At 62.0% G+C, this 57,671-nt stretch carries 50 protein-coding genes and 1 tRNA gene (2 of these 51 running past the window's edge); 34 read left to right on the forward strand and 17 right to left on the reverse strand.

Translation table 11 applies throughout. From position 1 onward, the window contains the following. The 3 genes from mfd to R4P70_RS08490 all read left to right on the forward strand — a co-directional run. Positions 1-641, forward strand: partial view of a transcription-repair coupling factor gene (mfd, locus tag R4P70_RS08480; RefSeq protein WP_029255886.1) — the 3' end only. It extends 2,986 nt beyond the left edge of the window; only the last 641 of its 3,627 coding nucleotides appear in the window; its start codon lies off the left edge, out of view; the stop codon is at positions 639-641. A gap of 70 nt (positions 642-711) precedes the next feature. Beyond that, positions 712-1,599, forward strand: a complete 888-nt coding sequence (locus tag R4P70_RS08485; RefSeq protein WP_317830663.1) for a MazG family protein — start codon at positions 712-714, stop codon at positions 1,597-1,599. 277 nt (positions 1,600-1,876) lie between these two features. After that, a complete protein-coding gene (locus R4P70_RS08490; RefSeq protein ID WP_031331024.1) occupies positions 1,877-2,662 on the forward strand; it encodes a glycosyltransferase family 2 protein in 786 nt (261 codons plus the stop codon). A gap of 245 nt (positions 2,663-2,907) precedes the next feature. Here the strand turns inward: R4P70_RS08490 and R4P70_RS08495 are convergent, their stop codons facing one another. Beyond that, positions 2,908-4,635, reverse strand: coding sequence for a serine aminopeptidase domain-containing protein (locus R4P70_RS08495; protein WP_317830664.1), 1,728 nt, complete (start codon positions 4,633-4,635; stop codon positions 2,908-2,910). A gap of 249 nt (positions 4,636-4,884) precedes the next feature. Further along, positions 4,885-5,811, reverse strand: coding sequence for an endonuclease/exonuclease/phosphatase family protein (locus R4P70_RS08500; RefSeq protein WP_317830665.1), 927 nt, complete (start codon positions 5,809-5,811; stop codon positions 4,885-4,887). A 228-nt stretch (positions 5,812-6,039) separates the two neighbouring features. On the opposite strand from R4P70_RS08500, the gene R4P70_RS08505 reads away from it, so the two are divergent. From R4P70_RS08505 to R4P70_RS08530, 6 genes are all read left to right on the forward strand, one after another. Beyond that, on the forward strand, positions 6,040-6,993 hold the full coding sequence (locus tag R4P70_RS08505) for a glycosyltransferase family 2 protein (protein WP_317830666.1): 954 nt from the start codon (positions 6,040-6,042) through the stop codon (positions 6,991-6,993). Next, a complete protein-coding gene (locus R4P70_RS08510) occupies positions 6,993-8,267 on the forward strand; it encodes a hypothetical protein (protein WP_317830667.1) in 1,275 nt (424 codons plus the stop codon). Before R4P70_RS08505 ends, R4P70_RS08510 begins: the two co-directional genes overlap by 1 nt. Next, entirely contained in the window at positions 8,257-10,059 is a 1,803-nt protein-coding gene (locus R4P70_RS08515) for a glycosyltransferase family 2 protein (protein ID WP_317830668.1), read from the forward strand. The genes R4P70_RS08510 and R4P70_RS08515 overlap by 11 nt, the downstream gene beginning before the upstream one ends. After that, entirely contained in the window at positions 10,056-11,831 is a 1,776-nt protein-coding gene (locus tag R4P70_RS08520) for a hypothetical protein (RefSeq protein WP_021332734.1), read from the forward strand. The genes R4P70_RS08515 and R4P70_RS08520 overlap by 4 nt, the downstream gene beginning before the upstream one ends. Further along, positions 11,824-12,981 (forward strand): glycosyltransferase family 4 protein, encoded by a 1,158-nt coding sequence (locus R4P70_RS08525; RefSeq protein ID WP_317830669.1) that lies wholly within the window; start codon positions 11,824-11,826, stop codon positions 12,979-12,981. The genes R4P70_RS08520 and R4P70_RS08525 overlap by 8 nt, the downstream gene beginning before the upstream one ends. A gap of 107 nt (positions 12,982-13,088) precedes the next feature. Beyond that, the gene (locus R4P70_RS08530; protein ID WP_021332736.1) at positions 13,089-13,817 is read left to right on the forward strand and encodes a glycoside hydrolase family 16 protein; all 729 of its coding nucleotides are present in this window, start codon (positions 13,089-13,091) and stop codon (positions 13,815-13,817) included. Between the two features lie 1,263 nt (positions 13,818-15,080). Here the strand turns inward: R4P70_RS08530 and R4P70_RS08535 are convergent. From R4P70_RS08535 to efeU, 4 genes are all read right to left on the reverse strand, one after another. Beyond that, positions 15,081-15,908 carry a glycoside hydrolase family 16 protein gene (locus tag R4P70_RS08535; protein WP_317830670.1) on the reverse strand — a complete coding sequence of 276 codons (828 nt, stop codon included), beginning with the start codon at positions 15,906-15,908 and terminating at the stop codon, positions 15,081-15,083. A 120-nt stretch (positions 15,909-16,028) separates the two neighbouring features. Continuing rightward, positions 16,029-17,315 carry an iron uptake transporter deferrochelatase/peroxidase subunit gene (gene efeB / locus R4P70_RS08540; protein WP_317830671.1) on the reverse strand — a complete coding sequence of 429 codons (1,287 nt, stop codon included), beginning with the start codon at positions 17,313-17,315 and terminating at the stop codon, positions 16,029-16,031. Further along, complete coding sequence (efeO, locus tag R4P70_RS08545; protein ID WP_019744631.1) at positions 17,316-18,446, reverse strand: iron uptake system protein EfeO; 1,131 nt, start codon at positions 18,444-18,446, stop codon at positions 17,316-17,318. Positions 18,447-18,460: 14 nt separating this feature from the next. Next, positions 18,461-19,363 (reverse strand): iron uptake transporter permease EfeU, encoded by a 903-nt coding sequence (efeU, locus tag R4P70_RS08550; protein ID WP_021345071.1) that lies wholly within the window; start codon positions 19,361-19,363, stop codon positions 18,461-18,463. A gap of 140 nt (positions 19,364-19,503) precedes the next feature. On the opposite strand from efeU, the gene R4P70_RS08555 reads away from it, so the two are divergent. From R4P70_RS08555 to R4P70_RS08580, 6 genes are all read left to right on the forward strand, one after another. Then, positions 19,504-20,316: a lytic transglycosylase domain-containing protein gene (locus R4P70_RS08555; RefSeq protein WP_317830672.1), complete on the forward strand. Its 813-nt coding sequence runs from the start codon at positions 19,504-19,506 to the stop codon at positions 20,314-20,316. A gap of 214 nt (positions 20,317-20,530) precedes the next feature. Further along, positions 20,531-21,817, forward strand: a complete 1,287-nt coding sequence (gene eno, locus R4P70_RS08560; protein WP_019744628.1) for a phosphopyruvate hydratase — start codon at positions 20,531-20,533, stop codon at positions 21,815-21,817. A 20-nt stretch (positions 21,818-21,837) separates the two neighbouring features. Beyond that, positions 21,838-22,569, forward strand: coding sequence for an FtsB family cell division protein (locus R4P70_RS08565; protein WP_317830673.1), 732 nt, complete (start codon positions 21,838-21,840; stop codon positions 22,567-22,569). Continuing rightward, on the forward strand, positions 22,566-23,111 hold the full coding sequence (locus tag R4P70_RS08570; protein ID WP_020908542.1) for a DUF501 domain-containing protein: 546 nt from the start codon (positions 22,566-22,568) through the stop codon (positions 23,109-23,111). Before R4P70_RS08565 ends, R4P70_RS08570 begins: the two co-directional genes overlap by 4 nt. Continuing rightward, positions 23,108-24,073, forward strand: a complete 966-nt coding sequence (locus R4P70_RS08575; RefSeq protein ID WP_020970277.1) for a Ppx/GppA phosphatase family protein — start codon at positions 23,108-23,110, stop codon at positions 24,071-24,073. The genes R4P70_RS08570 and R4P70_RS08575 overlap by 4 nt, the downstream gene beginning before the upstream one ends. 34 nt (positions 24,074-24,107) lie before the next feature. Next, positions 24,108-24,184 (forward strand) — tRNA-Leu (locus R4P70_RS08580). A 95-nt stretch (positions 24,185-24,279) separates the two neighbouring features. Here R4P70_RS08580 and R4P70_RS08585 read toward each other — a convergent pair. The 3 genes from R4P70_RS08585 to R4P70_RS08595 form a co-directional block, all read right to left on the reverse strand. Beyond that, positions 24,280-24,966, reverse strand: a complete 687-nt coding sequence (locus tag R4P70_RS08585) for a hypothetical protein (RefSeq protein WP_070385465.1) — start codon at positions 24,964-24,966, stop codon at positions 24,280-24,282. Between the two features lie 548 nt (positions 24,967-25,514). Next, a complete protein-coding gene (locus tag R4P70_RS08590; RefSeq protein WP_029255862.1) occupies positions 25,515-25,709 on the reverse strand; it encodes a hypothetical protein in 195 nt (64 codons plus the stop codon). Between the two features lie 290 nt (positions 25,710-25,999). Beyond that, positions 26,000-26,677: a tellurium resistance protein TerA gene (locus R4P70_RS08595; RefSeq protein WP_007728823.1), complete on the reverse strand. Its 678-nt coding sequence runs from the start codon at positions 26,675-26,677 to the stop codon at positions 26,000-26,002. A gap of 297 nt (positions 26,678-26,974) precedes the next feature. Here R4P70_RS08595 and R4P70_RS08600 point away from each other — a divergent pair, with 297 nt between their 5' ends. From R4P70_RS08600 to R4P70_RS08635, 8 genes are all read left to right on the forward strand, one after another. Beyond that, the gene (locus R4P70_RS08600; RefSeq protein WP_249346597.1) at positions 26,975-29,278 is read left to right on the forward strand and encodes a putative bifunctional diguanylate cyclase/phosphodiesterase; all 2,304 of its coding nucleotides are present in this window, start codon (positions 26,975-26,977) and stop codon (positions 29,276-29,278) included. Beyond that, positions 29,271-31,676 (forward strand): putative bifunctional diguanylate cyclase/phosphodiesterase, encoded by a 2,406-nt coding sequence (locus tag R4P70_RS08605; protein WP_317830674.1) that lies wholly within the window; start codon positions 29,271-29,273, stop codon positions 31,674-31,676. Before R4P70_RS08600 ends, R4P70_RS08605 begins: the two co-directional genes overlap by 8 nt. 46 nt (positions 31,677-31,722) lie before the next feature. Then, the gene (locus R4P70_RS08610) at positions 31,723-32,574 is read left to right on the forward strand and encodes an SDR family NAD(P)-dependent oxidoreductase (protein WP_135000444.1); all 852 of its coding nucleotides are present in this window, start codon (positions 31,723-31,725) and stop codon (positions 32,572-32,574) included. A gap of 3 nt (positions 32,575-32,577) precedes the next feature. After that, entirely contained in the window at positions 32,578-33,483 is a 906-nt protein-coding gene (locus R4P70_RS08615) for a TIGR03619 family F420-dependent LLM class oxidoreductase (RefSeq protein ID WP_042952497.1), read from the forward strand. 68 nt (positions 33,484-33,551) lie between these two features. Next, positions 33,552-34,238 carry a nitroreductase gene (locus R4P70_RS08620; protein WP_020908534.1) on the forward strand — a complete coding sequence of 229 codons (687 nt, stop codon included), beginning with the start codon at positions 33,552-33,554 and terminating at the stop codon, positions 34,236-34,238. A 90-nt stretch (positions 34,239-34,328) separates the two neighbouring features. Then, positions 34,329-35,465 (forward strand): class I SAM-dependent methyltransferase, encoded by a 1,137-nt coding sequence (locus R4P70_RS08625; protein WP_317830675.1) that lies wholly within the window; start codon positions 34,329-34,331, stop codon positions 35,463-35,465. 177 nt (positions 35,466-35,642) lie between these two features. Then, entirely contained in the window at positions 35,643-36,494 is an 852-nt protein-coding gene (locus R4P70_RS08630) for a Bax inhibitor-1/YccA family membrane protein (protein WP_029536818.1), read from the forward strand. 120 nt (positions 36,495-36,614) lie between these two features. Then, complete coding sequence (locus R4P70_RS08635; RefSeq protein ID WP_070385462.1) at positions 36,615-37,370, forward strand: enoyl-CoA hydratase/isomerase family protein; 756 nt, start codon at positions 36,615-36,617, stop codon at positions 37,368-37,370. Positions 37,371-37,436: 66 nt separating this feature from the next. On the opposite strand, the gene R4P70_RS08640 is transcribed toward R4P70_RS08635, so the two are convergent. Both R4P70_RS08640 and R4P70_RS08645 read right to left on the reverse strand, forming a co-directional pair. Continuing rightward, positions 37,437-38,654 carry an acetyl-CoA C-acetyltransferase gene (locus tag R4P70_RS08640; RefSeq protein WP_019744600.1) on the reverse strand — a complete coding sequence of 406 codons (1,218 nt, stop codon included), beginning with the start codon at positions 38,652-38,654 and terminating at the stop codon, positions 37,437-37,439. Positions 38,655-38,775: 121 nt separating this feature from the next. Next, on the reverse strand, positions 38,776-39,747 hold the full coding sequence (locus R4P70_RS08645) for an SGNH/GDSL hydrolase family protein (protein WP_046378939.1): 972 nt from the start codon (positions 39,745-39,747) through the stop codon (positions 38,776-38,778). Between the two features lie 71 nt (positions 39,748-39,818). On the opposite strand from R4P70_RS08645, the gene R4P70_RS08650 reads away from it, so the two are divergent. The 3 genes from R4P70_RS08650 (at position 39,819) to ilvA (ending at position 43,720) form a co-directional block, all read left to right on the forward strand. Then, positions 39,819-41,204, forward strand: a complete 1,386-nt coding sequence (locus R4P70_RS08650) for a cystathionine beta-synthase (RefSeq protein WP_003943292.1) — start codon at positions 39,819-39,821, stop codon at positions 41,202-41,204. 44 nt (positions 41,205-41,248) lie between these two features. Continuing rightward, the gene (locus R4P70_RS08655; RefSeq protein ID WP_007728802.1) at positions 41,249-42,421 is read left to right on the forward strand and encodes a cystathionine gamma-synthase; all 1,173 of its coding nucleotides are present in this window, start codon (positions 41,249-41,251) and stop codon (positions 42,419-42,421) included. A 135-nt stretch (positions 42,422-42,556) separates the two neighbouring features. Next, the gene (ilvA, locus tag R4P70_RS08660; RefSeq protein ID WP_223257899.1) at positions 42,557-43,720 is read left to right on the forward strand and encodes a threonine ammonia-lyase; all 1,164 of its coding nucleotides are present in this window, start codon (positions 42,557-42,559) and stop codon (positions 43,718-43,720) included. A 6-nt stretch (positions 43,721-43,726) separates the two neighbouring features. Here the strand turns inward: ilvA and R4P70_RS08665 are convergent, their stop codons facing one another. Continuing rightward, on the reverse strand, positions 43,727-44,521 hold the full coding sequence (locus R4P70_RS08665) for an FAD:protein FMN transferase (protein ID WP_060939517.1): 795 nt from the start codon (positions 44,519-44,521) through the stop codon (positions 43,727-43,729). Beyond that, positions 44,518-44,763 carry a hypothetical protein gene (locus tag R4P70_RS08670; protein ID WP_153211881.1) on the reverse strand — a complete coding sequence of 82 codons (246 nt, stop codon included), beginning with the start codon at positions 44,761-44,763 and terminating at the stop codon, positions 44,518-44,520. The genes R4P70_RS08665 and R4P70_RS08670 overlap by 4 nt, the downstream gene beginning before the upstream one ends. Positions 44,764-44,968: 205 nt before the next feature. On the opposite strand from R4P70_RS08670, the gene R4P70_RS08675 reads away from it, so the two are divergent. Next, positions 44,969-46,069 carry a C40 family peptidase gene (locus R4P70_RS08675; protein ID WP_317830676.1) on the forward strand — a complete coding sequence of 367 codons (1,101 nt, stop codon included), beginning with the start codon at positions 44,969-44,971 and terminating at the stop codon, positions 46,067-46,069. 86 nt (positions 46,070-46,155) lie between these two features. On the opposite strand, the gene greA is transcribed toward R4P70_RS08675, so the two are convergent. After that, positions 46,156-46,650 carry a transcription elongation factor GreA gene (greA, locus tag R4P70_RS08680; RefSeq protein ID WP_007726385.1) on the reverse strand — a complete coding sequence of 165 codons (495 nt, stop codon included), beginning with the start codon at positions 46,648-46,650 and terminating at the stop codon, positions 46,156-46,158. A gap of 227 nt (positions 46,651-46,877) precedes the next feature. Continuing rightward, entirely contained in the window at positions 46,878-47,303 is a 426-nt protein-coding gene (locus tag R4P70_RS08685) for a DUF4307 domain-containing protein (RefSeq protein WP_020970262.1), read from the reverse strand. Positions 47,304-47,606: 303 nt separating this feature from the next. Here R4P70_RS08685 and mca point away from each other — a divergent pair, with 303 nt between their 5' ends. Genes mca through R4P70_RS08700 form a run of 3 tightly spaced genes read left to right on the forward strand, consistent with a single transcriptional unit; the run spans position 47,607 to position 50,843 of the window. Next, on the forward strand, positions 47,607-48,485 hold the full coding sequence (gene mca / locus R4P70_RS08690; RefSeq protein ID WP_020908526.1) for a mycothiol conjugate amidase Mca: 879 nt from the start codon (positions 47,607-47,609) through the stop codon (positions 48,483-48,485). Continuing rightward, positions 48,482-48,796 carry a hypothetical protein gene (locus R4P70_RS08695; RefSeq protein WP_007726381.1) on the forward strand — a complete coding sequence of 105 codons (315 nt, stop codon included), beginning with the start codon at positions 48,482-48,484 and terminating at the stop codon, positions 48,794-48,796. Before mca ends, R4P70_RS08695 begins: the two co-directional genes overlap by 4 nt. Before the next feature lie 19 nt (positions 48,797-48,815). After that, entirely contained in the window at positions 48,816-50,843 is a 2,028-nt protein-coding gene (locus R4P70_RS08700; RefSeq protein WP_317830677.1) for a thioredoxin domain-containing protein, read from the forward strand. Here the strand turns inward: R4P70_RS08700 and trhA are convergent. Continuing rightward, positions 50,810-51,478 (reverse strand): PAQR family membrane homeostasis protein TrhA, encoded by a 669-nt coding sequence (gene trhA / locus R4P70_RS08705; RefSeq protein ID WP_317830678.1) that lies wholly within the window; start codon positions 51,476-51,478, stop codon positions 50,810-50,812. The two genes, R4P70_RS08700 and trhA, sit on opposite strands and share 34 nt — an antisense overlap. Positions 51,479-51,650: 172 nt before the next feature. Here trhA and R4P70_RS08710 point away from each other — a divergent pair, with 172 nt between their 5' ends. After that, complete coding sequence (locus R4P70_RS08710) at positions 51,651-52,418, forward strand: isoprenyl transferase (RefSeq protein WP_003945211.1); 768 nt, start codon at positions 51,651-51,653, stop codon at positions 52,416-52,418. Between the two features lie 6 nt (positions 52,419-52,424). On the opposite strand, the gene coaA is transcribed toward R4P70_RS08710, so the two are convergent. Further along, positions 52,425-53,357 carry a type I pantothenate kinase gene (gene coaA / locus R4P70_RS08715; RefSeq protein ID WP_003945270.1) on the reverse strand — a complete coding sequence of 311 codons (933 nt, stop codon included), beginning with the start codon at positions 53,355-53,357 and terminating at the stop codon, positions 52,425-52,427. A 172-nt stretch (positions 53,358-53,529) separates the two neighbouring features. On the opposite strand from coaA, the gene R4P70_RS08720 reads away from it, so the two are divergent. From R4P70_RS08720 to R4P70_RS08730, 3 genes are all read left to right on the forward strand, one after another. Beyond that, positions 53,530-54,726: a hypothetical protein gene (locus R4P70_RS08720; protein WP_020970259.1), complete on the forward strand. Its 1,197-nt coding sequence runs from the start codon at positions 53,530-53,532 to the stop codon at positions 54,724-54,726. A gap of 76 nt (positions 54,727-54,802) precedes the next feature. Continuing rightward, the gene (gene glyA / locus R4P70_RS08725) at positions 54,803-56,110 is read left to right on the forward strand and encodes a serine hydroxymethyltransferase (protein WP_003945195.1); all 1,308 of its coding nucleotides are present in this window, start codon (positions 54,803-54,805) and stop codon (positions 56,108-56,110) included. A 152-nt stretch (positions 56,111-56,262) separates the two neighbouring features. After that, a protein-coding gene (locus tag R4P70_RS08730) for an amidase (protein ID WP_019744590.1) crosses the window boundary here: on the forward strand, positions 56,263-57,671 show its 5' portion. The gene runs 25 nt beyond the window's last position; 1,409 of the gene's 1,434 nt are visible here — the first part of the coding sequence; it begins with the start codon at positions 56,263-56,265; the stop codon falls past the right edge of the window.

Genomic DNA, 57,671 nt, shown 5'->3' on the forward strand with positions numbered 1-57,671 from the left:
ACCTCGAAATCCGTGGAGCCGGAAACGTTCTGGGCGCAGAGCAGTCCGGCCACGTCGCGGGTGTCGGGTTCGATCTGTATGTCAGGCTGGTCGGTGAGGCGGTCGAAGCCTTCCGGGCTGCAGCCGACGGCAAACCGATCACCATGGACGAGGGCACGAAGGAAGTCCGGATCGACCTACCGGTGGACGCGCACATCCCGCCCGACTACGTCACCAGTGACAGGCTCAGGTTGGAGGGGTACCGCAAGCTCGCTGCGGCAACTGATTCCGACGGCATCGCTGCCGTAGTCGAAGAACTGGTCGATCGCTACGGCCCACTGCCCGAAGAGGTTCGACGGCTGATCTCGGTGGCCAAGCTTCGACTGCTCTGCCGCGAGTACCAACTGGAGGAAGTCGCCGTCACCGGAACTCAGCTCAAGATCTCGCCGATGTCACTGCCCGATTCCAAGCAGATCAGGCTCAAGAGGATCTATCCGAGCGCGCAGTACCGGGCAACGACCGGGCTCGTGCAACTCCCGCTGCCTCGCACCGGCGGAGTCGGCTCGGATCGCCTGCGGGACGTCGAACTACTTCAGTACATCGCGGACTTCATCCTGGCGATAGACGGGCGCGCCGCCGGTGCCGTCCTGGTCGAGGCGTGAGCACACGGTGAACGAGATATCAGACGAGGACCACCTGCCGACTGTGGTCGTGCTCGACCCGTCTCGCCCCATGTCCGTTCCAATCGATGCTTTGACTGCCCTCGTCGGTCCTGTCGAGATTGCCGAAGATGTGCCAGCGCAAGTTCGGGACCGATTTGCTGAGTCAGTCCCCGGCGCCCGGGTGTTGGTGACGACCGACCCCGAGTGCGAGGCGGCGCGCAGCAGGCTCGAGAATGGTGCGCGTTTGATTGCCGGTGAACGCGTGAAGGGCGACGGACTGGTCGCAGCGAGTGCGTTGATGGACCGGATGTGGAGTTTCGGCGGCTGGGAGGTTGCTCAGACTCACGAGAGCTTGTCGAACTACCTCCTGGAAGAGACCTATGAGGTGCTCGATGCGATTCTGGCCGGCGACCGTGAGGCACTGAACGAGGAACTCGGTGATCTTTTGTTGCAGGTGTTGTTTCACGCACGGATAGCGGAGTGTGAGTCGACTGCACCGCCAGTCGACATAGACACGATTGCCGGCGCATTGGTGGCGAAACTTTGCCACCGGAGCCCACATTTGGCCGGCGAACCTTCGGAGTCGGTCGACATTGCGGCGCAGGAGCGGGCATGGGATCAGCGAAAGGCTGAGGAGAAGTCGCGTGCCTCGGAGCTTGACGGCATTGCGCAGAGCCAACCCGCAAGGTTGCTGGCTGAGCAGTATGTGAAGAGGGCTGTTCGTGGGGGGTTTCCTGAGGACCTGGTACCGGTTGAGTTGCGGGACGCGGTTGCGCGGTCCCGTGACGCCGACGAGGCTCTTCGCTTCGAGGCTCAGCGCTTTGCTGAACACTTCCGTGATGCTGAGTCGATGTTTCGGTCGTCGGCGAGAAATTCGGTGAATGTGCAGGGCGAGGAGTCTTCCGCTCGCTCGACTGCACGGTGGGCTCATGCCTGGCGAATTCGGCGCCTCCGGTGATTTGATTGCCATTTTGTAGCTGAGGGGAAGGTCACCTGAGGTCGAGGCTGCGAAATAAACAAACTCAAGGTATGTTTATCTCCAGACGAGCAAACCTTGCCGCTTTGCCTGCGAGGTTGGGGGTACCAACCGTTGGTTCGGTACAGGTCGAGCGAGAGGCGAGCCAGTCAGTGCCGGACGGCGGGGCGTTCGGCGGTTGGCCAACTATTTGCTTGAAGCCAAAGGTTCACCGTTTTTGACATCTGGCGGGGGACGCAACCGGGGAGACAGAGGACCAATGAGCGTGGACACAACTGACCGCATCCAGATATCCGAGCAGGAGCACGCACCGGCTTCACGGCGTCCCTCTGTGACGGTGGTGGTGCCGGCGATGAATGAGGCGAAGAATCTGCCCTACGTCGCAGAGCGGATGCCTGACGGAATCGATGAGATCGTTTTCGTCGATGGCCATTCGGTCGATGATTCGGTGGATGTTGCCAAGCGGTTGTGGCCGAAGGCGACGATCGTAACGCAGACGAGACGAGGGAAAGGCAACGCACTCGCATGTGGATTTCGGGCGGCAACGAGTGACATTGTCGTCATGATCGACGCTGACGGTTCGACGGATCCTGCCGAGATCCCTTTGTTCGTCGATGCGTTGGTGCAGGGGGCCGACTTTGCCAAGGGGACACGGTTTGCGCAAGGCGGAGGGAGTGATGACATCACCTTTTCCCGCAAACTTGGAAACAAAGCACTGAATGGAATCGTAAACATCAAGTTTCGTGCGTCTTTCAGCGACCTTTGCTACGGCTACAACGCGTTCTGGCGTCGCCACATACCTGTCATGAACCTGCCGGAGACGGGTACCTCGGAGGCGCAATGGGGCGACGGTTTCGAGATCGAAACCTTGATCAATGTTCGGGTAGCCAACGCAGGATTGAAAATATCCGAAGTACCGAGCTACGAGCGCGACCGTATCTATGGCGAGAGCAATCTCAACGCAGTACGTGACGGATTTCGAGTACTGCGAACCATCCGGAGTGAGCGTCGGGTTCCGCTGCGGGAAGCAGTTCGCGCAAAGTAGTCGGAGACTAACGAAGGCCCTCCCGTCTGTCCGGCGGGAGGGCCTTCGCACGTTCAATCCTCGTACGACACGATCTGGATGTGTCAACATTGTTGGATGTCGACATTTCGCCTCACCGGTTCGGATCTGCAGTGCCGCTGCGGACATATAAATGACGCCCACCGGCACTTGCGGCCGGGGAGCGATTGTGGCTTATGCGAATGCACTCGATTTCGGCGCAGAAGTGGTCTCCTGAGCCGGATCGCTCATTGCCTCCGGCGGCGTTGAGAGTAGTCGTGAACTCGGGAATGAGAGATTCCAAATGTCGTCAAGATTGAATTCTTCATTTCCTCGTGAACCGAGGCGCGAATCCTTGGTCCGATTAGCGCGTGATCGCCCTGCTCGAGCCTTCGAATCTCGATGGTGCCGAATGCTTTCCGTAGGCGACGGACTCCGCTGTGACCGCGATTCTCGTTAAACCATTCCTCGTCGGTTGGTGATACAAGCACTGTCGTTGCGACGCCGGCTTCGACCAACGGCGCGAGAAGCACCTCTGGTACCTGTACGAGACCAATCTGACCCAACGCGAGCCAGGCGCGATACGGCAACCGGTCACGAAGCTTGTCCTTGAACCTGACAGCCCAGTTGTGTGCTCGAAGCGCGAAGGTTCCCCGCGAGTATTCTGCATGCGCGAGCGACTGGCTTCGCGTGAACTCTAATTGTCGGGTAGTCCACCGAAGGGGATTGACTAATATTGCTCGATTTGCTCCGAGTTCTGCGGCAGCGATTGCGGCGCTCCACGATCCGGAGCATAGGCCGGCAACAACCAGGTTTTCTGGGCGGACGCCAGCGTTGCTGGCTGCCTCTACCCCATCGGCGCGTTGCTCGGGTGTGTAGATGGTGCTGATTTCTCGATCCTGCGCCGCGGTCGTTTCACCGGTCGAAGTGCGGTCGAATCGGATAGTCGTGATTCCGTAGCCAGCCAACTCTCTTGCCAACTCAACCCAAAGGCGACTGGGACCAATCCGGTGTTCGGACGCGGTGCCATATAGAACTAGTGTCGGGCCGCCGGGGACACTCGAGGCCGGCGCTGTGCGGATAGTCAGCATACGGTTCGTGCCGGCGTAGGAGATGCATTCGGTGATCGGGAGTTCGAACTGAGAGTTCAACAACGTCGTGGAATGACGAAGATGTGCGGTGACACTTGTGCGTAGCGAGCGCGTCGAATCGCTAATCCATTGCGCCAGAGAAGACACTGTATGCCAGGGTATCTGCACCGCGAAGTCGGCTGGCTCGATGTAGGGGGCCTGGCCGTCGATGTTCATATGGTCAGCTGACAGCGATTCTACGAGTTGTCTTACTCCTACAGTGTCGGCGTGCTCTGGTCGCGACGCAACCAGGACGTTTATTGAAGGGTCGACGGGGAGCGCAGCGAGATTCATACCCGAAAGACGTTGCGCAGCAAGTGGGTGCACCGACATCCCGACGAGCGGGATGAGTGGATCGTCGGCATCGGGGCCCGCTGCGAGCAGATTCAACGCCTTCTGTTGCTGAACGAACGTGCGCCCACGGATGACGGGGTCCCAAAGTACCAGCGTCGTTATTTCTCGTATCTTCGACGCCGCAGAAGTTGCGATCAACGCGCCTACTCGCAGCCCGACCAGGGTGATCTCACGGACTCCACAGGACTGGAGAAACTCGGCAGCCTCTACGACGCTCGACTCCCACATCTCGACAGCGTCTTCTCGGGTCTGTTCACCGGACGAGTCGCCTGTGCCTAGATAGTCGAACCGAAGGACCAACATGCCCTGCGCGCAGAGTTTTTGAGCCAGAAGCATCAAGCCGCGATAAGAATCGACATGCTCCTTTCCGATCGGAGGGCACAGCACGACCCCTCCGCGTGCTGTGCCCCCAGCCGGAACGTGCAGTGTGCCGAACAGTGGTGAGGGCTCGTTGCCGAACCAAGTCGTGAACTTTCCGCCATCTGTGGCCACATGCGTTGAGGATGCGTTTTTGTTCATCTCGGCGGTGTTTCCAGGAGTGTTCGGTAACGCTCCGAAATGACATGTCGAACTCGCCGGTTCGACGTGTCCACGCGCTAACCGCATCTGAATCCTTAGACATCCGAGTGGACTGAGGGGATGCTCTCAGTCGAGAACGTACTCATCGACAGTTGATCTGCCCGAAAACAAGATACAGGTTTGTTTCAGAAATTGCCAGACAGTTGCGGAAGTCGAGGTTTTTTAGCGCTGAACGAGTGAACCCACGATCGCGAGGTGGTCGGAGCCGACGATCTCGACAGTCTCGAACGTCGTCGCCCTCAGTTCGGACGGGACGAGGATGTGGTCGAGAGCGGCGAATGGCGGCCACGACCAGTTTGCGGGGAACGTGTTTACGTAGAACCGACCAGCCTGTCTCGCGGCATCCTGCGTTCCACCATGCAGTAAACCTCGAAATTGTCTGTGATCGACGGTTGCGTTGAAGTCGCCTGCGATAACGAGCGGGTTGGGATTCGTGTCCATTAGTGCGCGGATATGTGCGAGTTCCGTGATCCAGTTCGTGGAATCCTGATCTTGTATCGGGGCGGTGATGTGTGTCGCCACAAGGTCGTATTTTCCGCCTTTGAATTCGATTGTTCCTGCGACGCAGGCGAACCCGAACCCTTCCAGCTGGCGGGGTTCGCTGATCGGGAATCGGCTCCACAGTCCCGTTCCTCGTGCGTCGTTGTCGGGCCGGATGACGCTGAACGGGAATATTCCGGGCATTCCGGCGACTTCAAGTCCGTCCGCAAAGGCCGGGGTCAATTCCTGTACTGCGACAGCGTCGACGTTGTGGAGTCTCGCTGCGTCGACGACTGCATCTACGTCGGCCGCACCCTTTGCGACATTGATCGACATGATTCGCATGGCCTCGCCTTCCCGAGGCTGGGTGATGGGCACCGCGACCTGTGTGCTGATAGCAAGCATGATCATTGCCAGTCCGATGGTCGACCCAACCCACTCGCGAGTGGCGAGCAATGTCACCGTTGCGGGCACCATAGCAAGCGGTAGGTACGGCACCGTGATCACCAGTGAGAGCAGGGCAGGGCTGCGTAGGGGCAAGTATCGAAGGAGGAGCAGTCCTGCGCCCACGACGAGGGTGGTCCAGCATGCCCATTTCAGAAACGTCACAACCTCGGTTGTACCGCATCGGGGAAATGATCGCTGAGACGTTACTGGGGTACATTGGTTCACGACAGTTCGCGGGGAAACCGTCGAGTAAATCGCCAAAAAACAGACCGACAGTCTGTCGATCTGCGCTTTTGTGGCGACTGAGATGTTTTGGTCTGTGTGTCCAGGCGGTGGTCCGGATGCAGGCGGGACGGGAATTCGGCCGGCACGATGATTGGAGACGTGACCATGCTCACAAGACATGGCCTCAATTCGAAGAGCGGTGCGGTAAGCGTCGTCATGGCTTGTTATTCGATGGATCGGCTCCGCGGGATCGTTTCTGCTGTTCATTCGATTTCAGCGCAGACCTTGCAGCCTGCCGAGATCATCGTTGCGGTCGACCACAATCGCGCGCTCGTGCACACCTTGCGCCGCGAAATGCCGGACATCTGTGTGATCTCCTACGAGGACGGACCTCGAGGTGCGTCCGGCGCTCGCAACGCAGGAGTTGCTGTCGTGTCGACGCCCTACACCGCCTTCATCGATGACGACGAGATTGCCGACAGTAACTGGTTGTCGGAGCTGATCAAACCGTTCGCGGACGAGCGAGTTGTCGGAACGGGCGGACGGTACAGGGCAGTATGGCGATCGCCCAAGCCCGGCTGGTTTCCGGACGAATTCGGGTGGGTCGTCGGAGAATCGTTTCAAGGAATGCCGATCGAGACCTCCCGTGTCCGCAACGTCTGGAGTGGCAGCATGGCCGTTCGAACAGCGGCTTTCCGCGCGGTCGGAGGGTTTCGAGTCGGGTTCGGCAAGAGCGGCGAGCGATCGCAACCTGAAGATACCGACCTGTGTATCCGAATGGCGGAACTTGGCAACGACTTTCATTGGATGTACGTGCCGACCTCGGTGATCGATCACGATATTCCATTGGAACGCAGTACATTTCGTTTCTTCCTGGCCCGCTGCTATTCCGAAGGGAAGGGAAAGATCGAACTACGGGACGACCGGAACGGCTCCGAGGAACTTGACGATGAGCGTGACTACGTGCGCAGTGTTCTCACAAGCGGGCTTCGGCGATACGTCTTGGGGGGTCGGGTGTCCCTGTCGAGGGCGGCGGCCGTAGTTGCCGGAATCGTCTCGGCAGGTATGGGCGCCCTGTCCGCCGTCGTGTGCAGGCGTCGGCACTTTGTAGGGCCGTGATGACGAACAAGGGGCCGCGCATCTACGCGGACGCAGCTTCAATGGCGTCGTCCCAGGTCATCAATGCCGCACTAGGCATGGGATTTTGGGCAGTTGCGGCTGTAGTTCTACCGCCGGCACAGCTGGGCGTCATGACGGCGCTGCTTGCACTCGTTACTGCGCCGGCGATGGTCATCGGTACCGGAGTCGGCGATGTCTTCAATTCGATGATGCCTGCAGCAGGTGCAAGCCTCGGCGCCGTACACCGGCGAGGTCTGCAGGTGTTCTACATGTTGTCGATTCCTGTGGGCGTCATGGCGGCAGTCGCGGCGGTTTGGTTCATTCCGGAAGTGAAGGGCTCGATTCCGGTTGCCTGCTTGGTGTTTGTGGGCGTTGTCGTCTGGGGCATGTTCATTCTGCAGAACAGCACTTTGACCAGTTTGGACGAGTCCCGGAAGTTGCCCTTGATCAACGGGATCGTCAGCGCTGGTCGCATTGGTGTTCTTCTCGCGTTGGTGTGGTTAGCGAATTGGCAACCGGTGGTGATGTCGACGGTAGTAGTAGGCGGAGTGTCGGTTGTGTTCATGCGGTTGATGATCAACCGTATCGTCGAACGGCGCTCGGCTGCCTCTCCACCTGGCCTGTGGAGTGACGGCAATGCGTCGGCTGAGGTCGTGAGAATGTGCAGGCAAGCTGTCCCGACCCAAGCCATGGGTGTCGGAGTGATCCTTCTGATGCCATTTCTCGTCACCGCCTATTCCGGTCCCGTTCAGGGCGCAGTTTTCTCCCTTTCGATGAGCATTGCACAGACTCTCGAATTCGTCGGCTCTGCCATGGGGACTTCCCTTGTGGTTCACGCGTCGAAGAACCCCAAAGATGGTTCCAAGATGGCGTTGGTTTTGTTTGTGAGGGTTTCTGTTCTGGTCGCTGTGGGCGGGGTATTGGTCTCGCTGGGCGCACCGATTATCTTCGGAATACTCGATCCTGAGTATCTGGATTTGAATGCCGAGTTTGTCGTGATCATCCTTGCGATCGGGTCGTTGATGAGAACGATGTTCGTGGTGTGGTCTGCGTTGCAACGAGCAAGGCGCGAGATCGGACCATTGGTCGTCATCAACGGTCTGTTCGCCGGACTTCTCATGGTGGTCTTGCCTTTCGCGTGCTTTCTCTGGGGAGCTGTGGGTGCGGCGGTTGCTGTCGGTGTGGCCCAGACGGCGGCTAGCATCGCCGCAGTCTTCGGGATAGCTCGGCGTCGAGATGCAATAAGAAGGCGGGTGTTTCAGTATGAGGTTTGAAGAACATGTCAGAAATCAGGACGCCGATGAGCCAGCCGCACAGGGCGTTCGGCGTGATGGACTCACGAATCTCGATCCGGTGATGACGCCGACGGCCGGAACCGAATTGTGGGCAGGGGCCATTTGGATTGGTCAGGTGGACGAGTGGGAGCTACTTGCATCGAGTGTCATCGAATTGACCGGGGGAACAGCCTACTCACGTGCTCGCCTGCTGGTTGCGCGCCTCAACGGATCATTTGCCTTTGTCGAGGTTCAAGTCGCGAACGGAATGATCAGATCGAAGGAAGTCCTGGCCTACTTGCCGGATTCCGAGCCTGTAACCGCTCCACCGATCCCCGAAGTGCCTGTTACATTGGTCATTTGCACGATGAATCGACCGGACATGCTCCGTGAAGTTTTGACCTCACTCGCCGATCTCGACTACCGAAACTATGACGTGCTCGTCGTGGACAACGATCCTTCGTCTGGTTTGACACCGCCGATAGTGGATGCTTTCGCCGGAGTTCGGATCGTTGATGCGCCGGAACGTGGCCTGTCCAAGGCCCGAAACATAGGCCTCGTTGCGGCCACTGAAGAGTTCGTGGCATTTACGGATGACGATGTCGTGATTGACAAGAACTGGCTCCGTGAGTTGGTCACCGGATTCGCAGTCGCGGACGACGTCCACATCGTCACAGGTCTCGTGCCGACAGGTGAGGTATCGACTCCTGCTCAAGCCTTTTTCGATCGTCGCGTGAGTTGGTCGAAGAATCTTGTGCGAACGACGTACCGCTTGTCAGATCCGCCGGAGAACGACGCTCTGTTCCCTTTCCGCGTAGGCGATTTCGGGACGGGTGCCAATTTCGCGGTAAGACGATCCGTGATGCTCGAGCTTGGCGGATTCGACGAGGGACTAGGGGTGGGATCGCCTTCAGGCGGCGGTGAAGATATCGACATGTTCGTCAGGGTCATTCTCGACGGGGGTGCGCTGGTCTACGCACCTGCTGCGCGAGTCTGGCACCGTCATCGCATCGATCCAGCGGGATTGAGTAAACAGATGGCCGACTACGGCCTCGGGCTTGGCGCCTGGTTGACGAAACTCGCTATGGATCCGCGAATAGCGATGATGTTGGCGACGCGTATGGTCAAGGGACTTTCGCACTTCGGGAGCGTCTCCCAGCCTGAAGAAGGTCAGATTCGACTTACACCCGATCTTGACAAATTGCCTTGGATCGAGCGGCGCGCTTTGTTGCGAGGTCCCGCAGCGTTGGTGCGCTCGCGTATCGGGGGATTACGGGGGCGACCACTTCTCCCGAAGGGAACGCGCCCGGTGCGCAGTTCGATAGCCGTCGAATTTCCCGGCGCTAGGTCGATTCGTCGGGCGATCGCGACGGTTGACGCGCGGTGGCCGACCGACGAGCACAGACTGGCAATTCTGGGATTGGTCGGTGGCGTTTGTGGTCTGATCGGTGCCGGCCTGGGCGCGATCGGCGCTCTCACCGGTGTAGCCGTTATCGTTTTTGTTGCGGTCGGCCCGGGTGCGGCAATTATGTCGTACATGCCTGATCAACCTGGCTACGTTCGGGTCGCAGCTGTTCCGGCCCTAGGGATCTCGATCGTCGTGCTGATGACATTCCTGATGACCACAATCGAAGAGTACTACCCGTTTTCGCAGCTCGTGATTCCCAGTCTCGCTACCATTGGAGCATCTCTAGTTCGACTTCTCACCCTCGATAGTCGCCCGGACGTTTCCGGCCGCGAAAACCTCAAGCGACGTATTGGGGCTGTCCTGTCGGGGTTCCGGCGGTTATGACGAGTTTGAAGGAGCGAAACGAGCTGTCGTCGACGAAGTCATATGATGCTCCGACTGACCGGCTGACGATTGCCGTCGTATCCGACAGCAAGAGGCGCGATTGGGTTTCGTGGGGGATTCTCGTTGCAGCACTGGTGAGTTGGTGGATCGCTATACCTTCGCTCTCGACTGCACAGGCGTCGGATTTCGGCCTGCTGTTCGCGGCGTCGCCGTTCTTCGCCGGTGCAATCACTTTGTCGGTGATCGGCTTCGCAGTCGCAATGTCACGAAGTAACAACCGCGCAGCGTTCGGCGCGGTGGTAACTGTTGCGCTCGTGCAGAGGACTGCGACACTCATGGCGTCCGATGTGCCGCTGTATACCTGGACGTACAAGCATCTTGGGGTCACGGATCTGATCCAGCGAAGCCATTTCCTGGCGCGAGGTGTCGATGTGTACAACGGGTGGCCTGGCCTCTTCACGGCGACGGCGTGGTTCTCTCGCGTTACCGGCGTGCCGGACATAGCCGTCGCGAACTGGTTCGCGATCGCTGCGCATCTCCTCATGGTGATTCTGTTCTACTGCATGGCGAGGGCGTGGAGGCTGGATGTCCCGACCGCTATTTCCGCCACGTTTCTCTTCGAGGTGCTCAATTGGGTGGCGCAGGATTACTTCGCCCCGCAGTCGCTGGCACTGATCCTTGTTCTTGCATTCTTAACCCTGGTTGGATCCTCGCGAGACCGACCTAACCTTGTCGTCATCATGATCGTGGTCTTCTGCGCGATAGTAGTCACTCACCAACTCACTCCGTATTGGATGGGGTTGATCGTGGTGGCGCTCATGGCCTTCCGAATGCTTCGGCCGTGGTGGTTGACATTCGTGTTCGCTGCAATAGCCATTGGTTTCCTCATTTACAACTGGGACAGTGCAGGTGACTTCGCGAAATTCTCTTTCGACGTGACGTCGAACGCGAAGTCCAACCTCGCCGGAGCGAATCTCACGCCGACTGCGGGACAGGTATTTGCAAGTAAGACGATGCGTTTCTTGACTGTCGGACTGTTGGTTTCCTCCGCAGTCACGGCAATTGTTATGTGGCGCAAGAAGATGCCGGTACTCGCTTTCGTGATTGTCGCGTTTGCCCCGCTCGCCATTCTGGCCGGGCAAGGCTATGGTGGTGAAGCGATCTTTCGTGTGTATCTTTACTCCCTGGTGGGTTGTTCCCTACTGCTTGCATTTCCGGTCACTGCGATGCTCCGCGCGTCCCGTGCCTCGAGGATAAAGCTAATAGCTGGGAGCATCCTGCTTATCGGTGTCACGCTGTCTTCATCGGAAGCGTATTTTGGTGCGTGGTTCGCCTACTTGACGAAACCCGCAGTAGTCAAGGGCGCTTCCGAGGTGTTGGAGTCGGCTGATCCCTATGGCGTACTGAGGGTTCCGTCCCCGGCGTGGCCTGATCGGCCAACTCAGGCCTATCTGCGGTTGGCCGGCCTCGATCCGAAGTTCGATGTGCAACCGGAGGCCGCGACTCTTTTCTACGGTGCAGACTTCGCGACTGACGAAGAGTACGAGAAGTTCAATGAATACTTCGTCGCTGACCACCGGACAACGTACTTCGCGATTTCCGATCAAATGGTTTTCTACAATTGGTACTTCGGGCTCTCCCCACGGGACGCATTGCCGAATCTGGAGGCACGAATGCGGTTGGACCCGATGTGGAAAGTCTTCCTCGAAGGTAGTGGATTCGTAGTCTTCGAGCGAGTCGCCGTTAAGGATGAAGGTGGTAACGATGGCTGATCGCAGGCTGCGAATTCTTGCGTCGACGCTGACTCGCGATGTCACGGGTATTGAGCACAGTGTTATTCGGTTGCTCCCACGTCTCGGTGAGCAAGGTGTGAACGTTGTCATGGCCGCGCCCTCTGGTGGTGAGCTCGAACAGACGTGGAACGAGATGGGGCTCGAATTCATACCGATGCCAGACGGGGCGCGTGTCGGTCTGCGTGATTCCTCTGGCGTTTCTCAAACTCCGGCGACGTTGTTGTCGCAGATCCCGCGGTCTGCGACGTGGGTTTCAAAGCTTTTGGTACATGCTCGGCGTGCTGATGTCGTCCACTCGAATTCGCTCTTGTCACATCTGGATTGCGTTGCGGCTGGCAGGCTGGCGCGAACACCTGTGGTGCTCGAGATTCACGACATACTCGACCCCGGGCGAGGTCGGAGTCTGCTGAGTGCGGCCGTTCGTGGGGCCTCAGCCTCGATCGCAGTGAGTAATGCTGCACGGCAGCAGCTTTCGGAATCGGCTCAGGGAAAGACGACGGTAGTTCCCCAGGGCGTCGATGCGGCAGTCTTTGCGCCAGGACCAGCCACGGTGCGAGCTGAGCTCACTGATTCCCCCGATTCCGCATTGGTCGCAGTCATTGGACGCGTCGACCCTGTCAAAGGAATCGACACTTTGATCGAGGCAGTATCCCAGATTCGTTCCCGCGGCAGGGACTTACATCTGGTCATCGTTGGCAGGTCGAGCCCGGGGAACGAGCACTACGGCGAGAATCTTCGCCGAATAGCCGCGGAATTGGCCCCTGGCGCTGTCAGGTTTGTCGGGCAACGGAACGATGTTGCGGCTATTCTGCGGTCGGTTGACATCCTGTGTGTTCCCTCCGTGCGAGAACCTTTCGGGCTCATAGCGATCGAAGCGATGTCAGTCGGTACTCCGGTGGTGGCCAGTCGGACGGACGGTTTCCTCGATTACGTCGTCGATGGGGAGAACGGACTGCTGTCCGTCCCGGGTGATCCCGCAGACGTTGCCAGGAGAATTCTGTCCCTCCTGGATGACAGCCAGCTTCGCATCCGGTTGGTGACCGGTGCACGCAGGTCGGTATTGGATGACCACGAGGTCTCAGCGCGAGCTGATCGGGTGATTGACGTCTATCGAAGGGTTGTGAAATGAGTGGGAGTACGCGTGCCGTGGTTCGGGCCGGGATGATTCTTTCGATGGCCTCACTACTATTGGCTACTTCGTGCGCCACCGGTCAACCCCGGAGTCCAATGATGCGAATGGTCTCGAGCGATTTCGGCACAGACGAATTCGATGGTGCTGCAGGGGATTCTCCTGATCCGGCGATGTGGGGATTCGATGTCGGGGGCGGAGGTTGGGGAAATCAGGAGAAGCAGATCTACACAGACAACGCCGAAAACGCGCGTTTGGATGGAAACGGTAACCTCGTGCTCGAAGCTCGTCGGATCCTGGGGGGATTCACGTCAGCGAGGATCGTGACAAGGGACAAGTTTTCGTTCACAGAGGGCACGATTTCTGCCCGAATAAAGTTCCCGATGGCGCAGGGAATCCATCCGGCATTCTGGTTACTCGGCGAGAATTTGGCGACGGTGGGCTATCCAGAGAGCGGCGAGATCGATGTAATGGAGTTGGTGCACAACGCCACTGAGTATCACAACGCAATTCACGGTCCGTGGTCCGATCCTTCTGCACACACAGACGGCAAGTGGAAGATGTCGTCGGATGGTTTTCTCGGCGGTGATGCCTCGACCACCTTCCATGTTTACGAGGTGACGAGAAGGTCTGACTCCATCTCGATCTTCATCGACGGTGAAATGGTGGGCGAGTACTTGCGCAGCGAGGCGCCGGACGGCTCGAAATGGGTTTTCGACAAGCCGTTCTATGTCGTGATGAACATTGCGGTGGGCGGAGAATGGCCCGGGCCGACGGATGCAACCACCCCGGATGTGTCGACCTTGACCGTCGACTGGATTCGATTCACGCCTTGAGAGTGAATAATGGCTAGTTACAAGGTTTCTGCAGTTGATCAGATGCGGGTGCGTGATCGTGCGCTCGTCATCGGCGGACCAGTTGGTGTCATCTCGTCGAGTGATCTGCGTAGTGCGTTGATCGAGATTGCTCGGATCGGTCCGCAGACGAGGTTCGGATTGCGAGCGGATTCCTCGCGCCGTCGTTGGCTGTTCGATCCTGATGCTGTTGGGTCGGCAGTCGAAGAAGTTCCGCACACCGACGCGGCAGACATTTCGAGATTTGCGACCGCCGTGTTCAATTCGGATTTGACGCACTCGTCGATCCGGATCGTTGCGTCCGGGGAGTATGTTGCATGTTTGGGTTCGCACGGCATCTCCGACGGGATCGGTGGTTCGCGACTGTGGACTGCCCTTGTCAGCACCGCTCAATCAGGGCAATTACCCGCATCTCTGCATTCGGTAGAGTCAAGATTTCCATTGTCGCGCACAATTATTCGTGCTTTTGGCGGCAATCCTCGGCGGCTTGGAGCGGCCGTTCGATGGCATTCGCACGTGCGTGGAACAGGGATCGAGCCGGTTCCGGCGACTCGCCGAATGCCGTGGCGGCCCACCCCGGTCAGTCTTTCGCTCCCGATGGATCCGCATGTTGCGCATCGACTAGTTTGCTGGCGCGACGAGCACGCACCGTCGGCGTCTTTGCGCGCGATAACACTGTTTGTATTTCTTGCTGCCTTGCGAGGTCATGGAGTGGAAACCGCGTCCCATGCGCTTGTGTTGATGGACGCGCGCAGATATGCGCATCCGTCGACCGTTGTTAACGGTAATTTTGCTGTGGGGCAATATGTTCCGGTAGGTGAATCCGTGACGTTGTCGGAGGTCAGTCGGGGTATCGCGGGGGCGCTCGTCTCGGGTCACCCGTTGCTGACCCTTTCAGCGATCAGTGCGAAGGCGACTGTCGCTTCGGTTCTCGGGAGGTCCCACGCCACGGTCGCCGAGGCGAGCGTGGGTATCAAGCCTCACGCCTTGGTTTCATACTCAGACATAGGTCGACTTCCCAATTCGGATGAAATCAGATGGACAGGCGATCAGCTATGTGTGGCAGCTACCGACCCATACGGAGCGGAAGGTATCGCGTTCCTCGGTGCAGAGATCGAGGGGCGGCGACACCTCTCAGTCACTTTCCACAGCAACGTATTCGATACCGAGACGATCAAGGGGGTGCTTCGAGCGGTTGCTTGCGATCCCACCGCACTGCTGGATGAATGTCTGTAACTCCGCGTGTCAGTTCTCGTGGAACCAACGTACGTAGTCGATAGTCATTGTGGATGGCCAAGGTGTGGTGGAATCGGTTAAACCTGGCCAGGTTCCACCAACGGCGATATTCAGTAAGGTGTATGCAGGGGCGTCGAACACCCATGCCTCCGCTCCGGATACCTGTGACCGATCGAGGTACAGCATTCGGACGCCGTCGATGTAGGTCTCGATTCGTCCGGGTCGTTTGAGTATCCCGTAGGTGTGGAAAGCAGTGAAGTCGGTGCCGGGTCGGGCGCCGCCAACGCTGCGGTCCCAAACGCCGGTCACTCGGTTTCCGGATTTGCTAGGACCGTGCACGGCGCTCGTGTATGTTTCCGCATCGTTGATGGTTTCGATTGCGTCGATTTCGCCACAGCCGGGCCAACCGGCGGTATATAGATTCGTGCCAAGCGTCCAGAATGCCGGATGCATGCCCTTTCCTGCTGGCAGTTTTATTCGCGCCTCGACTAGTCCGTAAGTGAAATCGACCTTGCCGAAAGTTCCAAGTCGTGCGGAAGTGATTGTGCTGCCTACTTTTTGGGCCTGAATGAGGAGATTTCCTTGCCCATCCAGTCTCGAGTTGGACCGTGAGTCGGTGTACACCTGCTTTTCGTTGTTCCCCCAACCTCCGCCGGTTTCATATCGCCAGATTGCTGGGTTGGGGGCTGAATTTGCAGGGCCATTGAACTCGTCGTACGCATAGACCGTAAAACGATCTGCTGCGCGTGCTGGCGGCATAAGGGGAGGCAAGGTAATCGCAGCCGTCGCCAGAGTCGTTGAAAGAAGGGCAATTCGAAGAAGTGCTGAAATTCTCATGCGCAGATCGTATGGGCGAGATATCACCTTCGGGACCATTGATCCCAAGATTGTTATCAGTTCGATATATAGAATTACTCGAAGTTTGGTAGCAAGTATGGTATCGGACCAATTGATCGACTATTCGGGGTTGAACAATGTTTCGCCCCAGTAGTGTCTGTCGGCGAGACCGCCGGGGCAGGCGAAGACGGCAGAACCGACGTGTTGGATGTATTCGTTCAGCGCATCGTGTCGTGAAAGGTTTTGCTGCATCGGAACAAACTGCTCGACCGGATTCCGGCAGTACGCAACGAAGAACAGTCCCGCGTCCAGGTGGCCGAAGCCGTCGGAGCCGTCGGTGAAGTTGTATCCGCGGCGCAAGATCTGAATCCCACCGAGTTCCTCGGCAGAGGCCAGGCGCACGTGTGAATCCTCCGGGATGACGAAGTCGTGGCCCATTTTGGAATCGAGATCAAGTTCGTCGAACTCGTCTTTGCCGCCGAGTGGCGCTCCGCTGCGTTTGGAGCGGCCGATGACAGCTTCCTGTTCCTTGAGTACTGCGCGATCCCACTGCTCGATCAGCATGCGGATTCGTCTGGCGACGAGGAATGAGCCGCCTGCCATCCAGGCCTGATCGTCAGTGGGATCAACCCAGACGTGCTGGGCGAGTGCGTTTGGATCTTCCGCCTTGATGTTGGCTGTTCCGTCCTTGAACCCGAACAGATTTCGTGGTGTCGCCTGCGTCGTCGAGGTCGAGGACGTTCGCCCGAACCCGAGTTGTGACCACTTGACCGACGCGGTCCCGAAAGCGACTCGCGCGAGGTTGCGGATCGCATGGACGGCAACCTGGGGATCGTTGGCGCACGCTTGGATGGCGATGTCGCCCCCGCTGCGATTCGGATCGAGGTTGTCCGCGCGGAAGTGGGGGAGATCCAGCAGGGCAGCAGGTTTCTTGTCTGCGAGCCCGAAACGGTCGTCGAAAAGTGACGGTCCGAATCCGATGGTCAGGGTGAGTTGCGACGGCGCGAGATCGAGTGCCTCACCGGTATCGCTCGGTGGCGCGTACGGACCGTCGCCGGTCGCTCCGTCCTCGGTTGCTTCCTGACCCGCCGTCATTCGTTCGGCCATCGCCGTCCACGTCTGCAGCAGCGTGATCAGTTCGTCGCGCGACTTCGTCGTCACATCGAAAGCGACGAAGTGCATGCGATCCTGGGCCGGCGTCGTGATGCCTGCCTGATGCTCGCCGCGGAATGCCACCACGTCTGCGTGATCGGTGCCGGAATTCTCGTCGGCGGTCACCCGCCCGATGACGGCACCGGCACCGGCCAGGACGGCGCCGGCCCCCACGGCGCCGAACAGTCGGCGCCGTGAGACCGCATGCGGTGCTGCGTTTTCCGCAGCGGGTGTGCCTTCTGGTGAATCAGTCATCTACTGTCCCGCGACTACTTCCTGGACCTGGCTGACCTCGGCGGACAGAGCATCGATTTTACGCGAGAGTTCTTGACGCTGCGCTTCGGTGACGGTGTCGTAGTACACGAATCCGTCGCCGACGCGGAACTGCGCCAGAGCGGCGTCGAGGTCGGCGAAGCGGTCCGCGATGCGCTGGGCGAGCTCGGGATTACGTTCCTGCAGAATCGGGTTCAGTGCCGCGATCGCCGCTTGTGAGCCGTCGACGTTGGCCTGGAAGTCCCACAGGTCGGTGTGCGAGAAGATGTCTTCCTCTCCGGTGATCTTGGAAGTCGAGATCTCGTCGAGCAGTCCTTGGGCGTCACCGGCGATCTTGGTTGGATCGATCGTGTAGTCCTCGGCGTTCACCTGATCGGCAAGATACTGAATGTCTTCGAGCAGTTGATCGGCGACGGCGTTGGTATCCGGCTGAAGTCCGGTGACCCACAAATCCTTCTCGAGGCGGTGGAATCCCGTCCAGACCTGACCGGGCTCCAGATCCGCTTCGCGCAGGTCCAGCTTGGGATCGAGTTCGCCGAAGCTCTCGGCTTCGGGCTCGATGCGCTCGTAGTAGGTACGTGCGATCGGGAACAGTGCCTTCGCCTGGTCGACGTTGCCGGACTGGACGGCGGCGACGAACTGAGCTGCGGTGTCCTGCAATGCGACGATCTGGCTGCGGATGTACCGCCGGTAGCCGTCGGCAGCTTCGGCGAGTTGTCCGCTCTCGTCGGTGGCCGCCTGCGAATCGCCCGTGACGACGAAGTCCTGGCGGATGCCGGTTCCGACCATGCCCGGCTTGCACGCGAGTTGATAGGTCGCAGCCTCGGGGAGAGAGACGATCAGCTGCCGGGTAAGGCCGGGGCCGATGTTCTCGACTTCGCCCATCGCTCGATCACCCTCGGCGAAGACGTAGAACTCGGTGACCTTCGAGCCGTTGTTCGTCACCTGGAACGTCGAACTGCCAGTGGTCCCGGTGGTGGCACTGACGTCACACGAATCGTCGGTGGCCGTGACGACGATGTCGCCGTCGCTCGCCGTCGTCTTCTCGGTGCACGCGGCGAGGGAGAAGGGAAGTACCGCAGCCGTGGCCAGTACGAGGGTGGATTTACGCATGTCGGCAATGCCTCTCAGGATTTTTCGGGAACGTGTGTGTCGTGCGCCGGCGGGGCCGTCGGCTCGGTTGGCTTCGACGGAAGGGGACGCAGGAAGAGCGCTAGGACGACTACGAGGTAGACGACCCACGCGACGGCTTGCAGGACCGTCGGATCCGGGCGGAAGTTGAAGATTCCGGCGAGGACGGTGCCGTACCAGGTCGACGGGTCGTAGCCGGGCGTCAGGTTGAACGCGAGATTCGAACCGCCCGGAAGCACATTTCCGGTCTGTAGAGCGCGAACACCGTACGAGAGGATTCCGGCGGCGACGACGATGAGGAAGATCGCCGTGTACCGGAAGAATGTCGTCAGGTTGAGACGGAGGGCGCCGAAGTACATGGCGACGGTCAAGACGGCGGCCAGGAGAATTCCGAGGAGCAGTCCGACCAACGGCCAGGAGCTGCCTGCGGTGTTCTCGGCGTATCCGACCATGAGCAACGCTGTCTCGACGCCTTCACGACCGACCGCGAAGAACGACAGCGACAAGATGGCGACGGGGCCGGCGATCAACGCCTTCTCCATCCCCGCTTTCAGATCGCCGGAAATGTTCTTCGCGGCCGTGCGCATCCACAGGACCATGATCGTGACGATGACGACGGCGACCAGGGAGGCAACGCCCGCGATGATCTCTGCGGTCAGGCCGTCGACCGTCGACGTTCCGTAGTGGATCGCGAAAAAGATGATCGCCACCATTGCGACGGCGATCGCGACGCCGAGCCACACCCATTTGAGTGCATCCCTGCGCTGAGCTTTCACGAGGTAGGCAGCGAGAATCATCACCACGATGCCCGCTTCGAGGCCTTCGCGCAGACCGATCAGGCCACTACCGAATAACTGGGTGGCAACTGATGGTGTGCTCGCGGCAGCGAGTACCGACACGGGCACGGGCGACTCCTGACTGAGTGAGTGCGACAGCTTCTGCCGAACGTATGAGGCTAGGCCAGCCTTAACTCAGAAGAAGATACTCCACAATCGGTGGTGAACCACGCCCTGACCTGTACTTTTGCTGTTCTTTACCAATGGATTCGGGAGTACTTCGCTCGCATGTGGATGATGGAAGGGTGTACCGAACTCCCGCAGCCCGCAGAAGTCCCCGGCGTCTCTCGAGAGTCGTAGCCGCAGTAGCTGCCGGAACAGCCTTGCTGGGCGCAGGCATCGTGGCGTGTGGATCGAACGAACCGAAAGTAGCCATTCCGGAGGGCATACCCCCAGGTACCGGCTCTCCGACGCCACCGATCGACATCAATGCCCCCGGCCGCAGTGCTGATCAACTCGCCGACTGGGCCGCGGGATTGTCGGACGACATCGGGATCGGGACCACGGCACTCGAGGCGTACGGGTACGCCGCTGCGGTCATGGCCGAGACGCTTCCCAGCTGCGGAATCGGGTGGACGACATTGGCCGGTATCGGCAGCGTCGAGAGCCGACACGGGACCTACGACGGTTCGTCGGTCGATGCGTTCGGCCAGGTCGCCCCGACCATTCGGGGAATCCCTCTGAACGGTGGCCCGGGAGTTGCCGAGATCCCCGACACCGACGGCGGGGCGATGGACGGCGATCCAGTGCACGACCGTGCGATGGGGCCCATGCAGTTCATCCCTGAGACGTGGCTCAAATGGGGAGTCGACGCCAACGGCGACGGCCGGGTGGACCCGGACAACATCGACGACGCTGCCCTCACCGCCGCTCGTTACCTGTGTGCACGCGGGGGAGACCTCACTGCCGCTGCCGGGTGGCAGCAGGCGCTCATGGCGTACAACCTCTCGGGCGACTATCTCGCGCTGGTTCGTGATCGCGCGTCGGCGTATTCAGTCGGGGTACGGCCGGACTGACGGCGATCGATCCGCAGGTCGGGCCCGTGACCGCGCGTCGATAAAGAAGCCTTCGGCCCGTGCGGTTAGGCTGTGTGCTGGCACTACAGAGGTGCTGGCACTGCAGAGGCCCAGCCGCGATCGTGGTCCTCTTTCGACCGGAGGGGTCGGAGCCCAAGTGTCAAGCACGCAGAGCGTGCCCCAATGCGAAGCCCATTCGAAGGAGAACCACACAGTGGCCAGTATTGAGCAGGTCGGAGCTCGCGAGATCCTTGATTCACGTGGCAACCCCACGGTTGAGGTCGAGGTTCTGCTCGAAGACGGAAGTTTCGCCCGGGCTGCGGTGCCGTCCGGTGCTTCCACCGGTGAGCACGAAGCCGTCGAACTGCGCGACGGTGGCGCACGCTACGGCGGAAAGGGCGTCGAGAAGGCCGTGGAGGCTGTGCTCGGCGAGATCGCTCCGGCCATCATCGGCATCGACGCAACCGAGCAGCGCACGGTCGACCAGGCGCTGCTCGACGCAGACGGCACCCCGGACAAGTCGCGTCTGGGCGCAAACGCTCTGCTCGGTGCCTCGCTTGCCGTGGCTCGCGCCGCTGCCGAGTCCTCAGGCCTCGAGCTGTTCCGCTACGTCGGTGGCCCCAACGCTCACGTTCTCCCTGTCCCGATGATGAACATCCTCAACGGTGGCGCGCACGCAGACACCGGTGTCGACGTCCAGGAGTTCATGGTTGCTCCCATCGGCGCACCGAGCTTCAAGGAATCGCTGCGCTGGGGTGCCGAGGTCTACCACTCCCTGAAGTCGGTCCTCAAGGAGAAGGGCCTCTCCACCGGTCTCGGTGACGAAGGCGGATTCGCTCCCGACGTCGCGGGCACCAAGGAAGCACTCGACCTCATCACGATCGCCGTGAACAAGACCGGCCTCAAGCTGGGCACCGACGTCGCGCTCGCTCTCGACGTCGCCGCCACCGAGTTCTACACCGACGGCACCGGCTACAAGTTCGAGGGCAAGAACCGCACCGCGGCCGAGATGGCGGCGTTCTACGCCGAGCTCATCGACGCCTACCCGCTCGTTTCCATCGAGGATCCGCTCGACGAAGACGACTGGGACGGCTGGGTCGCACTCACCGATCAGATCGGCAACAAGGTCCAGCTCGTCGGCGACGACCTCTTCGTCACCAACCCCGAGCGCCTCGAAGAAGGCATCGTCAAGGGTGCGGCAAACGCACTCCTGGTGAAGGTCAACCAGATCGGCACTCTGACCGAGACCCTCGACGCCGTCGATCTCGCTCACCGCAACGGCTACAAGACGATGATGAGCCACCGTTCCGGCGAGACCGAGGACACCACCATCGCCGACCTCGCGGTTGCCGTCGGCAGCGGTCAGATCAAGACCGGTGCTCCGGCCCGCAGCGAGCGCGTTGCCAAGTACAACCAGCTGCTGCGTATCGAGGAGAACCTCGGCGACGCAGCACGTTACGCCGGCGAGGTTGCGTTCCCGCGCTTCGCTTTCGAGGCCTGACGGAAATCTAAGATTCAGTAGTGTCTGCACAGCGCGGTAAGCCACGATCCCCCGGCGGAAGTCCGGGGGGTCGTGGTTCCCGTCGTGGGGACACACCGTCGCGTGCGCGTCGTGACAGTGCTCGACGCCCACGCGCGTCGGAACCGGCATCTTCGGTCGATCCGGCAGCAGTTGATTCCGCTGCGACAGACCCCGCGCAATCGGGGGTCTCCGCCGAGAAAGCGTCGGCGCGTGGGTCGAAGTCGGCCCGGGGGAAGAGCGGAACCAACAAGTTCTGGTCTCGGCTTCCGAAGTCGGACAACACCATTTTCGGCTTGTCCACCAGTCGGGCCGTTGTGCTCGCGATGGTTGTGCTCATGCTGGCGCTGACACTGGCAGTGCCGCTGCGCACGTACATCAGCCAGCGTTCGGATGCCGCGCAGGTGGCGGCCGAACGTCAGGTGCTCGAGGAAGAACTGCGAAAGCTGCAGGGCCAGAACGCGCGCTTCGACGACCCTGCGTACATCGAAGCTCTTGCACGAGAACGCCTTCGGTACGTCAAACCGGGCGAGACCCCGTTTCAGGTTCAGCTTCCCGGCGACTACAAGGAACCCGAGAAGAAGCAGGAAAAGGAAACACCGCTGACAGGTCCGTGGTATCGCGATCTGTGGCAAACGATTTCGGAACCGCCAGTGGTTCCCGAGACGACGACACCGGCCCCGATGCCGTTGGCGCCGATAGAGCCAGAAGAACAAGGAGTACCCACCGGGTGAGCAACACGTCCGAAAATTCCCCACAGGTTTCACAAGCGGATCTCGACGCCGTTGCCGCTCAATTGGGCCGTGAGCCACGCGGAGTGATCGAGATCGCGTACCGCAGCCCGGACGGTCAGCCCGGCGTCGTCAAGACTGCCCCCAAACTTCCGGACGGAACACCGTTCCCGACGTTGTACTACCTCACCGACCCGCGACTGACGGCCGAAGCGAGCCGTCAGGAATCCGCCGGCGTCATGCGTGAAATGACCGAACGCCTGACCCAGGATCCGGAACTTGCCGCGGCCTACCGGCGGGCATACGAGTCGTACCTTGCCGAGCGGGACGCGATCGAATCTCTCGGAACCGACTTTGCCGGTGGCGGGATGCCGGATCGCGTCAAGTGCTTGCACGTGCTGATGGCGCATTCGCTTGCCAAGGGTCCCGGCGTCAATCCGCTCGGTGACGAGTCCGTTGCCTTGGCCGGCCACGGAAAGCTCCGCGGAACTGCAATTCCCGCGGACTGGCCTGGCATCGACGACGCCGACACTGCCGACCGGTGACTCGCCGTGTTGCCGCAGTCGATTGCGGTACCAACTCCATTCGACTGCTGATCGCCGACGTCGGCGCCGACGGCCGTCTGGTGGATGTCCGGCGCGAGATGCGCGTCGTGCGACTGGGTCAAGGTGTTGATGCGACAGGGACATTCGCGCCCGAGGCCATCGAACGCACCCGGGTCGCGCTGGTCGAGTACGCGTCGATGATCGCCGATGCCGGAGCAACCGCCGTTCGGATGGTCGCGACGTCGGCTACTCGCGACGCTGCGAATCGGGAAGACTTCTTCACGATGACGCGGGACGTGCTCGGTGCGGTGATTCCCGGATCCGGAGCGGAGGTGATCACCGGCGACGAAGAGGCGCGACTCTCGTTCGGTGGTGCTGTGGGAGAACTTGATCCGTCCGAGGGCCCCTTTGTGGTAGTCGATCTCGGCGGCGGGTCCACCGAAGTTGTCCTCGGCGACGCGTCGGGCGTCCAGGCTGCGTACTCCACCGACATCGGCTGTGTGCGCGTCACTGAGCGGTGCCTACCGTCGGATCCGCCTACGGCAGAGCAGGTTTCCGAGGCGACGGCTTTTGCGACCGCGAAATTGGCCGAGGCATTCGAGGCCGTGCCCGTCGAGAAGGCTCACACCTGGGTGGGTGTCGCTGGAACCATGACGACGCTGGCCGCGATTGCTCAGGAACTTCCGGAGTACGACGCCGAGAAGGTGCACCTGTCGAGGATTCCGTTCAAGCAACTTTTCGAGGTGTGCGAGCGACTTACCGCCATGCCTCGGGTTGATCGCGCCGCCTTCGGCCCGATGCATCCGGGGCGGGTGGACGTCATCGGCGGCGGAGCGATCATCACCACGGTGCTGGCTCAGACATTCGAAGCCAAAGCCGGGATCACCGAACTGGTTGTCAGCGAACACGACATCCTCGACGGCATCGCGATGTCGATAGCTCAGACCCACCCGATAGTCTGATTCCCGACGCACCCGACCAGTCGGGTGCGTCAAGGCCCCCATAGCCCAATTGGCAGAGGCAACGGACTTAAAATCCGTCAAGTGTCGGTTCGAGTCCGACTGGGGGCACCAAGTAAATCCGCCTGTCCGTGGAATCGAAAAACCCCGCTCGTCCTCATACGGACGGGCGGGGTTTTCCGTGGAGCAACGACTGACCCACCAAGTGGCTACTGGGCCCAGACGGTCGTTCCGGCAGGCGCATTCAGTGTGTTGACGAGGTCGATGCCGGCTACGACAGCCGCGCCGCCGCCACCGAGGATCGTTCCGGCGACACCGCCGATTCCGGCTCCTGTTGCGAGACCACCCAGGCACAGTGCCGCAGCGACGGGGAGTCCGACGATGGTCAAGCCCAGCGGAGCACCGACAGCGCAACCGATTCCGGCACCGACGATGGTGCCGAGCAGGCTGCCGACCTGAGTGCCGAGACCGAGCTGACTCTGGAAGTGCGCAATCGCCCGATCATTTTCCTCGGGCGAAGCTACCGGCGTCCATTCCTTTGCCGCAGGCGCACTCTCGGGTCGAGGTGTTGCCTTCGACGAATCGGTGATCGGTGTCAGCGTGAGGGTCTTACCGTCTTCACTGATCGTGCGATCGAAGGGGAACTGTAGATCCCCGAGGTTGTATGCGAGAGGCAGGGAAACAAGGTCGGCTCCCTTGCTGTCCTGCAAGACGACGGAGTGGCCGTCGCCGGATACCTTGAACAGCCCGGCGTCGATAGTGGTGACGATCGACTTGTCGACGATCTTCGCTTCGTAATTCACGTCGGTCGACGGATCAGCTGATGCGATCCCTGTTGATGCTCCGACTGCAGCGACCGCTAGAGCAGTCACAGCCGCCTTCTTGAAGAAACCCATAGTTCAACCCCGTGTTCGCCTGCGTGTGCTCGCAGAAACTCGACAACTTCGGACATTGGTAAACCCCCGACAAAGCCTTCGTATTAAAGCAGACCGAAGTGACAGAAGGGATAGTTGCGCTCGGGCTGACCGGAAGCGGCCGGTGCAATCGAATTTGCAGTGTGCAGTACCAAGGCATCGAACGTGTGTGCGAAAATGTGGAGATGCGGCTAACCGAGCGATCCCCGGACCGCTGCCCGAACGGACACCCGCTGACGGCCAATACGTGCCTCGTCGGCTGGGAGGTGTGCGGGTGTGCCTCGACCGAGAATGGCGGGCATCGGACCCATTACTGCAGGCGCTGCGGTGAAACTGTCCGGACGCCAGAGTGCGTTGGCGTGGATCCGCAGAAAAGTCGATGGAGTTGAAGGGGTGCCCTGCCTGCTTGGGTGGGGCAACCAGGCAGGGCAGTGGTTGGCCGTCCCTCTCAATACCGACCTACGGCGAACCATTGGCGTTGAAGGTACCCACAGTTCGTGACGCGCGCCACTTACGTACCAGTACCTTCGTTAGCCGAGGTCAGTGGTGGCGACGACGGAAGTCACCGACGTCCCCGCGGGGACGTGGTTCATGGAGAAATCGCGGTCCCGGTCAGGGTTGACGACGCTTGCCAGCAGGAGCATGGCGGCGACAAAGAGAACTCCCGCGGTGAGGTAGGCGATTCTCACGGGCAGGCGCGGGCGTCGGTCTGAATTCGTGGACATTCACGTTCTCCATCGGTACATGTTGGACGAACGCTTAGTTTAATGATCAACTAATAAAAGGGGTCCGAACAGTGACGCAAGATACGAAAAGACCCTCGATCTCGGGGGAAATCGAGGGCCTTTCCGGTCGAACGTCGGTGTCGCCAAGCACATAGCGTCACCGACCCACTATCGGTGTCGAGCGTGACCCCTCATGTCCGACCCCACTTCTCGACACTATCCAGTAATTTGCGACATTGTGGACGATTCAGACATTGTCATTCGGATGGGGGACACCCCGCCCGCGACACCTACTTTCGTCCAGCCGCCCATTTCATTCCCCAGTTGTAGGCCCGATCGAGATCTGACTGACTGCCGTTGATGTACTGAACTTCGCGGGTCACCGTCACGCCCTGACCTGAACTCTGGATGAGAGCGATTGCGCACAACCGCTCCTGGTTGCTGGCCGAATCGAGCCGCACTTCCACCTCGGGGCCGTTGGTGGGATACAGGGTGACGACGCCGTCCACGGCCGCCCAGTTGGGGGCGCCGTCGTAAATCATCGCGAAGATCAGGATTCGCCGGAAAGCGCTTGGGTCACCGAGATTGACGTGCATGTTCTCGCCGCCGGTGTTCGCACCACTTCGGTCGTCGCCGTCGAGGGAGATGTAGGGCGGAGAAGTCAGTGAACCGAAACTGTTGCCCAAGGCCTGAACTACTCCCTTGGACCCGTCGGCAAGTTCGTACAGGCATCCGAGGTCCAGGTCGACCGCGCCAGAACCTGCGCCGGCGAGTTTGGCGAGGAAACCGGTCTTCTTCGGTGGTGCTCCCTGCGACCAGTTGAGGTTCACACGCATATTGCCTTGTCGTTCACCCGCCTTCGCGAGGTTGACCGTCGGTGCCGATTTGGTGAGCGTGATCTTGCTCAGGCTGACCGGTGCTTGCGACGGAGTGGACTCGCCGGAACGTCGGGTGTAGTCGATTGCCATCGTGATTGTCCTTGTCTGAACTCGAATGAGTCCGATCGTGTTACCCGTCGAGGAATCTCCACCGACGTGATCGGCGATCTCCGGCCATTGTCCCTCATGTCTGATTTCAACCCATCCGCATCAAACTTGCCGCACCAACTACCGGCAGACCAGTAGTTTGCTGATTACTGTGTCTGTGGGCAGACCTGACTCCGAAATAGGTCGGACGTACTGGTTGGCAGCGCAGTGCTTAATTACGAGAGAATTGCTGAGTCGGACGTCCGATTCGAATTGAGTCGTGGGAGCGGGAGGTAAGTGATGTCGGTCCTGTCTCTTCTGCAACCCCACCAGAGAGAAAGATTGACGCCCGCGCAGCGCGATGACGTCACTCGTGAGCAGATAGCCGTCACCTTCGGCGTGCTGCCGTGGGCCGCTGCTGTCCACCTAGTCGTCACACTCGGGCTGACGTTGTATGTGATTCCGCCGGACAGCGGACCGTTGCCGCGCCTGTGGCCATTCCTGTCCGGAGTGATCGGGCTGGTGGGGATGTGCGTCGGTCTCGCCATTCATTTCAACCTGATCGCACCCACGTACCGGATGTCCTACGCGTTTCTCATCGTCGAATTTGCTGTAGTCGGGATCCTGTATTCCTCGCTCGCCCTGGTCCTGTATCCGATCCTGGACGATTCCGGCGATCTGATCCTCACGGCGGCGTCCGCGTCTATCACCGGCGCCGGAGCCGTGGCTACCGCGATGTTGCGGATCGTCGGACTCACCTGGGTCCTGTCGAATCTCGTGATTTTGGGCGTGGCGTTCTGGCTCCAACCGGGGCCCGAGTTCGAACGAATTCTCATCGGATTGATCGTGTACGGAGCAGCTCTGATCGGCGGCACGATAGTGGTCTCGGGCAACCTGGAATCTCGCTACCGAGCCGAGCTGCGCGCAGCATCGGAACGATCGGTTGTGCAGATGCTGCTCGAAGACTTCGAAGGCAACGCCGGGGACTTCGTGTGGGAGACGGACCAGAAAGGCAAATTCAACCGAATCCCGACGCGGCTCGCATCCGAAGCGGGGCTGGACTCCGCCGAGTTGCAGGGAACGGCGTGGCAAGACCTGTTCATGGAGCTGGGCACTCTACGGATCCCCGGCGGAATCGATGCGCTCATGGAGTTGCAGAAAGCCCGCCACACGAAGACCGCATTCGTCGACGTGCTCGTTCCGGTCCGAGTGCACGGTGAAATCCGGTGGTGGCAGATCTCCGGACGCCCGCGCCCCGGCCGCACACCTGACGAGTTCGTCTGGCGAGGAGTCGGTTCCGACGTCACGGAAGTGAAACTGCAGAGTGACGAGATCGTGCGGATGGGTCGCGTGGACGCACTGACCGGCATGCCGAACCGGCACAGCTTCTGGACCGAGCTCGAGCGACTGCTGCGTGATCCGTACACAAGCGAAAGTGGTCTCGCGTTGGCGATGCTCGACCTCGACAACTTCAAATCGGTCAACGACACACTGGGTCACACCGTTGGCGACGCGGTTCTGCGAGAGGTCGCGGATCGCCTGTCCGAAGCCGGCGGAATGTCACAGTTGTTCGCACGTCTGGGTGGAGACGAGTTCGCGATTCTTTTCACCGACATGGGTGACAGTTCGCAAGTTCGTACTCTGCTCGGCCGCTACATCGAAACTCTGCATGAGCCGATCACAGTGGCCGGCACGCGGTTGGAGATCGGATGCAGCATCGGGTACTACCTCCCCGCCGAACTGCCGTCCTCCGCCGACGAAATGATGGGCGCTGCGGACCTCGCATTGTTCGCGGCAAAGGAATCTGGGCGCGGGGCCGTGCGTGAATATCGAGACTCGATGAAGTCCGTGGCCGATCGGCGGGCCCGCCTGCTCGAAGATCTGGGAAACACCGTCGCGGAGAAGGACCTCGAACTCGAGCTGCTGCCCAGGATCGACGTGCTCTCCCGCGAGATCGTGGCCGTGGAGGTCCGCGTGGTCTGGCACAACGCCCGCCTCGGAGCTGTGACGTCCGCCGAATTCATGAGCGTGGCAGACGACACCGGTTTGGCTTATTCACTAGGAACGACAGTCTTCGAGTTGGCGTGCGAGGCGGCGTCGCGTCTTCCTGATCACCTGCGGGTAGCCGTCGCGGTATCGACGCGTCAGCTCGAATCGGAGGCGTTCATCGAGGCGGTCGGCGACTCGCTTCGTCGATCAGATGCCAGGGCAGGGCAGTTCGAGCTCCAACTCGACGAGTCCTCTGTCATTACCGACCAGTCCAGAGCCGCGTTGCATGCCATCGCGGAGATGGGAGTATCGCTGACGGTCGACGAGTTCGGAGCCGGATTCTCCTCCCTTGCATCACTGTCCGGCCTTCCGTTCACGCGAGTGCGCATCGAACGCTCCATTTCCGGTGCGGCGCCCGGCGGGCGGCCGATCCTCGAAGCGCTCGTGGATCTGGTCGACGCACTGGGAATGGAGGTCGTTGTCTCGGGGGTGGACAGCGAGGAGCAACTGAAGGCCGTTGCGGCTGCGGGGGTGCGGACGGTGCAGGGGCGTGCTGCCGGCGAAGTCATGTCTGTCCAGGCAGTGGCGCTGGCGACAGCAGGCCGACGTGGATGACCCGGCGGTGGTACGCAGACGTCGAGTCGTAACCACCGTGCGCAGGCTCGGTCGACGAGGTTCTGACGACCACCTTTCGGATTACGATCGTCACCGACTTCTCAACCGACGCCTGGAGTTCACGTCGCGAGTACTGCCGTGGGCCTTCCTGATCGCTGCTATCGCGCTTTCGACGATCGTGGTGCTTCTGCCGGCAGATACCGGGATGTTCCGCTGGGTATGGCCGAGCGTCGTGGCCGTGTCGAGCATCGCGTTCAGCCTCTATTGGCTGGGGCGCTCGCGGCTGGGGGTTTCGGAGTCGCAGACCACCGAATTGGTTGTACTCACAACCCAGGTCGTCGTGTGGGGGGTCTTGCTCGCGTGCCTGGCGCTGGTGCTGTTCCCGATCCTGGATCCTGGTAACGAATTGGTGCTGACCTCGACATTGATGGGAGGCATCGCAGTCGGCGTTTTCCCGACATTGATGTTTCGCGGATTCACGCTGATATGGATCGGACTGGTTGGGCTTGGGTTGGCGGGGGGATTCTGGACCGAGCCGGAACCCTCGCGCTATGTACTGATCGGGGTGCTGGTCATCTTCGTAGGCTCGCTCTACAGCGGAACTTTGCTGTTGGCCAACCTCTTCGAGAGACGGCTACGCGCCGAACTCGTAGCCGAGGACGAACGAGATCTCGTCGAATTGTTGCTCAACGATCTCGAAGACGGAGCGCAGGATTGGCTCTGGGAAACCGATTCGCGCGGTATCGCCAGTACCGTGTCGTATCGATTTGCCGAGCAGGTCGGTTTACCGGCAGCGCAGATTCGGGGCCGCACCATGCACGAGATCCTGATCGGGATCGGCGCATCTCGAACAGAGGCGGGCAGGAAGTCCCTTGATCTTCTCACCGCGAATTTTCAAGCCGGGACGGCGTTTCGGGACCTCACCATGCAAGTTGTCGTACGGGGCGATACTCGCTGGTGGTCGATGTCAGGTCACCCCGCCAGCGGCGACGGGGCGGACTACGGGTGGCGCGGTGTCGGATCCGATATCACGCACTCTTATCACCAGCGTCAAAATATATTGCGACTGGCGGAAGTCGATTCTCTGACCGGGCTCAAGAATCGGTACAGCTTCAACTCTCAGCTCTCGTCGAGGCTTCGGGACGGACGCAGAGTGTGGTTGGCGATTCTGGACCTGGACAACTTCAAGTCGATCAACGACCGGTTGGGACACCACGTCGGAGACGACGTGCTTCGCGATGTTGCGAGCAGGCTGCACAGCGTTCTGCGATCGAACGAGATCTGTGGGCGACTGGGGGGTGACGAGTTTGCCATCGCCTTCGACGACTCCGCCTTCGACGACTCCGCCTTCGACGACATCGCGAGTGCAGATGAGGTTGAGGAACGATTCCAAACGATTCTCGACTCATTCGAACGACCATTTTCACTGGTCGGCAACCAGATTCGCATTCGTGCCAGTCTGGGGTACGGCTCGATGCCCGACGACGCCGACAGCCTCGAAGACCTGGTGATTGTTGCGGACCTCGCGCTCTACCACGCAAAGGAGAGCGGTCGGAACCAGATTCGCGCCTTCGATGCGACTTTGCGGGATCGTGCGACAGGTCGGGCCAGAGCACTGTTGGATCTTCGTCGTGCGTTGATCGACGAAGAGTTCGAGTTGGTCTATCAACCGCAGGTTTCAGCCGCGACGGGAGTTGTTGTCGGGTTCGAGGCTCTGCTGCGGTGGAACCATCCGACTTCAGGTCTCGTCTCGCCGGGAGACTTCATTTCGGTCGCCGAGGAAACCGGCTTGATCGTGCCGATCGGTGCAGGTGTTTTGCGGGCTGCCTGCACGGCAGCGACAACGTGGCCGGAGGACATTCGGGTTGCCGTCAATGTTTCTCAGGTGCAACTGCGTTCGAGTCGATACGTCGAATCGGTACGCCAGACACTGAACGAGGTGAACCTCCACCCCAGCCGACTCGAGATCGAGGTGACCGAATCGCTGGTCATCGACGATGCCGACCGAGATGTGTTGGTACAGCTCTCGGCGCTCGGAATCGCGATTGCGATGGACGACTTCGGTACAGGGTTCTCCTCGGTTGCCAGCTTGGCCCGACTGCCGCTCGATCGGTTGAAGATCGATCGGGCGTTCGTCGCACCGCTGGACGCGGATCCCTCGAATTCGAGGTTCGCTGTCCTGCGAGCCGTCATCGCGATTGCCAAATCTCTCGGGCTGGACACCGTTGCCGAGGGCGTGGAGACGGAGAGGCAGCGCGCGATAGTGACGGAGTGCGGATGTGACGTGATCCAGGGGTACCTGGAGGGAATGCCGATACGGGCAGCCGAGATTCCGGACTATTTGAATGAGCGACCAGGCGGTCCGAGCAGGCTGGGTGTCGCGGCTACCACTGAGTGAGAACTTTGCGCCCGTTTTGCCGATCGATGTGTGACGGTACGCCGAAGTGATTCACATCGAACTGCAGAAGGGTGTCTTCGTGGTGGTCGGATCGGCGTACTTCCCAGGGCCGATGTTGGTGGGTAAGAAGGCAGTGGTCACAGGCGGTTCCCAGGGAATCGGCGCAGCGATCGTTCGAGCATTTGCCTCGCATGGCGCGTCAGTTCTGGTTGTGGACATGGCACCGCTGGGCGAGGTCGAATTCGACTCAGCTGCAGGTGGTTCGATCAACCATCTCGAGTACGACGTGCGTGCGCAGGAGGTCCCCGTCGCGTTGACCGAGTTCGCGCCGGACGTTCTGGTGAACAATGTGGGTCATTTCCTGAACCCGCCGACAGCGTTCACCGGTACGGATCCAGGATTCTGGTCCGAGGCGGGCAACATCAATTTCGATCACGTCGTGCGCCTGACCCATGCCCTGCTTCCCGGCATGATCGATCGCGGAGCCGGTGGATCGATCGTGAACCTGACGACGGTGGAGGCGCATCGAGCGATCCCGGGCCACACCATGTACTCGGCATACAAGGCTGCGCTGACGCAGTTCACCAGAAGTCTTGGTGTGGAAATCGGTCGAACCGGAGTGCGCGTCAACGCCATTGCCCCCGACTTGATCGAGTCGGTACAGGTGCCGTATCGCAGGATCGTCTCTGCCGATGACTGGGACAAGTGGCCGGGGTGGGCACCGCTGGGTGGACCGGGCCAGCCGGTCGACATTGCCGGCCCCGCGCTGTTCCTGGCTTCAGACCTGGCGAGATACATCACCGGAACCGTCATCCACGTCGACGGCGGCTCGCACGCTGCCGGAGGCTGGTTCCCCACCGAAGAAGGCGGCTGGACCAACCGGCCCCGAAAGGCTTGACACATGACAACTTTCAGTCTGAACGTTCCTAATTTCGGCACCACTCTCGCGGAGAACTCCTACGGGAAACTCGTGCAGGTCTGTCAGAGCGCGGAAGCTGCCGGCTTCGACCGGGTCCTCGTCACCGATCATGTGGTGATGGGCTCGGACAACTCGGCATATACGTGGTCGGCGTTCCCCACCGAGCCTGACGCCAACTGGCTCGAACCGCTGACCGTCCTGGCTTTTGTTGCCGGACAGACGAAGACAATTCGCTTGGGGACCGGAATCGTCATCGCGGCGCTTCGCGGGGGAGCGGTACTTGCCAAGACTGCCGCGACACTCGATCTGCTGTCCGGTGGCCGCCTCGACCTTGGCGTCGGAACCGGTTGGCAGCAACGCGAATACGACGCGGTCGGTATGGACTTCGGTAAACGAGGACCGTTGCTCGACGACGCTCTCGCTGTGTGCCGGGCCCTGTGGAGTTCGGCGCCGGCGAGCATCGACACTCCTCGTCTGAAGTTCGACGACGTGTATTGCGCGCCCCGTCCAGCCGCTGGAATCCCGATCTGGGTATCCGGTTCGCTCTCCAAAGCCGTCGTACGACGCGTCGCAACCTGGGGTGACGGGTGGATTCCGATCATGGGCGCCGCGGACGACGACCTACGTGAAGGGATCGATGTCATCCGGAAGGCCATGGCGGATCTCGGACGCGATCCAGCGGAATTGCAGGTCCGTGGGCGACTGACCGTTGTTCGCGGGGCTGACGGTTCGATCGATCTCCCGGCGACGATGATCGGTGCCGAACAGCTGCTCGAATCCGGTGCTACCGATGTGCTGGTCGCGCTGGCAGCTGTTGATCCGGATCCGGACACGGCGATGTCGGAGTTCGGCGAGCTGGTGTCGGCCTTCGCAAAGGTGACCCGATGACTATTGCGTTGAAGCGATAGTTCTATCGTGCGAAGTGTTGTAGTGCAGCCTGATCGAGGAGAGAACACATGACCGAGAGCATCGTCGTGGATACGAGCCTGGAAGGGTTGCTCGATGCCCGGATCAGCTGCCGCGCGTACGAGGACCGTCAGGTGCCACGTGAGGTGATCGAGGAGATCCTTCGGCTGGCGCAGAAGACGCCCTCGTGGTGCAACACGCAACCGTGGCAGGTTGCGATCACCGAAGGAGAGGGCACCGAACGATTCCGCGCCGGCCTCGGTGAGTACGTGATGGCCAACGCCCAGGAGTCGGACTTCGAGTTCCCCCGCGAGTACCAGGGCATCTACAAGTCGCGTCGGTTCGACTGTGCGATGGCGCTTTATTCGAGCGTCGGAATCGAGCACGGTGACCGCGCCGGTTCCGCGGCACAGACGATGAAGAACTTCGAGCTCTTCGGCGCTCCCCACGTCGCGATCATCACCACCGACGAGGCATTGGGCACCTACGGCGCCGTCGACTGTGGGTTGTACGTGAACAGCTTCCTGCTCGCGGCCCAGAGCCTGGGGGTGGCCACCATTCCGCAGGCGGCGCTCGCGGGTAGCTCCAAGTTCATTCACGAGCACTTCGGCATCGACGACACTCGCAAGGTCGTGTGCGCGATCTCGTTCGGATACCCAGATACCGACCACCCGGTGAACGGATTCCGCACCGAACGCGAAACCGTCGACAACGTCGTGCAGTGGATGTCGAACTGATGGGGATGTCGAACTGATGTGGATGTCGAACTGATCACCTGCACTTCCAGGGATTGAGTGTTGAGCTGATTCACCTGAAAGACTGGTGGCATGTCCGACACACCCGAACTGTTCGATCGTCTGCGCCGATTCCCCGATGTCGAGGCACCCAATCTCTTTGCCGTCGACGCGGCTGATCGTCTGATCCTCGACGAGGCCGCCGATGCTCTTGCCGCGACACCGGCGGGCACCGTCGTCGTGATCGGCGATCACTACGGTGCGCTGACCGCCGGTGTTGCGCTCGTTCACGGAATCGCCGGCGTGCGGGTTCACCAGGATCCGCTCACCGGAGAGATGGCCCTCGCGAACAATGCGCGCGAACTCGGTTTCAGTGACGCCTTCACCTCCCACGGACTGGACGAGGAGTTGCTCAGCGGCGCCCGCGTCGTGCTCATGCAATTGCCGCGTAGCCTCGCCGAACTTGCCGAGATCGCTCAGCTGATCGCGCTCCACGCCGACCCGGCGGTTCGTGTCTTCGCCGGTGGGCGTGACAAGCACATCACCCCGGCGATGAACAAGGTTCTCGGCGAATCGTTTTCCGACGTCAGCGCCTCGCGTGGGCGTCAGAAGTCCCGCGTACTCAAGGCATCGGAACCGAAGGCCGATGTTGCCATCACGTTCCCGATGACCGAACGCCTCGACGAGTTCGACCTCGACGTCGTTGCTCACGGCGCCGTGTTTGCCGGTGCGGGCCTAGACATCGGCACCCGGTTGCTCCTGGAGAACCTCGGAAAGATTGCGGTCGATCCGCTGAGCGACGTGATCGATCTGGGTTGTGGCAGCGGCATTCTCGCGGCGGCGATCGCGCGGAAGTTCCCGGATGTCCACGTGATCGCAACGGATCAGTCCTCGGCAGCCGTCGCTTCGGCTCTGGCGACCGCAACTGCAAACGGCGTCGGCGAACGGGTGAGCGGCCTGCGCGACGACGCCGTGAGTTCGTTGCCCAGTGCGAGTGCCGATCTGGTTCTGTTGAACCCGCCGTTCCACGTCGGCGCGGCGGTGCACACCGGCGGAGCACTCAAGATGTTCGAAGCCGCCGGTCGCGTCCTGCGTCCGGGTGGCGAGTTGTGGACTGTTCACAACGCGCATCTGGGGTATCGCGAACCGCTGAAAGCCGCGGTGGGACCGAGCGAAGCGATGGCGAAGAACGCCAAGTTCATCGTGATGAAGTCGGTCAAACCGTCCTAGTATCGAAGAGTGTTGATCTTCCGGAAATGCGCCGGGAACTACAACCGACGCTTCGACGTTGTAAATTACGAGTGCTTTACTTTTAGTTAGGTACACGGACCGTGTCGGAAACTCGGATCCGTACGGCGAACCCGCGACGCACCCGTCGTAGGCCACCACGATGAAGGGATGATCACGGTGCGCACCACCAGCAACCCGGTGTTCCGCAATCTGCCCAAGCAAGAGGGCAACGGATACGCCTCGTTCGGATCTGCGACGGCGGGCGCCTCGCAGGCAACCCAGCAGTTCGGTCAGCCGCAGTACGCTCCGGCCGAGCCGTACCAGACCGGTCCCACCTCGCGGGCCATGACGATCGACGACGTCGTCACCAAGACGGGCATCACGCTCGGCGTGCTGACGATCTCGGCACTGGTGTCGTACTTCCTCGTCAACAACAACGCCGACCTCGCTACCCCGCTGGTCATCGGCGGCGGTCTCGTCGGCCTCGTTCTGGTTCTGGTCGCGACGTTCGGCCGCAAGATGGACAACCCGGCAATCGTGTTGGCGTACGCCGTCGCCGAGGGTCTGTTCCTCGGTGCGCTGTCGTTCATGTTCACCGATATTCAATTCGGTGGCGTCGGCGGATCGGCACTGATCGCGCAGGCAGTCCTCGGCACCTTCGGCGTGTTCTTCGGCATGCTCGTGGTTTACAAGACCGGCGCGATTCGGGTGACACCGCGTCTGACGCGAATGATCATCGGCGCGTTGATCGGCGTTGTCGTTCTGGCGCTCGGCAACCTCGTCGCGAGCTTCTTCGTCGACGGCGGACTGGGACTGCGTGACGGCGGAACGCTCGCCATCATCTTCAGCCTCGTCTGCATCGGCATCGCAGCCTTCAGCTTCCTGCTCGACTTCGACGCCGCTGATCAGCTGATCCGCGCACAGGCCCCGGAGAAGGCAGCCTGGGGCGTCGCATTCGGCCTCACCGTCACCCTGGTCTGGCTGTACGTCGAGATCCTGCGTCTGCTGAGCTACTTCAACAACGACTAGTTCTCGAGTCGTTCCGTAACACGAAGAAGGGCCCCACTCGGGGCCCTTCTTTTGTCGTCTGTGGGCGGTTACGGTGCTTGGATACCTAGCAACTGCTTGGTTTGGGCGAAGGGGGAGCGAATGTCGACAAACACCACCGAACCCGTGCTGGTGGCGGATGCCGGAGCAGTGCGAACGCTGACCTTCAACAATCCGGGCCGCCTGAACGCTTTCGATGCGGCCGGCTTTCGAGCGTTGACCAAGGCGCTTGACGACGCGGCGTCGGACGAAGCCGTGGCCGTGGTGATCGTCGAGGGCGCAGGCAAGGCATTTTCCAGTGGCGTCGACCTACGCGCACTCGCCGAACCAGGCGCAGACAACGCCGACTTCGGCCACGCATTCGCGCCGCTGATCGTCGCGCTGGTGGAGTTCCCGAAGCCATTGATCGCCGCGGTACACGGCGCTGCCGTCGGCATCGGCCTGACCATGCTGCTTTACTGCGACGTCGTCTACGTTGCCGAGGACGCACGCCTGCGGGCACCGTTCACTTCGCTGGGTACCGCTCCTGAAGCTGCCAGTAGTTGGTTGCTGCCCAAGGTGATCGGAACGCAGCGAGCCGCCGAGCTGATCCTGTCGGCCCGGTGGCTCAGCGGCGTCGAAGCTGCCGCCTACGGACTGGCGACAGCCGCCGTGCCGGCCGACCAGGTACAGGCACGCGCCCGCGAGAGTGCCGAGCAGATTGCCGCCAACATCGGACCGGCAGTCCTTGCCGCGAAGCGACTGCTCCGCCACGGTTGGGCCGACGAAGCCCGCGCCGCTGTCCAGCGTGAGGACGACGCTGCACGAGCGTTGATTCGCGAGTTGGGGAGTTTTGCTCGGAAATTCACGACTACCTGAAACACGACCACACGAAAGCGGCCGCCCGGCAGAAGCCGGGCGGCCGCTTTCGACGTGCTCAGGGGATCAACTGAGGCGCTCGATCACCATTGCCATGCCCTGTCCGCCGCCGACACACATGGTCTCGACGCCGAAGGTCTTGTCCTGCTCCTGCAGGTTGTTGATCAGGGTGTTGGTGATGCGGGCACCGGTCATACCGAAGGGGTGACCCAGGGCGATCGCGCCACCGGAGATGTTGAGCTTGTCCTCTTCGATGCCCAGTTCGCGAGCGGATCCGAGGACCTGCACGGCGAATGCCTCGTTGATCTCGAACAGGTCGATGTCGGAGATCGACTTGCCAGCGATCTTCAGGGCGTTCTTGACGGCCTGGATCGGGCCGAGGCCCATGATCTCGGGGGACAGGCCCGAGACGCCGGTGGAGACGATGCGAGCGAGCGGGGTCAGGCCGAGTGCCTTCGCCTTGGTGTCGGACATGATCACCAGTGCGGCTGCGCCGTCGTTGAGCGGGCAGGCGTTGCCGGCGGTGACGGTGCCGTCGGGGCGGAAGACGGGCTTGAGGCCGCTGATGCCCTCGTAGGTGGTGCCGGCGCGGGGGCCGTCGTCCTTGGAGACGACGGTGCCGTCGGCGAGCGTGACGGGCGTGATCTCACGCTCGAAGAATCCGCGAGCGATGGCTTCCTCGGCGCGATTCTGGCTGCGCACTGCCCAGCGGTCCTGGTCTTCGCGGGTGATGCCGGTGGCCGAAGCGACGTTCTCGGCGGTCTGGCCCATGCCCAGGTACACGTCGGGGATCAGGCCTTCTTCGCGAGGATCGGTCCAGGCGACTCCACCCTCGGCGAGCTTGGCGCTACGAGCCTGCGCTGCGTCGAAGAGCGGGTTCTTGGTGTTGGGTAGGCCGTCGGCGTTGCCCGTGATGAAACTGGAGACGGACTCGACGCCGGCAGAGATGAAGACGTCGCCCTCGCCTGCGCGGATGGCGTGCAGTGCCATCCGGGTGGTCTGCAGCGAGGAGGAACAGTAACGGTTGACCGTCACACCGGGGAGGAAGTCGTAGCCGAGCTGAACGGCGACGACGCGGGCGATGTTGAAGCCCGACTGGCCGGCGGGCTGGCCGCAACCGAGCATGAGGTCGTCGATCTCGGTGGGGTCGAGCTCGGGGATCTTTGCCAACGCGGCGGCAACCATCTGGGTTGCGAGGTCATCCGGGCGGATGTCCTTGAGCGAACCCTTCATTGCGCGGCCGATGGGCGACCGTACTGCTGAGACGATTACTGCCTCGGGCATGAAAACTCCTTTTGTGTACTGCTCGTGGGCGGCTTGAAACGCCGTCGAGCAGGGCAAGTTGAATGCAGCTTCGACTTACAATTTACGTTGCCGCTCCCAGATGGTGGTCACGCAGTCTCACTCAGTTGACGTCGGGGCGCTGAACTGCGGGTTTGGTGCGTCTCGCGAAGGCTTTCCACTGAGTTGCCGCTGCCGTCAGTCGGGCTGCGACGGTGCGAGCTTGCGCCGCCTCCGAAACGTGGGGAAGTTCGGGTAGCGGGCCACCCTGCCACTCACCCAGAGCCGACGCGAGAACCGGGACGATCTGCTTCGCCGCGAGCTCGTAGCCGGCCGCCGACGGGTGGAAACGATCAGCCGAGAACATCGTGTCGGGCGAGGCCAGGAATTCCTTGGCCAGCAGGTCGGCTAGTGGAACGGGATGACCCCCGGCGTTTCTGGTCGCGGACGCCTGGGCGAGCGCGAGACGATGACCCCATTCACGCACCACGGAGCGCAGTGGTTGCGGGATAGCCGTGACCACCCCCAGATCCGGGCAGGTGCCGACAACAACGACGGCGCCACTCTCGCGTAGCCGTCGTACCGCGTCGCCGAGGCGTTTTGCCGAAGCATGTATTGCGTTCTTGGCCGTGACGTCGTTGGCGCCGATCAGGATCACGGCAGCATCCGGGGGAGGGCCGGCGACGAACATGGCGTCGACCTGCCCACTCAACCCGCGTGAGGTGGCGCCGCCGATGGCCTTGGTGCTCAAACGGATTCGCTTCCCGGTTTCACTCGCAAGCAGCTTCGCGACCTGCACACCCGGAACTTCCGACGCCGTCAGCGCGCCGACGCCGGCCGCCGACGAATCGCCGAAGATCATCAAGTGGAGATCGAAGGGCACGGCCCGCCACCAGAGTTCCGGGTTGTCGGCGCCGGGTGCGTACACCCCGTCCGCCTCGGGTGGCTTGGCGATATTGCGACCGATCACCCCACGGGCCGCCCCCGCCTGCGACATCAGATAGTTGTAGCCCAACCAGGAGAGCGTGCCTGCACTCGATCCGGCCACCACCGTGGCCACCGACGCTTTCAGTCCGGTTCGACTCACACTTGCCAATCTAGCCGGATTGCACCACCTTCGCCCGACGTCCGCGCGCACCGTTTTCTTTCATCTGGGAACATGGACGAATGCGCATCGCGGAACACGTCGTCGACCTCATCGGCAACACCCCACTCGTCAAGCTCACGTCCGTCACGGGCGAAAACTTCGGCACGGTGGCAGCCAAGGTCGAATACCTCAACCCTGGCGGTAGCTCCAAGGACCGCATCGCCGTCAAGATGATCGACGCAGCCGAGGCTTCGGGTGAACTGAAGCCCGGCGGCACCATCGTCGAGCCGACTTCGGGCAACACCGGAATCGGCTTGGCACTCGTGGCGCAAAAGCGTGGATACAAGTGCGTTTTCGTCTGCCCCGACAAGGTCAGCGAAGACAAGCGCAACGTCCTGCGTGCCTACGGCGCCGAGGTGGTCGTGTGCCCCACGGCCGTCGCACCGGACAACCCGAACAGCTACTACAGCGTCTCCGACCGCCTCACCCGTGAGATCCCCGGCGCCTGGAAGCCCAACCAGTACTCCAACCCGGGCGGACCGGAGAGCCACTACGAGACCACCGGTCCCGAGATCTGGGCCGACACCGACGGCAAGATCACGCACTTCGTCGCGGGCGTCGGCACCGGCGGCACCATCACCGGCACCGGCCGCTACCTCAAGGAAGTTTCGGGCGGCAAGGTCAAGGTCATCGGCGCAGACCCCGAAGGCTCCGTCTACTCCGGCGGCACCGGTCGCCCGTACCTGGTCGAAGGCGTCGGCGAAGACTTCTGGCCGTCGGCATACGACCCGTCCATCCCGGACGAGATCATCGCCGTCTCGGATGCCGATTCCTTCGAGATGACGCGTCGCCTCGCCCGCGAAGAGGGACTGCTGGTCGGCGGTTCCTGCGGTATGGCAGTCGTCGCTGCCCTCGAAGTAGCCAAGCGCGAAGGCCCCGACGCTCTGATCGTCGTCCTCCTCCCGGACGGTGGCCGCGGCTACCTGTCCAAGATCTTCAACGATCAGTGGATGGCGTCGTACGGATTCCTGCGCACCCCACTCGACGGCAAGACCAACGTCCCCACCGTCGGCGACGTCCTGCGCGGCAAGTCGGGCGAGCTGCCGGACCTCGTTCACACTCACCCGTCGGAGACTCTGCGCGACGCGATCGAGATCCTGCGCGAGTACGGCGTGTCCCAGATGCCCGTCGTCGGTGCAGAACCGCCGGTCATGGCAGGCGAGGTCGCCGGAAGTGTGTCCGAGCGAGATCTGCTGAGCGCGGTATTCGAAGGCCGTGCGCACCTTGCGGATTCCGTCGAGAAGCACATGAGCAAGCCGTTCCCGCTCATCGGTTCCGGCGAGCCGGTCTCGGCTGCCACGAAGGCGCTCGGTGACACCGACGCACTCATGGTCGTCGACGACGGCAAGCCGGTCGGTGTCATCACGCGCCACGATCTCCTGGGTTTCCTGAGTTCGGATTCCTGAGTACGGATTCCTGCGCCGGTGCCGGCGCCATTAGGCTGGGGACCATGAGTGAGCAACGCAGCAAGGCCGACAACATCAGCTGGCAGGGTTTCTCCACGAAAGCGGTGCATGCGGGTTACGAACCCGATCCGCTGACCGGCGCGGTCAACGTGCCGATCTACGCAAGTTCCACCTTCGCCCAAGACGGCGTCGGTGGAATGCGCAGTGGCTTCGAGTACGCGCGAACGGGCAACCCCACCCGTCGCCCGCTCGAGGCGAACCTTGCCGCGCTCGAATCCGGAACCTACGGCCGAGCGTTCAGTTCGGGAATGGCGGCCACCGACTGCCTGCTCCGTTCGGTACTTCGACCGGGCGATCACCTGGTCATCCCCGACGACGCGTATGGCGGAACCTTCCGTCTCATCGACAAGGTGTTCACGCAGTGGGGGATCGAGTACACCCCGGCTCCGGTGTCCGACGTCGATGCGGTGCGCGCGGCGATGAAGTCCAACACCAAGCTGGTCTGGGTCGAGACGCCCACGAACCCGCTGCTCAATATCGGTGACATCGAGCTCCTTGCCGAGGTCGCCCACGAGGGCAACGCAAAGATCGTGGTGGACAACACCTTCGCGTCGCCGTACCTGCAGCAGCCGCTGCAGCTCGGTGCCGACATCGCGCTGCACTCCACGACCAAGTACATCGGCGGACACTCCGACGTGGTCGGTGGCGCTCTCGTCTGCAACGACGAAGAACTGGATACCGCGTTTGCGTTCCTGCAGAACGGATCCGGCGGCGTTCCCGGCCCGTTCGACGCGTTCCTGACGTTGCGCGGAATCAAGACACTGGCGCTGCGCATGGAGCGTCACAGTGACAACGCGGAGAAGGTCGTCGAATTGCTCGACGGCCACCCCGCGGTTGCCAGCGTCATCTACCCGGGCCTGGCTTCGCATCCGTCACACAAGGTCGCGGCCAAGCAGATGCGACGCTTCGGCGGCATGATCTCCGTCCGCCTCAAGGGCGGCAAGGCGGCAGCTCTCGACCTGTGCTCGCGCACCGAGATCTTCACGCTGGCAGAATCTCTCGGCGGCGTCGAATCCCTCATCGAGTTCCCCGGCGCGATGACCCACGCCTCGACGGCCGGTTCCGCTCTCGAGGTTCCCGACGATCTGGTTCGCCTGTCGGTCGGCATCGAAGACGCTTCCGATCTGGTCGGCGACATCGAGCAAGCGCTGTCCTGATCTTCGCTCTACAGTAATTCGACTTCGAATCTGCAGTGCGCCTTCACACCTCACGAGGGTGTGGAGGCGCACTTTCTGGAGGCATGCGTGAATCTCGAACAGATAAAGGCTGCACAGCAACTGCTCGCCCCGGTCATGCGACGCACCCCGGTCGTGGCCTCGCGAGTGTTGTCCGAAACCACCGGCTTCGCCGTGAGCTTGAAATGTGAAAACCTGCAGCGCACCGGCTCTTTCAAACCGCGCGGTGCGTACAACCGCATTGCCAATCTTTCCGCAGAGGAACGGGCAGCGGGCGTGGTGGCGGCCAGTGCCGGTAACCATGCGCAGGGAGTTGCCTGGTCTGCAACAGAACTGGGAATCAAGTCGACCGTCTTCATGCCGACGGGTGCGCCGCTGCCGAAGTTGGTGGCCACCAAGGCATATGGAGCTCAGGTCCACCTGCACGGTTCGACTGTCGACGAAGCGCTCGTGGCCGCTCGCGAATTCGCGGACCGGACGGGAGCAGTTCTGGTCCACCCCTTCGACCACGAGGACGTCGTGGCGGGGCAGGGGACTGTGGGGCTCGAAATCCTCGAGCAACTGCCTGAGGTCGGCACTATCCTCGTCCCCACCGGCGGCGGCGGGTTGATCGCCGGAGTGGCCGCAGCAGTCAAAGCTGTACGCCCGCAGGTCCGCATCGTCGGAGTGCAGGCCGAGACCGCGGCTGCCTGGCCGGCGTCGTTGGCAGCCGGGAAGCCGACCGCCTTGGCGTCGATGTCCACGATGGCAGACGGTATCGCCGTTGGCTGCCCTGGCGAGGTTCCGTTCGCCGAAGTTGCCGCCCATGTCGATGCCGTGGTGACGGTCAGCGAGGAAGCGCTGTCCAAAGCGCTCCTGCTGTGCCTCGAACGCGCCAAGCTCATCGTCGAACCGGCCGGCGTTGCGGCCGTTGCGGCCTTGATGACCTGCTCTCCGGAGGAGCTGGGACTGACAGGGCCGGTGTGCGCCGTGCTTTCCGGCGGCAACATCGATCCGCTACTGCTCACGCATGTCATCTCGCACGGTCTGCGAGCGGCCGGACGGTTCCTCGGCGTTCACATCACCATCGACGATCGGCCGGGCGCACTGGTCTCGTTGCTCGAAGTGGTTCGAGCGAACGGCGCCAGCGTGGTCGACGTCATCCATTCCCGTACCGGTGGCGAACTCGCGCTCGACGAAGTGGAAGTCTTCCTCACCGTCGAGACGCGGGGTCCGGACAACAAGGCGGAACTTCTCACCGCCTTCGACCGTGCCGGCTACGCCGTACGACTGCAGAACTGACGCGACTTACTCGTCAGGCCAGCCGCCCAGAACCGTTACGCGGTACTCCTGGTCGACCAGCCTGGCGGGTACGTCGAGTTGATGTAGCCAGTCGATGGCCGAACCGCCCATGCCGACCGCAACCCGACTGAATGCGGCGGCCTGGGCGCAGGAAGATGCAATCACCGACACCGTGCGCCACATCGGCGTCGCCGTCGATTCGCGGTGTAGTGGTTTGACGGTGCTGGCCGTGGCGATCCCGCAGTCGGAAGGAAGCGCTACCTGGCACGTCGGGTCGCCGGGCAGGTCTTGAACCTGAATCTGCCAGCCGTCTTCCGGCGCCGGGCCGGCAACCGCGATGTCCCCGCCGAGGCCGACCAGTACTCCGCACCCGAGAAGCGTGGCGGTCGATGCCGCGCAGTGGTCCGCTGAACTGGCGCGGGCCGTCGCGGACAGATCGAGAACGACGTCGTCCGGGCTGTACACGCGGTTGTTCTCGACGCGGATCTTCCACCAGGAGTGAGGGTCTGCCGACCCGGCCGTCGGCGTGAGTTTGCCGTCGGTCAGTCGTGCGACGGCCAACGCGTCTTCGAGGAAGTGCGCGAACATCGGAGTCACGGCGACGCCGTCGACGTTGCTCGCGGCGCTGACATAGGTACGAATCTCGGAGTCGGCACGATCTCGATTGGTGGCAGCGTCGGCAGCGGTGAGGTATCCGCGAACCAGGCTGGCCGCGGAGGGAAGGACATCAGGGTCGGTGACGACAACCCGGGCCTGCACACCCCACGTGAGCCACTCGGAGGCCGAGCGCGGAGTGCTCACGAACCGTTGGAGACGGCGTCCGGGGTTCCGAATCCGGCGACCACGACGGGCCGCTTCGCTACGGGATTCTTGGTGTGAGAAGCCGAGGTGTCCGGCGCGAGTGCCGTGGCAGTGGGAGAAGAAACGAGTGAAAGTCCGCCGCTTGCGAGCGCTCCCGCCACAGCCGTGGCTGCGAGGGCGAGGCGAACGGGTCGATACACCGTAGTGCGTCCCCGGGCGGGTCGTGGCCGATCGTCGCTCATGCACTCAGCTTGCACGCCGAACCTGAGAAAAGCCTTGGTGTCTGTAGTCATTTGCGTAACGCCCACCGAGATAAATGAGACATTGGTTACAGGAGTCGCGAGACTGAGCCGTGTCGAATGCATGTTCGAAAGGGTAGATGTTCGCACCGACAAGTTTCGGGTACGACCACGTACGTAGATTTTCAGAGGTTTATCGGAGGTTCGGATGGCAGTCGGTGTCCTGGCGATCGCTGTGTCGATCGGCACCGCACTGGGCGTGATGAGTGGAACTCTCGGAGCGCCCGCACAAGTCGAGAAGAACGAGTCTTCGAATGCTGCAGTCTCACTTGCAGCCTGGAACGGACCGGCACGAACTCAGGACACACCTGAGGGAATCGTGCCTTCCGTACCGTCCAACTTTCCGGGAGCGACATTGGCGCCCGTTGGAGCGGTGGCGGTGTTCGCGCCGTGGATCAAGAAGGCCGGTGCTCTGTGCTCGGAGATCACGCCCGCGGTGATCGCTTCGCTGTACTCGGTCGAGAACGGATTCAAGTACGGACCCGATACCGACATCTCACCGGAAGGTGGGCGCGGGCCTGGCCGCTTCACCACCGCAGCGTGGACGGCATACGGCAAGGACGGTGACGGCGACGGAAAGATAGACATCCTGGGCGTTGCCGATCCGGTGATGACAACCGGATACCGGTTGTGCGATCTCGTGAAGCAAGCGCAGTCCTGGCAGAAGTCCGGTGAGGTCGAGGGCGATACCGTCGACCTCGCGCTCGCTGCCTACGACGTCGGGCCGGACGCAATTCGCGAAGCGGGCGGCGTCCCCGCCGACAAGGCGGGCGAGGTTCCCGCGGAGCAGGCGGTCGCCGCTCCGTTTGTCGCACAGATCAAATCGTTGCAGGACTCGTTCGCTCTGATGCTCGCCCCCTTCGACTACAACAACCTCGCCGCTGCCGTTGGCGGCGTCGTCGAGGCCGGTCTGAAGTTTCTCGGATTGCCGTACGTGTGGGGCGGCGGAAACATCAACGGGCCCTCGATGGGCGGGTTCGACTGCTCGGGTCTGACGTCGTACGCGATCCACGCGGCCACCGGAGTGACTCTGCCCCGGACCTCGGAGACACAGTGGGGCGTCGGCGTCGAGATCCCGCTGGATCAGGCGCAGCCCGGTGACCTGTTGTTCGGCAACTGGCAGGCAGGCGGTCCCGGCCACGTGGCGATCTATGTCGGGAACGGACAGATGCTTCACGCACCCACATTCGGTGACGTGGTGAAGGTCGGCCCGATCTTCGCCGGCATGAAGGCTCGCCGCGTGGTGTGAGTGGGCCGGAACTGCAACGCCGACAGAGCAAGAAGCGCCACCCGACCGAGTCGGGTGGCGCTTCTTTTCAGAGCTGGTACAGCCGATCAGCTGTGGTAAGGCTCCGCGCTCAGCAGGGTGACCTTCATGGTGCTGCCGTTGGGCAGGTTGTACTCACGCGTGTCGCCGACCTTGGCTTCGAGCAGCGCGCCGCCCAGCGGTGAGTTCGGGGAGTAGACCTCGAGCTTGGCGTCACGTGCGCCTTCTTCGCGGGTAGCGATGAGGAACGTCTCGGTGTCACTCTCGTCGCCGTCGTAGTAGACCTTGACTACGGATCCGGGCAGTGCAACACCGGACTGAGTGGGGGCCTCGCCGACCTTTGCGCTGTTCAGCAGCTCCTGGAGCTGGCGAATGCGGGCTTCCTGCTGACCCTGCTCTTCGCGGGCAGCGTGGTAGCCGCCGTTCTCTTTCAGGTCACCCTCTTCGCGACGCTCGTTGATCTCGGCGGCGATGACCGGGCGATTGGCGATGAGCTGGTCGAGTTCGTTCTTGAGCCTGTCATGTGATTCCTGGGTAAGCCAGGTCACCTGGGTCTCGGTCATCTCGATCACTCCCTAGTAGTCGGAGCCGGGGGCTCCCTCGACGATCGCTGCAACAGCAGCGAACAACGACTCGGAAGCACCACCAGGGATGCAACCTTGCCGTCAAACCTTGCGTCAATGCAGCAATACACGGTTCCACCCGGAACCGTGTATCGGGCAATTCTATCACGCATGACTACCCGCCCTGTCCGGCGCCAAACGTCCGGCAGGGTGGATGCGTTCCGAGGTCAGCTCTTGGTCAGGTACTCCGGAACGTCGAAGCTACAGCCGTAGACGTCGGCCATGCCTGGCGGCTGGGACGTCTTGACCTCGGTGTTGAACTCGAGGGTCTGATGCTCGGAGGACGGGACGTAGACCTCACGTCGTCCGGTTTCGGATCCGTCCTTCGAGCGAGCGCGCACGATGCACATCGCGTCACGTGACGAGTCGTCGCGCGTGACGGTGAAGCGAATCTTCACCGTGGAGTCGTTGGCGATGTCGAACGAGATGGTCTCGGTCTCGATTTCCTTGACCGCAAATTTTCCGTACGCGTAGTACGCGATTCCGCCGCCTACGACGATGACGAGTGCGGTCAGAGCCCACACCATCCACTTGCGGGGACTGCCCGTGCGAGTTGTGCTCGGGTACCGATCTTGGGGAAGCGGTTTGCTCATCACTCTGCTCTCGAAGACTCGAGTTCACGTGTCGTGCAGCAACTGACTGTGTCCCGCCGAATTACCGAAGGGGTCACGGCTGCGCCAGGAACTCTCGGGTGGAACTATAGAGGACGTGTCCCGTCGCGCCGTCGGTAGGTTTGTCGGCAGTCGGTACGTTTGACGGCAACCACCCGGAGTCATCCGAGCGGTGCACAGCGTGTGACTCGAAGACTGCCGGTGACGGCTACAGGTGAACTGCCGGTGACGGCTACAAGTGAACTGCCGGCAACGGCTACAGGTGAAGTTGAGGTGAACGAACACGTGAGCGGATTCCGGCTCATGGCCGTCCATGCCCATCCCGACGACGAGTCGAGCAAGGGTGCGGCCACCACCGCCCGTTATGCAGCCGAAGGCCACGAAGTGATGGTCCTGACGCTCACCGGGGGTGAGCGTGGCGACATTCTCAACCCGGCCATGGACGTTCCCGGTGTCCGCGATCGAATCAGCGAAGTTCGCCAGGAGGAGATGGCCGAGGCCGCTCGCATCCTGGGCGTGAAGCAGCGCTGGCTCGGTTTCGTCGATTCCGGGCTCCCCGAGGGTGATCCTCTTCCTCCGCTGCCCGAAGGGTGCTTCGCCCTCGTTCCGCTCGAAGAGTCGACGCGCGCTCTGGTCAAGGTGATTCGCGAGTTCCGTCCCCACGTCGTCACGACGTACGACGAGAACGGCGGATACCCGCACCCGGATCACATCCGGTGCCACGAGGTGTCGATGGCTGCCTACGAGGCCGCTGCCGATCCCGAGTACTTCCCCGAGGACGGTCAGCCGTGGGAAATCAAGAAGGTCTACTACTCGCACGGATTCATCCGTAAGCGCCTCGAACTCTTCCAGGAGGAGTACGAGCGTCGCGGTGAGCCGTTCCCGATGGCGGACTGGCTCAAGAAGTGGAAGACCGAGCGCGGCGACATGATGGTCCGGGTGACCACTCAGGTCACGTGCGGCGACTACTTTCCCCAGCGCGACGACGCTCTGCGTGCGCACGCGACGCAGATCGATCCCAACGGTTCGTTCTTCGCTGTGCCGCTCGATATTCAGCAGAAGATCTGGCCCACCGAGGAATTCGAGCTCGCCAAGACGCGGGTCACCACGTCCATTCCGGAAACCGACCTGTTCGCAGGTCTCGAAGAGGACGCTCAAAAGTGAATGCTCTGTCCGCCGAGGTAGTTCTCGGCACCACACAATTTCTTGCTCAGACCCCGAGTAACCCATCCGGTCCGGAGTTCGGAAAGTCGTCTCCGGTCGGCCTGCTGGTGATTCTTGCGCTGCTCATCGGTGTGATCCTCTTGGTTCGGTCGATGAATCGCCAGCTCAAGAAGCTGCCGGAAACGTTCGAACCGGATCATCCCGAACTCGATCAGCAGGCAGACGAAGGCACCGACCGGGGAGCGATCACAGCTCCGAGCCCGGCGGAACCGAACGTCTCTACCGAGAAGAAGCCGAAGCAAGAATCCTGAGACGAACGAGGTAGCGACGATGGACCCACGGCTGCGGAACAACCTGGGTGGGTCCTCGAGCCCCTACCTGCGTCAGCACGCCGACAATCCGGTCCACTGGCAACAGTGGGGCGAAGAGGCGATGGAGTGGGCGCGCGAGCGCAACGTGCCGATCCTTCTCTCGATCGGATACTCGGCGTGCCACTGGTGCCACGTCATGGCGCACGAGTCGTTCGAGAACGACGAGATCGCGGCCGTCATGAACGCGAACTTCGTCTGTGTGAAGGTGGACCGCGAAGAGCGTCCCGACATCGACGCCGTCTACATGAATGCGACGGTCGCGATGACCGGTCAGGGCGGCTGGCCCATGACCTGTTTTCTGACTCCCGACGGTTCACCGTTCTACTGCGGCACGTACTACCCGCCGACGCCTCGCGGCGGAATGCCGTCGTTCACACAGCTTCTCGAAGCGATAGCCGACACCTTCACGAATCGGCGCGACGAGGTCGACAACGCGGCGCAGTCGATCGTCACGGAACTTCAGCGCGCGTCTGGCGGAATTCCGTACGGCGGAGCGCCTATCGACGCCGAACTGCTGAACGCGGCGGGTCGATCGATCCTCGGTGACGAGGACATCCCGCGCGGGGGATTCGGTGGGGCACCGAAGTTTCCACCGTCGGCACTACTGGAGGGGCTGCTCCGACAGTTCGAGCGAACGGGTTCGGGCGAGATCTTCGGCGGTATCGAGCGCACCGCCGAAGCAATGGCACGCGGCGGTATCTACGACCAGTTGGGCGGGGGATTCTCGCGCTACTCGGTCGATGCCGAGTGGGTGGTTCCGCACTTCGAGAAGATGCTCTACGACAATGCGTTGCTCCTGCGGTTCTACGCGCACTTGGCGCGGCGAACCGGATCGGACCTGGCCACCCGCGTCGCCAGTGAGACCGCAGGGTTTTTGCTCTCCGATTTGCTGACCGAGAACGGTTGCTTCGCTTCGGCTCTCGATGCCGACACCGACGGCGTCGAAGGCCTCACGTACGTATGGACGCCGACGCAGCTGGTCGAGGTACTCGGTGCGGAGGACGGGCAGTGGGCGGCGGACTTGTTCCGGGTCACCGATACCGGAACCTTCGAAGAGGGTGCGTCGGTATTGCAATTGCTCCGTGACCCCGACGACTGGTCGCGCTGGCAGACGGTCTCCGACGCTCTACGCGCCGCCCGGGCTCAGCGTCCACAGCCTGGCCGCGACGACAAAGTGGTGACGGCCTGGAACGGGTTGACCGTCACGGCTTTGACGGAAGCGGGACTTGCCCTGGACCGACCCGACTGGATCGCGGCGGCGGCCGAGTGCGCTGGCGCTCTTCTCGACCTTCACCTGGTAGACGGCCATTTGCGTCGCGCTTCCCTCGGCGGGGCTGTCGGCGCCCCGACGGGAGTGCTCGAGGATTACGCAATGTTGGCCACCGGCCTTCTGGCTCTCTACCAGGCAACGGGATTCGCGCGGTGGCTCGATGCGGCGCAGCAGTTGCTCGACGTCACGCTCGACCACTTCGCCGATCCGGCCGAGCCGGGAAGCTGGTTCGACACGGCCGATTTCGCGGAGTCCCTCGTCACACGGCCCCGAGACCCGTTGGACGGCGCGACGCCGTCCGGTGCGTCGAGCGTCGCGGAGGCTCTGTTGACCGCGGCGGCGTTGACCGATGCCGGTCGATCCTCTCGTTACGCCCAGGCCGCGGCGGACGCGTTGGCGAGGGCCACGCTGCCGCTCGAGCGTGCGCCTCGGTCGGCGGGACACTGGCTCACAGTGGCGGAAGCGTCGTTGCGTGGTCCGATACAGGTTGCCGTCGTCGGGGAAGGTTCGCTGTTGGCCGATGCCCGGCGGCTTGCCCCGGGTGGTGCAGTGGTTGTCGGCGGAGCGCCGGATTCTTCACCGCTGCTTGCAGATCGCCCCCTTGTCGACGACGGTGAAGCCGCCTACATCTGTCGGGGATTCGTGTGTGATCGGCCGGTGACGACGGTGGTGGAACTGGCGAATCAGTTGAACACGACGAGCCATACCGCGATGTAGTGGCAGATCGCTGCGATGACAGTGGCAGCGTGGAAGAACTCGTGATGCCCGAACGTCGTCGGCCACGGGTTGGGCCATTTTGTCGCGTACAGAATTGCGCCGACGCTGTAGAAGATTCCGCCGACGAGCAGCAGCACCATCGGCGCCACACCGACCTGGTGTGTCAGTTCACCGACCACGGGAACGATCGCCCAGCCGAGGAGAAGGTAGAGCGGTACCCCCACCCATTTCGGCGCGGTGGGCCAGAGCATCTTGAGGGCAACGCCGGCCAGTGCACCTGCCCACACGATCGCAAGAATGATCTTGCCGGTGTGGGTGGGAAGGCCGAGCATGGCGAACGGTGTGTAGCTGCCGGCGATGAAGAGAAAGATCATCGAATGGTCAGCACGCTTCATCCACGTACGGCCCTTGACGGTCTGCCACTGGATGCGGTGATACGTCGCGCTGATGCCGAAGAGGCCGCAGATCGTGATGCTGTAGATCGCGGTTGCCCAAGCCGCCTTGGCGCCCACCTGAGCGCCGGCTACGGAGACGAGAACAATGCCCGCGACGACGGAGACACCGAGCGCCCACAGATGGATCCAACCGCGCATGCGTGGTTTGGCCGGAAGCTCGTCGAGCCCGAATGCCGTCATGTGCAACCCCTCTCGTTCCATGCTGTTGCGAACTACGTAACCTACGGTACCGTAGGTTACGCACCAGTAGCATAACCTACCTGCGGGTTTTCGACGCGTACAAAAAGCGTGACGGCGCTCGCATGTGGCTGTCACTGCCGGGCGTAGTCTTTGACACCATGGTGATGTCACGGTGAATCTGCGCGGACTGCTGTACAGCATCTACGAGCGACGGCTCCTCAGTCATCTCGACGGTCTCGCGCACCCACGGCACGTAGCCGTGATGTGTGACGGAAACCGGCGATGGGCTCGCGAGAACGGCTTCACCGATGTCAGTCACGGGCACCGCATGGGCGCGCTCAAAATTGCCGAATTGCTCGAGTGGTGCGACGCCGCCGGAATCGAGATGGCAACCATCTACCTGCTCTCGACCGAGAACCTGCGCCGCGAGCCGGAAGAACTCGACACGCTCCTCGAGATCATCACCGACGTCGTCGAAGAGATCTCCGGGCCCGGCAAGAACTGGAGTGTGCAGATCGTCGGTGCTCTCGATCTTCTGCCCCCCGAGCAGTCCAGGCGCTTGCGGGAAGCGGCGGCGGGGACCAGTGGCCGAACCGGGACACATGTCAACGTCGCGATCGGATACGGCGGACGTCAGGAGATCGCCGACGCCGTCCAGTCGCTCCTGCGCGACAAGATCGGTGCGGGTCTGAGCGGAGACGAACTGATCCAGGCCGTCACGGTCGACGGCATCGACGGTCATCTGTACACGTCGGGACAGCCCGATCCGGATCTGGTGATCCGCACCTCCGGCGAGCAGCGGCTCTCCGGATTCCTGTTGTGGCAGAGCGCTTATTCGGAGATCTGGTTCACCGAGGCGTACTGGCCCGAGTTCCGTCGAGTCGACTTTCTTCGAGCCTTGCGTGACTACGCGGCGCGCCACCGCCGGTTCGGCGCCTGAGCCGTCTCAGAGCTTGCGCAGTCGGAGCCGGTTGATCGTGTGATCGGCGTCCTTGCGCAGTACCAGGGTTGCGCGGGGGCGGGTGGGGAGAATGTTCTCCACCAGGTTCGGGTGATTGATCGAGTTCCAGATCTCCTTCGCCGCGATGGTCGCGTCACGGTCGGAGAGGCCGGAGTAGTGGTGAAAGTGAGCGTTCGGATCGGCGAACGACGTGTTGCGTAGCGCGAGGAACCGCTGGATGTACCAGGCTTCGATGTCCTCGATACGGGCGTCGACGTAGATCGAGAAGTCGAACAGATCGGAGACCATCAGACGCGGGCCGGTCTGCAGGACGTTGAGGCCCTCGATGATGAGGATGTCAGGCTGGCGGATCAGGTGGTACTGGCCCGGGATGATGTCGTACGACGTATGCGAATAGACCGGCGCCGCTACCTCTTCCGCCCCGGACTTGACTTCGGTGACGAAGCGCAACAGCTTGCGGCGATCGTAACTTTCGGGAAAACCCTTGCGGTGCATGATGCCCCGACGCTGGAGTTCCCTGGTCGGATAGAGGAATCCGTCCGTGGTGACGAGGTCGACGCGTGGATGGTGGTCCCAGCGGGCCAGGAGAGCTTGCAGCACACGAGCAGTCGTGGATTTTCCGACCGCGACCGAACCGGCGACACCGATGACGAAGGGCACCTGACGGTCGGGATGCTTCTCACCGAGGAACGTCGCGGTGGCCGCGAACAGCCGTTGGCGTGCCGCCACCTGCAGGTGGATCAGACGTGCGAGGGGGAGATAAACCTCGGCAACTTCTTCGAGATCGATCTGCTCGCCGAGACCACGCAGGCCGTACAACTCGTCCTCGGTCAACACCAGCGGCGTCGACTTACGCAGTGTCCGCCACTGCTTGCGGTCGAACTCGACGTAGGGACTCGATTCGTTGGTGCGCGCCATCAGCCCAGCTCACCGGCATGTAGTGAACCCGGGGCCCGGCGGACGAAACAGCTATGCGAGCAAGCCAGGCGCGTGTGCGCACGATCCGAGTGCATAGTCGGATTGTGCTCGGTGCCACGTCCGGGACTTTCGCCGGGTGGCATTCCGGAGCGAGCGGCTAGGCTCGGTCGTTATGGATCCAGACACACTTGTTCGCCAATATCTGCTGCTCGGACTGGGTTTCGACCGTCTCGAAGACGGGTTCGTCGACGCGTTCACCGGTGACCCCGCGCTGCGTAAGCAGATCGAGAGCGCCCCGAAGCCCGATCCGCGTGAACTTGCCCGCACGGCACGTGAATTGCGGGGCGAGCTGGCCGGAAGTGGTCTGAATGCCGAGCGCGCTCATTTCATCGACGTTCACCTTCGCGCGCTGGAATGCTCCGGGCGCAAGTTCGCGGGTGAGGACATCGGCTTCGTGGACGAGGTGGAGGCGTACTTCGACGTACGAATCGAAAAGGGAAACGAGGACGCCTACAGCGACGCTCACCGGTTGATGGGTGAAGTTCTGCCCGGTCCGGGACCGCTGGCGCAGCGAGTGCAGGCGCATCGCAAGGCCGACGAGATCCCCGCGGCGAGACTGAACGAGTGCGTCGAGGCAATGTCGAGTGCGCTGCGCGATCTGGTCCGCGGCACGTTCGGGCTTCCGGCGTCGGAAACCGTCGAATACGAAGTGGTGGGGGACAAGCCGTGGTCCGGCTTCAACTACTACCTCGGTGACTACCGCTCCAAGGTTGCGATCAATTCGGATCTGCCGCAGTTCATGGCCAACCTGCCGCGGCTGATCGCGCACGAGTCCTACCCCGGCCATCACACCGAGCATTGCCGTAAGGAAGCCGGTCTGGTCGGTTCGGGTCAGCTCGAGCAGACACTGTTCCTGGTCAACACGCCGCAGTGCATCATGGCCGAAGGCCTCGCAGATCTGGCGCTGGAAGCAATCGTCGGTCCGGAGTGGGGCTTGTGGGCGCAGGACATCTACGCCGATCTCGGCTTGTCATTCGACGGGGAAAAGGCGCAACGGCTCTCCGCCGCGTCGGGGCAACTGCTGAGTGTTCGTCAGGATGCCGCTCTGATGTTGCACGACGAGGGGCGCAGCCTCGACGACGTGGCGCTGTTCCTCGAACGGTGGTCGCTGTCGACGCCGGAACGCGCTCGCCAATCGCTCAAGTTCCTGTCTTCACCGCTGTGGCGGGCGTACACCAGCACGTATGTCGAGGGATACCGGCTGCTCGGGGGCTGGCTGGACGAGGTGCCGGTGGGCGCAGAGCGCACCGAACGCTTCCGCAGGCTGCTCGACGAGCCGCTGGTCCCCAGCTCTCTGCGTGCTGCCTAGTGCCGGGTGGAGACGGCGGGAGCGAACTTCGTAGACTGGACGCATTCGTTTCCGCATCCAGCTTGGAGATTCCTCGATGACCGCTGTGCCCGGCTCCGACGTCAACTCTGCATCACTCGCCGAACTCGACCCCGAAGTCGCCGAGGCGATGGCTGGTGAATTGGCTCGTCAGCGCGACACGCTCGAGATGATCGCGTCGGAGAACTTCGTTCCCCGCTCGGTTCTGCAGGCTCAGGGCAGCGTCCTGACCAACAAGTACGCCGAGGGCTACCCGGGACGTCGTTACTACGGCGGTTGCGAGCACGTCGACGTCATCGAGGATCTGGCGCGCAACCGTGCGAAGGAACTCTTCGGTGCAGAGTTCGCGAACGTTCAGCCGCACTCGGGCGCACAGGCCAACGCTGCTGTTCTGATGGCACTGATGAACCCGGGTGAGAAGCTGCTCGGCCTCGACCTTGCACACGGTGGTCACCTCACGCACGGCATGAAGCTGAACTTCTCCGGCAAGTTGTACGACGTCGCGTCCTACGGCGTCAGCAAGGAAGATCACCGCATCGACATGGACGAGGTGCGCTCGATCGCCCTCGCCGAGAAGCCGAAGGTCATCGTTGCCGGTTGGTCCGCGTACCCGCGTCAGCAGGACTTCGCGGCGTTCCGTGCGATCGCCGACGAGGTCGGGGCGTACCTGTGGGTGGACATGGCTCACTTCGCCGGACTGGTTGCCGCAGGCCTGCACCCGTCGCCCGTCCCGTACGCGGATGTCGTCTCCTCGACCGTCCACAAGACACTCGGTGGACCGCGTTCCGGCCTGATCCTGGCGAAGAAGGAGTGGGCCAAGAAGCTCAACTCCGCTGTCTTCCCGGGTCAGCAGGGTGGACCGCTCATGCACGCCATCGCGGCCAAGGCAGTCACCTTCAAGATCGCTGCCGGTGAAGAGTTCAAGGATCGTCAGGCACGCACCCTTTCCGGTGCGCGCATCCTTGCCGAGCGTCTGGGCAACAAGGACGTCGCAGACCAGGGCATCAGTGTCCTGACCGGCGGCACAGACGTCCACCTCGTTCTCGTGGACCTGCGTAACTCGCAGCTCGACGGCCAGCAGGGTGAGGACCTTCTGCACGAAATCGGCATCACGGTCAACCGCAACGCTGTTCCGTTCGATCCCCGCCCGCCGATGACCACCTCCGGTCTGCGTATCGGTACCGCAGCGTTGGCCACCCGCGGATTCGGCGATGCCGAGTTCACCGAGGTCGCCGACATCATCGGTACCGCTCTGGCCGGCAACGCGGATCTGCCGGCGCTGCGTGCGCGCGTCGCCAAGCTCGCCCTCGACCTTCCGCTGTACGACGGTCTCGAGAACTGGGGCCTGCTCAGCAAGAACGTCTAGGTATTCCTTCACCGACGGCCCGGTCCTTTTCGAGGGGCCGGGCCGCTGGTTTTTTGCCAGTCGCGGATTGTGGCATCGGTCACATGACCGATGGTGGCCGAGTTCGGCGCTTCCTAGCCTGAGAGCATCACCCCTCCGGCGAAGGAAACCCCATGACCGAACAGAATCTGCATTGGCTCTCCGCTACCGAGATGGCGGCGTCGGTCGCGTCGAACAGTCTCTCGCCCAACGAGATTGCCGAAGCGATGATCCAGCGCGTCGACGCCGTCAATCCGTCGATCAACGCGATAGTGCAGTTCGATCGCGAGCAGGTCACGCGCGACGCGGCCGAACTCTCACGGCAACAGGAATCGGGCGAGAAACTCGGCCCGCTGCACGGCGTTCCATTCACGATCAAAGATCTGACGGCAGTCGACGGGCTGCCGACCACGTTCGGGATGAAGCCGATGGCCGACAACATCGCGACGGGAAATGCCGTCGTCGTGGACAGGCTGCGCGGCGCCGGCGGACTGTTCCTGGGAAAGACGAACACTCCCGAAAGCGGTTACTACGGTGGCACGGACAACCACCTGTACGGGCCGACGCACAACCCGTGGAAGCTCGGCAACAGCGCGGGCGGGTCCAGTGGCGGTGCGTCGGCTGCTGTGGCTGCAGGCCTCGGGCCACTTGCCGAGGGCAGTGACGGCGCCGGATCGGTGCGTATCCCGTCGGCGCTCTGCGGGGTCGTCGGGCTCAAACCGACCACCGGCGTGATTCCTCAGACCATCCTGGCCGGGCGCTTCTACAACTGGGCGTACCACGGTCCGATCACCAGGACCGTCGCCGACAACGCGCTGATGCTCGACATCATGGCCGGGCCGGACAATGCGGATCCGCTCTCGATCGAGCGTGCGGAGACCTCGTACGTCGAAGCGGCGAAGGGTGACGTGAAGGGGCTTCGCGTCGCGTGGTCGACGAATCTCGGCCTCGGCCATGTTGATCCGGAGGTGCTGGCGGTGTGCCTCGACGCGCTGGCGGCATTCGAGGAATTGGGTGCCCAGATCACCGAGGCCACCCCGCAGTGGGGAAATCCGTCGGAGTCGATGTGGAACGGCATCTGGGTTCCCGGTTTCGCTTCCGAATACGACTTGCTCGACTGGGAGAACCAGCGCGGCGAGGTCGACGACAACCTGATCGAGATCATGCACGAGGCCGAGCGGCTCACCGGTGTCGACGTCGGGCGGGCCGACGCATTCCGCGGCGTCATGTGGGACACGTGGACCACGTTCATGAACGACTACGACGTGTTGGTCTCGCCGACCTTGGCTTCGGCCACGTTCCCGCTCAGTCAGTTCGCGCCGTCATGGCTCGAAGGTGCGTCGTTGCGTGAGCAGTTGCTCGATTGGCTCTTCACCTACCCGTACAACATGCTCAACAACCCCGCGATCACCGTGCCCGCCGGATTCACCGCCGACGGTCGACCGGTGGGGCTGCAGATCGCCGCACGCCACCGCCAGGACGCACTGGTTCTGCGGACTGCCGCGAACTTCGAAGCGGTGCGTCCGTGGGCGGACAGGAAGCC

Source organism: Rhodococcus sp. IEGM 1241, assembly GCF_033142365.1.
Taxonomy (GTDB): domain Bacteria; phylum Actinomycetota; class Actinomycetes; order Mycobacteriales; family Mycobacteriaceae; genus Rhodococcus_F; species Rhodococcus_F erythropolis.

Coding starts and splice junctions, on each gene's coding strand:
- R4P70_RS08485 (WP_317830663.1), top strand. CDS start 712: ATGTCCGTTCCAATCGATGCTTTGACTGCCCTCGTCGGTCCTGTCGAG.
- R4P70_RS08490 (WP_031331024.1), top strand. CDS start 1,877: ATGAGCGTGGACACAACTGACCGCATCCAGATATCCGAGCAGGAGCAC.
- R4P70_RS08505 (WP_317830666.1), top strand. CDS start 6,040: ATGCTCACAAGACATGGCCTCAATTCGAAGAGCGGTGCGGTAAGCGTC.
- R4P70_RS08510 (WP_317830667.1), top strand. CDS start 6,993: ATGACGAACAAGGGGCCGCGCATCTACGCGGACGCAGCTTCAATGGCG.
- R4P70_RS08515 (WP_317830668.1), top strand. CDS start 8,257: ATGAGGTTTGAAGAACATGTCAGAAATCAGGACGCCGATGAGCCAGCC.
- R4P70_RS08520 (WP_021332734.1), top strand. CDS start 10,056: ATGACGAGTTTGAAGGAGCGAAACGAGCTGTCGTCGACGAAGTCATAT.
- R4P70_RS08525 (WP_317830669.1), top strand. CDS start 11,824: ATGGCTGATCGCAGGCTGCGAATTCTTGCGTCGACGCTGACTCGCGAT.
- R4P70_RS08530 (WP_021332736.1), top strand. CDS start 13,089: ATGGTCTCGAGCGATTTCGGCACAGACGAATTCGATGGTGCTGCAGGG.
- R4P70_RS08535 (WP_317830670.1), bottom strand. CDS start 15,908: ATGAGAATTTCAGCACTTCTTCGAATTGCCCTTCTTTCAACGACTCTG.
- efeB (WP_317830671.1), bottom strand. CDS start 17,315: ATGACTGATTCACCAGAAGGCACACCCGCTGCGGAAAACGCAGCACCG.
- efeO (WP_019744631.1), bottom strand. CDS start 18,446: ATGCGTAAATCCACCCTCGTACTGGCCACGGCTGCGGTACTTCCCTTC.
- R4P70_RS08555 (WP_317830672.1), top strand. CDS start 19,504: ATGGATTCGGGAGTACTTCGCTCGCATGTGGATGATGGAAGGGTGTAC.
- R4P70_RS08585 (WP_070385465.1), bottom strand. CDS start 24,966: ATGGGTTTCTTCAAGAAGGCGGCTGTGACTGCTCTAGCGGTCGCTGCA.
- R4P70_RS08590 (WP_029255862.1), bottom strand. CDS start 25,709: ATGTCCACGAATTCAGACCGACGCCCGCGCCTGCCCGTGAGAATCGCC.
- R4P70_RS08595 (WP_007728823.1), bottom strand. CDS start 26,677: ATGGCAATCGACTACACCCGACGTTCCGGCGAGTCCACTCCGTCGCAA.
- R4P70_RS08600 (WP_249346597.1), top strand. CDS start 26,975: ATGTCGGTCCTGTCTCTTCTGCAACCCCACCAGAGAGAAAGATTGACG.
- R4P70_RS08615 (WP_042952497.1), top strand. CDS start 32,578: ATGACAACTTTCAGTCTGAACGTTCCTAATTTCGGCACCACTCTCGCG.
- R4P70_RS08620 (WP_020908534.1), top strand. CDS start 33,552: ATGACCGAGAGCATCGTCGTGGATACGAGCCTGGAAGGGTTGCTCGAT.
- R4P70_RS08625 (WP_317830675.1), top strand. CDS start 34,329: ATGTCCGACACACCCGAACTGTTCGATCGTCTGCGCCGATTCCCCGAT.
- R4P70_RS08635 (WP_070385462.1), top strand. CDS start 36,615: ATGTCGACAAACACCACCGAACCCGTGCTGGTGGCGGATGCCGGAGCA.
- R4P70_RS08640 (WP_019744600.1), bottom strand. CDS start 38,654: ATGCCCGAGGCAGTAATCGTCTCAGCAGTACGGTCGCCCATCGGCCGC.
- R4P70_RS08650 (WP_003943292.1), top strand. CDS start 39,819: ATGCGCATCGCGGAACACGTCGTCGACCTCATCGGCAACACCCCACTC.
- R4P70_RS08655 (WP_007728802.1), top strand. CDS start 41,249: ATGAGTGAGCAACGCAGCAAGGCCGACAACATCAGCTGGCAGGGTTTC.
- ilvA (WP_223257899.1), top strand. CDS start 42,557: ATGCGACGCACCCCGGTCGTGGCCTCGCGAGTGTTGTCCGAAACCACC.
- R4P70_RS08670 (WP_153211881.1), bottom strand. CDS start 44,763: ATGAGCGACGATCGGCCACGACCCGCCCGGGGACGCACTACGGTGTAT.
- R4P70_RS08675 (WP_317830676.1), top strand. CDS start 44,969: ATGGCAGTCGGTGTCCTGGCGATCGCTGTGTCGATCGGCACCGCACTG.
- greA (WP_007726385.1), bottom strand. CDS start 46,650: ATGACCGAGACCCAGGTGACCTGGCTTACCCAGGAATCACATGACAGG.
- R4P70_RS08685 (WP_020970262.1), bottom strand. CDS start 47,303: ATGAGCAAACCGCTTCCCCAAGATCGGTACCCGAGCACAACTCGCACG.
- R4P70_RS08700 (WP_317830677.1), top strand. CDS start 48,816: ATGGACCCACGGCTGCGGAACAACCTGGGTGGGTCCTCGAGCCCCTAC.
- trhA (WP_317830678.1), bottom strand. CDS start 51,478: ATGACGGCATTCGGGCTCGACGAGCTTCCGGCCAAACCACGCATGCGC.
- coaA (WP_003945270.1), bottom strand. CDS start 53,357: ATGGCGCGCACCAACGAATCGAGTCCCTACGTCGAGTTCGACCGCAAG.
- R4P70_RS08720 (WP_020970259.1), top strand. CDS start 53,530: ATGGATCCAGACACACTTGTTCGCCAATATCTGCTGCTCGGACTGGGT.
- glyA (WP_003945195.1), top strand. CDS start 54,803: ATGACCGCTGTGCCCGGCTCCGACGTCAACTCTGCATCACTCGCCGAA.